The 57,671-nt window shown below is 61.6% G+C and carries 53 protein-coding genes (1 of these 53 running past the window's edge); 16 read left to right on the forward strand and 37 right to left on the reverse strand.

Features of this window, described 5'->3' with window-relative positions; translation table 11 throughout:
* Positions 1-180 precede the first annotated feature (180 nt).
* Positions 181-954, reverse strand: coding sequence for an SDR family oxidoreductase (locus AB3X98_RS38570; RefSeq protein ID WP_368606113.1), 774 nt, complete (start codon positions 952-954; stop codon positions 181-183).
* 93 nt (positions 955-1,047) lie between these two features.
* Here AB3X98_RS38570 and AB3X98_RS38575 point away from each other — a divergent pair, with 93 nt between their 5' ends.
* A complete protein-coding gene (locus AB3X98_RS38575; protein ID WP_069267259.1) occupies positions 1,048-1,683 on the forward strand; it encodes a TetR/AcrR family transcriptional regulator in 636 nt (211 codons plus the stop codon).
* 12 nt (positions 1,684-1,695) lie between these two features.
* Here AB3X98_RS38575 and AB3X98_RS38580 read toward each other — a convergent pair whose 3' ends face one another.
* The 11 genes from AB3X98_RS38580 to AB3X98_RS38630 form a co-directional block, all read right to left on the reverse strand.
* Entirely contained in the window at positions 1,696-2,730 is a 1,035-nt protein-coding gene (locus AB3X98_RS38580) for an XdhC family protein (protein WP_368606112.1), read from the reverse strand.
* Positions 2,731-2,779: 49 nt separating this feature from the next.
* Positions 2,780-3,163, reverse strand: coding sequence for a BON domain-containing protein (locus AB3X98_RS38585; protein ID WP_069267261.1), 384 nt, complete (start codon positions 3,161-3,163; stop codon positions 2,780-2,782).
* Positions 3,164-3,190: 27 nt separating this feature from the next.
* Positions 3,191-4,336, reverse strand: a complete 1,146-nt coding sequence (locus AB3X98_RS38590) for a porin (protein ID WP_368606116.1) — start codon at positions 4,334-4,336, stop codon at positions 3,191-3,193.
* Between the two features lie 63 nt (positions 4,337-4,399).
* Positions 4,400-5,686: an MFS transporter gene (locus tag AB3X98_RS38595; RefSeq protein WP_342950003.1), complete on the reverse strand. Its 1,287-nt coding sequence runs from the start codon at positions 5,684-5,686 to the stop codon at positions 4,400-4,402.
* Positions 5,687-5,834: 148 nt separating this feature from the next.
* Positions 5,835-6,422, reverse strand: coding sequence for an SRPBCC family protein (locus AB3X98_RS38600; RefSeq protein ID WP_368606111.1), 588 nt, complete (start codon positions 6,420-6,422; stop codon positions 5,835-5,837).
* Positions 6,410-7,984, reverse strand: coding sequence for an alpha/beta fold hydrolase (locus tag AB3X98_RS38605; RefSeq protein ID WP_368606110.1), 1,575 nt, complete (start codon positions 7,982-7,984; stop codon positions 6,410-6,412). The genes AB3X98_RS38600 and AB3X98_RS38605 overlap by 13 nt, the downstream gene beginning before the upstream one ends.
* On the reverse strand, positions 7,981-9,228 hold the full coding sequence (locus tag AB3X98_RS38610; RefSeq protein WP_368606109.1) for a CaiB/BaiF CoA transferase family protein: 1,248 nt from the start codon (positions 9,226-9,228) through the stop codon (positions 7,981-7,983). Before AB3X98_RS38610 ends, AB3X98_RS38605 begins: the two co-directional genes overlap by 4 nt.
* Positions 9,229-9,232: 4 nt before the next feature.
* The gene (locus tag AB3X98_RS38615; RefSeq protein WP_368606108.1) at positions 9,233-12,178 is read right to left on the reverse strand and encodes a molybdopterin cofactor-binding domain-containing protein; all 2,946 of its coding nucleotides are present in this window, start codon (positions 12,176-12,178) and stop codon (positions 9,233-9,235) included.
* A gap of 7 nt (positions 12,179-12,185) precedes the next feature.
* Entirely contained in the window at positions 12,186-13,052 is an 867-nt protein-coding gene (locus AB3X98_RS38620; protein WP_368606107.1) for a xanthine dehydrogenase family protein subunit M, read from the reverse strand.
* 3 nt (positions 13,053-13,055) lie between these two features.
* Positions 13,056-14,228 carry a thiolase family protein gene (locus AB3X98_RS38625; RefSeq protein ID WP_083245486.1) on the reverse strand — a complete coding sequence of 391 codons (1,173 nt, stop codon included), beginning with the start codon at positions 14,226-14,228 and terminating at the stop codon, positions 13,056-13,058.
* Positions 14,225-14,635: a Zn-ribbon domain-containing OB-fold protein gene (locus tag AB3X98_RS38630; RefSeq protein WP_176732962.1), complete on the reverse strand. Its 411-nt coding sequence runs from the start codon at positions 14,633-14,635 to the stop codon at positions 14,225-14,227. The genes AB3X98_RS38625 and AB3X98_RS38630 overlap by 4 nt, the downstream gene beginning before the upstream one ends.
* A 198-nt stretch (positions 14,636-14,833) precedes the next feature.
* Here AB3X98_RS38630 and AB3X98_RS38635 point away from each other — a divergent pair, with 198 nt between their 5' ends.
* The 5 genes from AB3X98_RS38635 to AB3X98_RS38655 all read left to right on the forward strand — a co-directional run bounded on the left by AB3X98_RS38635 (position 14,834) and on the right by AB3X98_RS38655 (position 18,834).
* Positions 14,834-15,511 carry a TetR/AcrR family transcriptional regulator gene (locus tag AB3X98_RS38635; RefSeq protein WP_342949997.1) on the forward strand — a complete coding sequence of 226 codons (678 nt, stop codon included), beginning with the start codon at positions 14,834-14,836 and terminating at the stop codon, positions 15,509-15,511.
* A gap of 85 nt (positions 15,512-15,596) precedes the next feature.
* Entirely contained in the window at positions 15,597-16,502 is a 906-nt protein-coding gene (locus AB3X98_RS38640; protein WP_368606106.1) for a LysR family transcriptional regulator, read from the forward strand.
* A gap of 118 nt (positions 16,503-16,620) precedes the next feature.
* Positions 16,621-17,307: an HAD-IA family hydrolase gene (locus AB3X98_RS38645; protein ID WP_368606105.1), complete on the forward strand. Its 687-nt coding sequence runs from the start codon at positions 16,621-16,623 to the stop codon at positions 17,305-17,307.
* On the forward strand, positions 17,304-18,440 hold the full coding sequence (locus AB3X98_RS38650) for a DSD1 family PLP-dependent enzyme (RefSeq protein ID WP_069267272.1): 1,137 nt from the start codon (positions 17,304-17,306) through the stop codon (positions 18,438-18,440). Before AB3X98_RS38645 ends, AB3X98_RS38650 begins: the two co-directional genes overlap by 4 nt.
* Positions 18,430-18,834 (forward strand): RidA family protein, encoded by a 405-nt coding sequence (locus AB3X98_RS38655; RefSeq protein ID WP_069267273.1) that lies wholly within the window; start codon positions 18,430-18,432, stop codon positions 18,832-18,834. Before AB3X98_RS38650 ends, AB3X98_RS38655 begins: the two co-directional genes overlap by 11 nt.
* 23 nt (positions 18,835-18,857) lie before the next feature.
* Here the strand turns inward: AB3X98_RS38655 and AB3X98_RS38660 are convergent, their stop codons facing one another.
* The 6 genes from AB3X98_RS38660 to AB3X98_RS38685 form a co-directional block, all read right to left on the reverse strand.
* Positions 18,858-20,414, reverse strand: a complete 1,557-nt coding sequence (locus tag AB3X98_RS38660) for a methyl-accepting chemotaxis protein (protein WP_368606104.1) — start codon at positions 20,412-20,414, stop codon at positions 18,858-18,860.
* Between the two features lie 96 nt (positions 20,415-20,510).
* Positions 20,511-21,128: a hypothetical protein gene (locus AB3X98_RS38665; RefSeq protein WP_368606103.1), complete on the reverse strand. Its 618-nt coding sequence runs from the start codon at positions 21,126-21,128 to the stop codon at positions 20,511-20,513.
* 417 nt (positions 21,129-21,545) lie between these two features.
* Positions 21,546-22,625, reverse strand: a complete 1,080-nt coding sequence (gene yjfF / locus AB3X98_RS38670) for a galactofuranose ABC transporter, permease protein YjfF (protein WP_368606102.1) — start codon at positions 22,623-22,625, stop codon at positions 21,546-21,548.
* The gene (locus AB3X98_RS38675) at positions 22,622-23,662 is read right to left on the reverse strand and encodes an ABC transporter permease (protein WP_368606101.1); all 1,041 of its coding nucleotides are present in this window, start codon (positions 23,660-23,662) and stop codon (positions 22,622-22,624) included. The genes yjfF and AB3X98_RS38675 overlap by 4 nt, the downstream gene beginning before the upstream one ends.
* Complete coding sequence (locus tag AB3X98_RS38680) at positions 23,659-25,173, reverse strand: sugar ABC transporter ATP-binding protein (RefSeq protein ID WP_368606100.1); 1,515 nt, start codon at positions 25,171-25,173, stop codon at positions 23,659-23,661. Before AB3X98_RS38680 ends, AB3X98_RS38675 begins: the two co-directional genes overlap by 4 nt.
* A 111-nt stretch (positions 25,174-25,284) precedes the next feature.
* Positions 25,285-26,253, reverse strand: a complete 969-nt coding sequence (locus tag AB3X98_RS38685; protein ID WP_368606099.1) for an ABC transporter substrate-binding protein — start codon at positions 26,251-26,253, stop codon at positions 25,285-25,287.
* Positions 26,254-26,928: 675 nt separating this feature from the next.
* On the opposite strand from AB3X98_RS38685, the gene AB3X98_RS38690 reads away from it, so the two are divergent.
* The 7 genes from AB3X98_RS38690 (at position 26,929) to xylB (ending at position 34,651) form a co-directional block, all read left to right on the forward strand.
* The gene (locus AB3X98_RS38690) at positions 26,929-28,200 is read left to right on the forward strand and encodes a sugar ABC transporter substrate-binding protein (RefSeq protein ID WP_368606098.1); all 1,272 of its coding nucleotides are present in this window, start codon (positions 26,929-26,931) and stop codon (positions 28,198-28,200) included.
* A gap of 94 nt (positions 28,201-28,294) precedes the next feature.
* Positions 28,295-29,173 carry a carbohydrate ABC transporter permease gene (locus AB3X98_RS38695; protein ID WP_069267281.1) on the forward strand — a complete coding sequence of 293 codons (879 nt, stop codon included), beginning with the start codon at positions 28,295-28,297 and terminating at the stop codon, positions 29,171-29,173.
* Entirely contained in the window at positions 29,161-29,973 is an 813-nt protein-coding gene (locus AB3X98_RS38700; protein WP_069267282.1) for a carbohydrate ABC transporter permease, read from the forward strand. Before AB3X98_RS38695 ends, AB3X98_RS38700 begins: the two co-directional genes overlap by 13 nt.
* Positions 29,974-29,983: 10 nt before the next feature.
* Positions 29,984-31,018, forward strand: coding sequence for an NAD(P)-dependent alcohol dehydrogenase (locus tag AB3X98_RS38705; protein WP_368606097.1), 1,035 nt, complete (start codon positions 29,984-29,986; stop codon positions 31,016-31,018).
* A gap of 3 nt (positions 31,019-31,021) precedes the next feature.
* Positions 31,022-32,194: an ABC transporter ATP-binding protein gene (locus AB3X98_RS38710; protein ID WP_368606096.1), complete on the forward strand. Its 1,173-nt coding sequence runs from the start codon at positions 31,022-31,024 to the stop codon at positions 32,192-32,194.
* Positions 32,195-32,248: 54 nt separating this feature from the next.
* Entirely contained in the window at positions 32,249-33,142 is an 894-nt protein-coding gene (locus tag AB3X98_RS38715; RefSeq protein WP_368606095.1) for a helix-turn-helix domain-containing protein, read from the forward strand.
* A 48-nt stretch (positions 33,143-33,190) separates the two neighbouring features.
* Positions 33,191-34,651: a xylulokinase gene (gene xylB / locus AB3X98_RS38720; RefSeq protein WP_368606094.1), complete on the forward strand. Its 1,461-nt coding sequence runs from the start codon at positions 33,191-33,193 to the stop codon at positions 34,649-34,651.
* 110 nt (positions 34,652-34,761) lie between these two features.
* Here the strand turns inward: xylB and AB3X98_RS38725 are convergent, their stop codons facing one another.
* From AB3X98_RS38725 to AB3X98_RS38745, 5 genes are all read right to left on the reverse strand, one after another.
* A complete protein-coding gene (locus AB3X98_RS38725; protein WP_368606093.1) occupies positions 34,762-35,904 on the reverse strand; it encodes a porin in 1,143 nt (380 codons plus the stop codon).
* Positions 35,905-35,979: 75 nt separating this feature from the next.
* On the reverse strand, positions 35,980-37,182 hold the full coding sequence (locus AB3X98_RS38730) for an ADP-ribosylglycohydrolase family protein (RefSeq protein WP_368606115.1): 1,203 nt from the start codon (positions 37,180-37,182) through the stop codon (positions 35,980-35,982).
* The gene (locus AB3X98_RS38735) at positions 37,179-38,537 is read right to left on the reverse strand and encodes a sugar MFS transporter (protein ID WP_368606092.1); all 1,359 of its coding nucleotides are present in this window, start codon (positions 38,535-38,537) and stop codon (positions 37,179-37,181) included. Before AB3X98_RS38735 ends, AB3X98_RS38730 begins: the two co-directional genes overlap by 4 nt.
* Positions 38,538-38,627: 90 nt before the next feature.
* Positions 38,628-39,686, reverse strand: coding sequence for a LacI family DNA-binding transcriptional regulator (locus AB3X98_RS38740; RefSeq protein ID WP_368606091.1), 1,059 nt, complete (start codon positions 39,684-39,686; stop codon positions 38,628-38,630).
* A gap of 133 nt (positions 39,687-39,819) precedes the next feature.
* A complete protein-coding gene (locus AB3X98_RS38745; RefSeq protein WP_368606090.1) occupies positions 39,820-40,836 on the reverse strand; it encodes a LysR substrate-binding domain-containing protein in 1,017 nt (338 codons plus the stop codon).
* Between the two features lie 5 nt (positions 40,837-40,841).
* On the opposite strand from AB3X98_RS38745, the gene speB reads away from it, so the two are divergent.
* From speB to AB3X98_RS38760, 3 genes are all read left to right on the forward strand, one after another.
* The gene (speB, locus tag AB3X98_RS38750; RefSeq protein ID WP_368606089.1) at positions 40,842-41,855 is read left to right on the forward strand and encodes an agmatinase; all 1,014 of its coding nucleotides are present in this window, start codon (positions 40,842-40,844) and stop codon (positions 41,853-41,855) included.
* Between the two features lie 45 nt (positions 41,856-41,900).
* Entirely contained in the window at positions 41,901-43,001 is a 1,101-nt protein-coding gene (locus AB3X98_RS38755) for a polyamine ABC transporter substrate-binding protein (RefSeq protein WP_368606088.1), read from the forward strand.
* A 207-nt stretch (positions 43,002-43,208) separates the two neighbouring features.
* Entirely contained in the window at positions 43,209-44,756 is a 1,548-nt protein-coding gene (locus AB3X98_RS38760) for a DUF3138 family protein (RefSeq protein ID WP_069267292.1), read from the forward strand.
* A 39-nt stretch (positions 44,757-44,795) separates the two neighbouring features.
* Here AB3X98_RS38760 and AB3X98_RS38765 read toward each other — a convergent pair whose 3' ends face one another.
* The 14 genes from AB3X98_RS38765 to AB3X98_RS38830 form a co-directional block, all read right to left on the reverse strand.
* Positions 44,796-45,563 carry an MBL fold metallo-hydrolase gene (locus AB3X98_RS38765; RefSeq protein WP_368606087.1) on the reverse strand — a complete coding sequence of 256 codons (768 nt, stop codon included), beginning with the start codon at positions 45,561-45,563 and terminating at the stop codon, positions 44,796-44,798.
* Between the two features lie 183 nt (positions 45,564-45,746).
* Positions 45,747-46,247: an aromatic-ring-hydroxylating dioxygenase subunit beta gene (locus AB3X98_RS38770; RefSeq protein WP_368606086.1), complete on the reverse strand. Its 501-nt coding sequence runs from the start codon at positions 46,245-46,247 to the stop codon at positions 45,747-45,749.
* The gene (locus AB3X98_RS38775; protein WP_368606114.1) at positions 46,244-47,581 is read right to left on the reverse strand and encodes an aromatic ring-hydroxylating dioxygenase subunit alpha; all 1,338 of its coding nucleotides are present in this window, start codon (positions 47,579-47,581) and stop codon (positions 46,244-46,246) included. The genes AB3X98_RS38770 and AB3X98_RS38775 overlap by 4 nt, the downstream gene beginning before the upstream one ends.
* A 17-nt stretch (positions 47,582-47,598) precedes the next feature.
* Positions 47,599-48,582: a 2Fe-2S iron-sulfur cluster-binding protein gene (locus tag AB3X98_RS38780; protein ID WP_368606085.1), complete on the reverse strand. Its 984-nt coding sequence runs from the start codon at positions 48,580-48,582 to the stop codon at positions 47,599-47,601.
* The gene (locus AB3X98_RS38785; RefSeq protein WP_368606084.1) at positions 48,579-49,904 is read right to left on the reverse strand and encodes a Rieske 2Fe-2S domain-containing protein; all 1,326 of its coding nucleotides are present in this window, start codon (positions 49,902-49,904) and stop codon (positions 48,579-48,581) included. The genes AB3X98_RS38780 and AB3X98_RS38785 overlap by 4 nt, the downstream gene beginning before the upstream one ends.
* Entirely contained in the window at positions 49,901-50,464 is a 564-nt protein-coding gene (locus AB3X98_RS38790) for a V4R domain-containing protein (RefSeq protein ID WP_368606083.1), read from the reverse strand. Before AB3X98_RS38790 ends, AB3X98_RS38785 begins: the two co-directional genes overlap by 4 nt.
* 14 nt (positions 50,465-50,478) lie before the next feature.
* Positions 50,479-51,819, reverse strand: a complete 1,341-nt coding sequence (locus AB3X98_RS38795) for an MFS transporter (RefSeq protein WP_368606082.1) — start codon at positions 51,817-51,819, stop codon at positions 50,479-50,481.
* 52 nt (positions 51,820-51,871) lie between these two features.
* On the reverse strand, positions 51,872-52,798 hold the full coding sequence (locus tag AB3X98_RS38800) for an amidohydrolase family protein (RefSeq protein ID WP_368606081.1): 927 nt from the start codon (positions 52,796-52,798) through the stop codon (positions 51,872-51,874).
* A 37-nt stretch (positions 52,799-52,835) separates the two neighbouring features.
* The gene (locus AB3X98_RS38805) at positions 52,836-53,762 is read right to left on the reverse strand and encodes a VOC family protein (protein WP_368606080.1); all 927 of its coding nucleotides are present in this window, start codon (positions 53,760-53,762) and stop codon (positions 52,836-52,838) included.
* A complete protein-coding gene (locus AB3X98_RS38810) occupies positions 53,759-55,339 on the reverse strand; it encodes an FAD-dependent monooxygenase (protein WP_368606079.1) in 1,581 nt (526 codons plus the stop codon). The genes AB3X98_RS38805 and AB3X98_RS38810 overlap by 4 nt, the downstream gene beginning before the upstream one ends.
* Before the next feature lie 22 nt (positions 55,340-55,361).
* A complete protein-coding gene (locus tag AB3X98_RS38815) occupies positions 55,362-56,117 on the reverse strand; it encodes an SDR family NAD(P)-dependent oxidoreductase (protein WP_368606078.1) in 756 nt (251 codons plus the stop codon).
* Positions 56,114-56,986 carry a fumarylacetoacetate hydrolase family protein gene (locus tag AB3X98_RS38820; RefSeq protein WP_368606077.1) on the reverse strand — a complete coding sequence of 291 codons (873 nt, stop codon included), beginning with the start codon at positions 56,984-56,986 and terminating at the stop codon, positions 56,114-56,116. Before AB3X98_RS38820 ends, AB3X98_RS38815 begins: the two co-directional genes overlap by 4 nt.
* 67 nt (positions 56,987-57,053) lie before the next feature.
* Positions 57,054-57,452: a RidA family protein gene (locus AB3X98_RS38825; protein WP_342949970.1), complete on the reverse strand. Its 399-nt coding sequence runs from the start codon at positions 57,450-57,452 to the stop codon at positions 57,054-57,056.
* Positions 57,449-57,671, reverse strand: the 3' end of a protein-coding gene (locus AB3X98_RS38830) for an Ldh family oxidoreductase (protein ID WP_342949969.1). It continues 911 nt past the right edge of the window; 223 of the gene's 1,134 nt are visible here — the last part of the coding sequence; its start codon lies off the right edge, out of view; the stop codon is at positions 57,449-57,451. The genes AB3X98_RS38825 and AB3X98_RS38830 overlap by 4 nt, the downstream gene beginning before the upstream one ends.

A 57,671-nucleotide genomic window follows, 5' to 3' on the forward strand; every position in this document is an offset into this window, starting at 1 on the left:
AGTGATGTCCGATTCCTGCCCTGGTTGAGGCGCACGCTCGCGTGAGGCGTCGACCAGGGGCAAACCATGAACGGACGTGAGCTGATCACGGCAAGCATGCACGAACTCGAGCGGGTCAAGGTCATCGACCCGGCCGTCGAGACCGTGCGCACACTGATGCGGCCTTCATGTCAGAGGGACTTAGAGCCGGGCACCGCCCGTCGCATCGATCACCTGCCCCGTCGTCCAGCGTGCCTCATTCGATGCGAGGAACGTGACGACATCAGCGACATCAACAGGTTGACCCACTCGTGAGAACACCGACATGGCCTCCGCGCCGGCACGTGCCTCCGGCACCTTGATCCACGCCGCATTCATGTCGGTCTCCGTGACGCCCGGCATGACCGCATTCACCGTGATGCCACGAGGACCGAACTCAGGGGCAAGCGCCAGCGTCAGCGTTTCAATCGCACCTTTCGAAGCGGCGTAAGCGGGATGCGTTGGAGCCGCGACACGCGTAAAGCCCGTCGAAACATTGATAATTCGCCCATTGTCGCGGATGTGATCTGCAATAGCCTGGATCAGGAAGAACGGTGCCTTGAAGTTGATCGTCAGGACCTCGTCGAATGCGGACTCACTCGTCTCAGACAGGCGGATGGCCGGTGCCACGCCAGCATTGTTGACGAGGATGTCTAGCCTCGGCTCGCCCGTGGCGTCGATGGCAGCGGCCTTGAACTGTTCCCAGATACTGTCCGTTGCTTCCTTTCCGCGACTTAGGTCCGCTTCGATCGCGACGGCTTTCGATCCGAGAGCTTCGATTTCACGGATGGCGGCGTTCGCCGCATCCCGATTGGCGCCGTAGTGCACGCCGATGAACGCAGCCCCCTCTTTCGCAAATGCCAGGGCTACGGCATGGCCGATGCCACGCGAGCCTCCCGTAATCAGGGCCACCTTGTTTGAAAGCTTTGCAGACATCGACCACTCCTTCCTGACTGAATTAGTAGTGGTCACTATAATATTGACGTCGAAACACGCTTGTCAACGATTTTTATAGGACTCGATATAAAAATGAGTGAACCCGCCCGGAAACGCGGCAGGCCGAGGTTGCTGGACCGCGACGTGGGACTCGATGTCGCCGCTCGGCTGTTCTGGGAGCATGGATACGAGGGCACCTCGATCGCCGATCTGACCGAGGCCATGGGTATCCCGCCGCCGTCCCTCTACGCAACCTACGGCTCCAAGGAGGACCTTTACAGACAGGCGCTCGACCATGTCAGCGAGCGCGAAAACAAAGCCGTGCTGGAAGCGCTAAGCGGAAAGTTGCCGGCGCACGATGCGATAGCGTTCTATCTGCACGACGCTGCGGCACGCTTCACCGACCCGGGAAGGCCGCGCGGCTGCATGATTTCGACTGCTGTTCTCCAACACGCCGAAAAGAGCGAGTCGGTCGCCCAATTGGTCTCCGCGCGACGGGAACTTGGGCTGCAGACCATCAAGGTACGCTTCGACCGTGCCGTCGCTGAGGGCGAACTTGCCCCGGATACCGACACCGAAGCGCTCGCACGCTTCTATGCCGCAGTGGTGCAAGGCATGTCCGCGCAAGCCTGTGATGGGGCATGCAGGGAAAGACTGAAGCGGCTGGCTGATATTGCGATGTCTGCATGGCCTTCGCCTCCAGTTCGCCGCCGGAAGCCGGTTTCATGAGAGAACCCGCTTTCACCAAACACGATCCAGCGCACTGATCGGTGTGCCATCATTCGTGATTGCCTTTGCCGTCTTCCCACGCTCGACCCTAAGGATTGCCGGCAGCGACACACGATTCTTCGCGGCCGTGACTTCTGCGAGAATCGATATCGCGATTTCGGGCGGCGTGCGGCTGCCGATATAGATCCCGGCCGGACCGCGCAACCGTGCAAGTTCTGCGTCGCTCAGATCGAACTCTTTAAGCCGCTCGCGCCGTGCAGCATTGTTGCGCCGCGAGCCAAGCGCACCGACATAAAACGCGGGTGTCTTCAGCGCTTCCATCAGCGCGAGATCATCGAGTTTAGGGTCATGCGTGAGTGTAATGATTGCACTGCGTTCGTCGGGTCTCATTTCCAGGACCGTATCGTCAGGCATCGTGCGCACGAGTTGCGTGCCGGGTACATTCCATGTCTGCACATACTCCTCGCGTGGATCGCACACCACCACCTGATAGTCGAGTCCTGTCGCGACCTGGCATAAGTAGCGCGATAGCTGTCCCGCGCCAATAACGAGCATACGGTAACGGGGCCCGTGAATCGTCGTCAGATGCATCCCGTTGAAGTGCACACCGTCAGTCGTCCCCGGTGGCCCAAGTGTGACGGCACCCGTTGTCATGTCTAACGTGCGCGCCACCAGTTCGCCACGACTGAGCGCTTCGTGCAGGGCCTTAATACGGCTTTGCCGCGTAATCGGCTCAAGCACGAGTCGCATCGTGCCACCGCAAGGCAACCCGAACCGATGCGCTTCCTCGGCACTAATGCCGTATTCGACCACCTCCGGCACCCCTTGCGCGACGCCGTACCGACGCACCTGGTCGATGAGGTCATCTTCGATACAGCCGCCTGAAATGGAGCCCACCACACGACCGTCATCGCGCAGGACAAGCATCGCCCCCTCCGGGCGAGGCGACGAACCCCAAGTCTTCACGACCGTAACAAGCAGCATTCGGTGGCCCGCATCAAGCCAGTGCATCGCAGCTTCCAGCACCTCGAAATCGACACTGTTCATGCTCACATTCTCCTACGGTACGCAGTCGAGCCGCGTCATGCACGTGCGCCTACTGACTGCCGAACGGCGTTTTGACCGTCAGCCGGTTGGTCACGGACCTCACGCCGGGAACGCCCCGCGCGATCTCCGTCATCTCACCGATGTGTGAAGCATCAACCACCGTCCCGTCGAGCGTCACCGCGCCGCGCTTCACCACCACGCTGATGGCACCCGCGTCGATCTCCTCGTGCTGTGCGATTGCCGCGTAGACCTTGCGGCGCAGCGCAAAATTGTCCTTCCGGCTACTCGTCTGCGTGACGCTGCCGGAGGCTTCGGTCGCTGTGCCTTTCGACACGGTGCGCGCTTCGCTCTCGCTGGCCTGCGCCCAGACGTGAATAGATGTTGATCCAACCAGCAACCCGACAGCGATTTTCAGTGCCCTGCTTGTCTTCATTCATTGCTCCAATCAGCCACGGTGGGATCAGAAGGTGTGCCGAATGCCAATCATCGCGGCGGTGCTGGAGGTACCCTCAGGAACCGGCGCGGCGTAGGCGATCGCCTGGCTCATCTTGCCCCGGTTATTGACATGGCCAACCTGTACATAGGCGATAGTGGTCCTGGACAAACTGTATTCGGCGCCCACCGCGTACGCATCCGATTGATTGGATGAAACGTTGCGGTCCTTGAGGTAATAAAAGCCAGAGGTGACCTTGAAAAACGGCGTGAACTTGTAGCCGAGCCCCGCGGAAATCATCTCGAAGTCGGCCTGACCGCTGTTCGCCGGATCCTTGCCGATGCTGTATGACGTCGATACTGACAGGTCGTGGAACGTGTACATCGCGCCGAAATAGTAAAAGCGATTGTTATCGCGCCCGGTGGACGGTGCCGTGATGATCGCGCCGATCGCTGTCGTCGTGAAGGGATTGCTGTCGTGGCCGTTGTAGTAAGCAGCCGAGAGATTGAGACCGTAGTTCGAATACCTGAGCACGGCAGACTCGCGCGTGCCACCCTGGGATTGACCGGCGACGCCGCCCGGCGCATATTCGAGTCCCAGCGATAGACCGTGAAATTTCGGCGACTGGTAAACGATCGCGTTAGAGTCGTACAGCGCACCGATCGCTCCGTTTGTACTGGTGCCCTGCCAGCCTGCAGCCTGATTCATGCCAAGCCATGCGGTGAGGATACTGCCGAAGAATTGCGCGCCCCGTACGTCGGTGTCGGCCATCGCAAATATTATCGGCACGAACTGACGGCCCGCATCGATCGAACCGAAAGGACCGGAGATGCCGATCGTCGCTTGCTGGTTGAAGATTGCGCTGACGCCCGGTGTGTCGGACAGTCCGAACTTCCCGTTGGTACTGGTGAATGCTCCCTGGAGCTTGAAGTTGACCTTGTAACCACCGCCAATGTCTTCAACGCCCTTGAGCCCCCAGAAACTGGTGAAAATTCCCGCGTCCTTGAGTGCGTATAGGTGGCCGAGATTCATTTTCGACTGGAAATTTGGCGCATTCGCGCTTTGATACAGCAATCCCGTATCGAGCGCGCCATACAGCGTCACCGACGATTGCGCGTGTGCCGCGACCGTCCACACAAAGACCGTCGAGGCGACGAACACTTTCATTTTCATGCTGTCTCCAATGTCATATTTTTTGGTGGATGCGGCCACGCTTCGAACTTCCACGTCGTCTTTTCAGCCCGTTTCCGGCCCGAAAAATATTGCGGCCAATCCCATTCCGAATACGGTTGCGAGAGTGATTCCCACCACACGGAATCCCAGATTCGCCGACGCAAACGACACGAGCAACGGTCCGAACGCGGTAAAGAGACGGGCCATATTCCAGGCGAAGCCTTGTCCTGTGGCGCGAACATGGAGCGGAAAAAGCTCAGTCAGGTACAGAGCGACGATCCCAAATCCGCCCATTGCGAAGAAACCGAATCCAAGCATTGAGAAATAGAACGTCCCCAGTGTTTTCGCCGCTCCAAAAAGGACAACGACTGCAATCCAGGCGCCAGCACAAAACACTGCGTAGACGATCCGTCGGGAGACACGCGGCATCAGACTGACGAGGAGCAGAATCGAGGCGTATCCAAGCACCGCACCGGCGTTGGTCGCCATGAAAGCGATGCCCGTCTGTCGCGTGAATTCCGCGCTGCCGGCGGATGGGAAGAACTCTCTCAGCAACGTGGGAAAGATGATGGATGCCCCCCAGCCACCGATCATCATTGCCGAGGCAATGAGCGTTCCGACAATGGTTCGACGGCGCAACGGGCTGCCAAATATCTCCGATATCGAACCCATTTTCGGACCTGCGTGACGCATTGCGGCCGCACGTGACTGCTCCCAACTCGCCGATTCCGGTGTGATGAACCGCAGGCCAAGGCTCGCGAGTGCCGGTGCCGCCCCCACGCCAAGCACCCAACGCCATCCAGCGCCTGAAAGCAGGATCGCGAGCGCGGAGGCGGCAACCAGCCCTGCCACATTGGCAACCTGCATCACCTGAACGGCCTTCGCCCTGTGTTTTTCTGGCCAGGTCTCCACGACAAGCGCGGCGCCGGCGGCCCACTCACCACCGATTCCAAAGCCCGCCAGCATCTGAAACAGGAGGAGTTGATACCAGTCTCGCGCGAAGGCACCGGCTGCCGTGAATACCGAGTAAATCAGCATCGTGCCGAGCATCACTCGCGCTCGCCCGAACCGGTCTGCCACGATACCGGACAGAATCCCGCCGATGCCCCAGCAAAGCAGTTTCGCGCCGACAATGAGCCCTCCAATCCGCATGACGCTGCCCTGTGAAGCCCCGAGCAGGTCGTGAAGGGCCGGAACCATGATCATGGTGAACAGGTAGAGATCCATTGCATCGAACATCCACCCCACAAACGCGGACGCAAGTACAATCCAGGCGGCCTTGCCCACGACAGGAGCACCAACATTGCTCCCATGGTCTGTCGACTCGAAAGGGGTCGAGTTCGTTTCCATCTTCCCATCTCCTGCTTTGCACTACTTATGATTAGACAAACAGTTCCGGACACTTCGATGGCATCGCGTGCTGGCATGACAGGGTTCAGTAGAAGCGGCTGCCGTTTGCCCGCCTGACCAAACTGATCAGAAACATGAACGAAGGGAACTATGACGAACGCGGTCTGGCAAACCACCGCCTGCACTTCAAAACCAGCATTTTCCACAACAAGCCGAGTACGGAAATCTCGTTCGTTGAGCGTGCTGAGTTGTCGCGGCGTGTTGCCGCCACGGGTTCTCTGTCTCCAAGTTTCTCCAGCAAATTCGCCGCGAATTGACGGACCATCTGTTCCGATACGGCATTGATGATTCCAACTCCGCGGCCATACTGCGCCACCTGCCCCGCCATCTGCACACTGGTGCGAACGTCAACCTGGGTGCCGGCGGCTTCATTGAGGCGTGATAGAGAAAACGTGGTCACCGTATTGGCCGATCCGCGGTTTTTGGTCTCCTGCCATGTGGCCTCAACGGTCGCCGTATGCACGTCACCCCACGGGGCGCTCAAGGTGACCTTGCCGGAGAACTCCATCGCGACTGGACCCAGCTTGACGCGAATCAGCCCCCTGTACGAGTCCTTGCCGAGTGTGTCCGTGAGCGTCGCACCGGGAAAGCAGGACACCACCAGCGGAACGTCGAGTAGTGCGTTCCAGGCGTTCTCGATAGTCGAGTCGACCGAAAAGCGATTTACGATCTCCATACTTCTCCACCTTCATCCGTGTATTGCTCAAACTGGCTTAATAAAACGTCCGCGTACGCATCGGGCGCGTCGACACATGCAAGGTGCCCGGCAGCGCGCAGCGTCCGTTCCTCCGCCCCATGGATTCCTTGCGTCAACTGCGCCGATACGGTTCTGGGTACACTTCCGTCGAGTTCGGCGTTGAGCACGAGTGTCGGGACCTCGATGTCGCACAGAAGACTGGAGACGTCATCCGTGGCAATGGCGTGCAATATCTCCAGGTAATCCTTTGAAGCGATGGCCGCAATCTGCTGGGCAAGTCGCTCCCGCTTCGGGTACGCCGTGTTTCTGTGGAGGGTCTGCTCCACGTACATGCGCGCAAAGAGATGCATTGGCAGCTTTTTCAACATCCCTTCGGTTGCTGCGAGCCGCTTGGCTACCGTCGGTCCGGAAACGCTTGCGTAAGCACTCGACAAGACCATGACAGCCACGCGTCGACCCAGCTTCGCGGCAACGCGGATTGCAGTGAGTCCCCCCATCGAGATACCCACCAGGCCAAAACGGTCGAGACCGATGGCCCCCGTCACCGCAACGACGTCGCTGGCAACCGCGTCTGCATTCCACGCGCTTCGCTTCGTCGAGTCGCCGTGACCGCGGGCATCTATTGCCACGACTCGATAATTCGCGGTGAGTGCGGGCAGAATATCGTCCCACAGCGCGCTCGATGTGCCGAGACTATGGAGCAAAACGACCGCGGGCCCGTTGCCGATGTCGATATAGGCAATGCGCTCGCCGTCGACGCTCAGAAACCGCTTGTCGTGGGACGGCGCGAACGGCGCTGTCACGTCGAGGCGAGCCGCAATCGATTCCGCCAGAACGTCGGCGGCAAGCTTTGACGAATCCGGGCCGGCCGATTCGCGCAGGAAGGTCTTGATTCCGAGTAATGCCTGCGGAGCCCGGCTGTTCATGAACGCGATGAAATCGTCCTGCGCGTTGTCCAGTTCCCAAGGAGCGACTATTTCGCCGATGAGCCCATACTCCAGAGCGGTCGTCGCGTCGATGGGCCGACCCGTCAAAACCAGACGCGAAATCGCCTTGACATGGACACGCGAGATGAGCACGGACATCAGCAGGGCAGGAGCAAACTGCTTCTCCAGTTCGTTGGCTTCGAACTGGCTGCGCACGTCGGCGACTGCGTAGTCGCTCGCTGCAACGATTGCGCAACCCATACCCGAAGCGAGCCCTTTGACGAAACACGCAACCGGTACCGCACTCGAACGGATTGCCTCATAGAGTGCGAGAATGGGCACCGCGCCCCGTTCCTTGATTGCAGGGCGTGGATCTTCCATTGGGGAAAGTGCCGGCGGTGGCGAAGAGGCCCGGCCTGCGCAGAAGTTCTCGCCTTCGCCGGACAACACGATTGCCACGGTGCTCTCGGGAGGGTCACTGATCACCTCTGTGAGCGCTCGAGTCATTGCGTCATCCAGCTCGTTCCTGCCGTCAGCACTGTTCAGGGCAATGTGCAAAACATGACCCTTCATCTTCAGCAGAAGATTTTCATGCATTCCGATCTCCACGTTCATCGCGATTTCACGCCGGGTGATGGCATGCCGGGTACAAACTGCCGAACAACCCCCTGGTTCTGAAGTGTCCTCAGTTCGTCAGTATCCAGCCCGACGTACTCTCCGAGCACGACGTTCGTATGCTCCCCCAGATGCGGTGGGTAACTCGCATCGACAGGCCCCGAGGTATCGAGCTTGATTGGATTGCCGGGCACGCGCACATGAGATCCCGCTCCGCTGCGAAGCTCGACGAGCATGTCTCTGTGCGCGACCTGGGAGGCGTTCAGTGCTTTATCCACCGTCTTGACCAGAGCGGCCGGAATCGAGGCCGAATTCAGCAGATCGAGCCAACTCTGCGCGGATTCGGACCGAAAGCGCGCCTCCAGTATTTCCCATAGCGCCGCCTTGTTTGCCAGGCGTTCGTCCGGATCCTTGAATCTCGGGTCGTGGACGAGGTGTGGCAAACCGACTACCTTGCACAGGTCCGCCCACATACGTTCGGTGTTGGCGGTCACAACCAGTGAAACGCCGTCGCCACATTCGAACGAGCGGTAAGTCGGTATCGAATCGTGGCCTCGTCCCTGGGGTTCCGGCACTTCACCCGATAGCAGGTAATAGGCGCCTTGATAACAAAGCATCGCGATTTGCGCATCGAGCATCGACACATCGACGAACCGTCCTTCGCCGGTCGTCTGGCGCTCGACCAGCGCAGCGAGTACGCCCATTACGCCGTACATGCCGGCCGCCAGATCGCCGATCGGAATGCCAGCGCGAACGGGCGCTCGCCCAGGCTCCCCGGTCAGACTCATGCCCCCTGACATCGCCTGCACGATCATGTCGTAAGCGGGAAGATCCCTGTCCGGGCCGGTCTGTCCGAAGCCGCTGATACTGCAATAGACGAGCCGCGGACTGCGCGCGCGAAGCGCCGCTTGACCGAGCCCGAGCCGCTCCATCACACCGGGCCGATTGTTTTCGACAAGGACATCTGAATGTGCCGCCAGCTCCCGAACGAGTTCGGCTCCCCGCTCCGTCTTGAGGTCAATGACCACGCTCTTCTTGTTGCGATTGACCGCAAGATAATAGGCGCTGTCGCCCTCTACGAAATGCGGTGGCACGCCGCGTGAAAGTTCGCCCGCCGGCGGCTCGATCTTGATGATCTCAGCGCCGAGGTCACCGAGAATTTGCGTTCCGAAAGGGCCCGACAGGAACTGCGTGAGATCCAGAACCCTCACGCCGCTCAGCGGACCGGTTTTTCCAGATTCCATAGCGTTATCCTGCAAGTTCTTCGTTCGAGGTGTGTTGGGGAGCGGCGTCGCTGTAGGCGCCTGCGGCATGCAGCCGATCAGAGATCATTTCAGGCAGCACGGGAGTTTCGTCAAATCGGATAGACCAACGGCTCAGCGCATCCTCGATGGCACTGACGATCGCCGCGGATGCAGGAATCGTCCCGCCCTCCCCGGCGCCTTTGACGCCAAGCGGGTTGTTCGGCGAGGGCGAAACGAGATGCGCCATCGCGATGTGGGATGGCATGTCGAGAGCGGTCGGCAGCAGAAACTCCGCGAAATTCGTCGCAAGCGGCTGGGCATTCTCGTCGTAGGCATGCCGCTCGAGCAGCGTATTTCCGATCCCATGGGAAATCGCGCCAATCACCTGCCCTTCGACGAGCATCGGATTGATCACATTCCCGCAATCGTGCGCAACGCCATAACGCAAGACCTTTACGTAGCCAGTCCCGATATCCACCTCGACTTCCGCGAACGCCGTTCCGTTGGCGTAGACACTGGCTTTCGGGGAGAAATAATGCGTGACGGTCATGCCTGCATCCAGCCCGTCAGGAAGCGTGAACCCAGGTATCCCATAGGACATCTGAGCGATTTTCCCGAGCGGCAACGCCCTTTCCGGCTGACCTCGCGCGCATACGACGCCACGCGCGATCTCGATCTGGTCCAGCGGAACTCGAAGGGCGTTCGCAGCCAGCGCCCTGATTTTTCCCGCGAGCTTGCCGCATGCAATGTGGACTGCATTTCCGGCGTTGACGGTGATCCGGCTCGCGAATGTCCCGACACCCATTGCAAGCTTGCCCGTATCGCCGACGACTACCGTGATGGCATCCATCTCGACACCGATCTGATCGGCTGCGATCTGGGCAAAGATGGTTTTCATGCCTTGCCCCTGCGCGCCGGCGCCACCGACGTCCAGGTGTATGCGTCCGTCGTTTTGCAACGTGACTTCCGCCCCTTCATAAGGACCGAGACCACAGCCTTCCACATAATTGGCAAAGCCAATGCCAAGATATCGTTGCCGCGTGCGCGCGTCCTCCTGGCGGGCGCGAAATGCGTCCAGACCGGCAAGCTCCTCTGCCTTTTTCTGGGTCTCCGGATAGTTGCCGGAGTCATACACCATCTGCGAACCGTCGCGGAATATCAGGCCAGTTTTGTACGGTAGCTGTTCCGGCTGCACGAAATTGCGACGTCGAATTTCCAGACGAGTGAGGCCGAGCTGGTCGGCTGCGGCATCGAGCATCCGCTCCATCGCGAATACCGCTTTAGGCCGCCCCGCACCACGCACCGGCGTGGTGGGTACCATGTTCGTGCACGCGACTTTCAGCTTCACCTGGAATGCCGGGACGACGTACGGACCCAGCGACGAGGTCACCGCGATGATCGGCACGACTATGCCCCAAGGCACATACGCACCGTTATCGTGGACCACGGAACCGCGCACGCCGAGGATCTTTCCGTCCTGGTCGAGCGCCATCTCGAGATCCCACAGTTGATCGCGCTCCTGGGTAATACTCAGGAAGTGCTCGCGACGATCTTCGGTCCATTTGACCGGCACACCCAGCCTGAGTGCAGCCGAGGCCACGACGAACTCTTCCGGATAGGCGATACCCTTGGGACCGAACGCCCCTCCAACGTCCGGCATGATGACCCGGATCTTCGCTTCGTCGTAGCCGAGCGCTTGCGCGAGGAGACGTCTTTCGAGATGCGGCGCCTGGCCTGAATTCCAGACGGTCAGATCACCGGTGCCGCCATCGAGCCGCGCGAGGGTTGCGCGGCACTCCATCGGGTGCGCAGTTGCGCGATGATGGAATATCTCGCGCTTGACCACGTGCGCTGCGCTTGCAAAGGCCGAGTCGACTTCGCCGAAAGCAAACGGCATGTCGAGCAGGAGGTTTGTCGGAACGTCGCTGTGAGCCCGTGGCGCATCCGGGTCGAATATCTTCCTGATGTCGCCGGCAACAGGCAGTACCTCGTAGTCGATCTGCACCAGGTTAGCGGCGTCTTCCGCGATGTACCGGCTTTCGGCAAGGACAACGGCAACCGCCTCGCCGACGTAGCACACCTCGTCCGCAGCCAGCGGCGACCACATGCGCGGCTCATTGAGCATGTGAGTGGGCGCCAGGACAGGCAAGGGCCGCCGCAGCGCTTCGTCCAGGTCGGCCAACGTCCAGACATGCTGCACGCCCGGTACGGCCTTTGCTGCTTGCGTATCGATGTGCCTGATGCGGGCGTGCGCGTGCGACGATCGCACGAAACAGCAATGCAACGTTCCAGCAAGGTGGATATCGTCGACGAATTGCCCCTCGCCTTTGAGCAGCGCTGGGTCTTCGGTGCGCTTGACGGGTTTGCCGACATATCGCGCGCCCACGGCCGACTCCGAAGGGGCATCGCTGCTCTTCGAGTGTGCGGTAACCAGACCGAAAACTGGATCGGGCTCGCCGCGCATTCTCGCTGCGGCGAGCAGCGCGGCTTCGACTATGGCCTGGTAGCCCGTGCAGCGGCAGATATTGCCGCTGATCGCATCACGAACTTGCGCCTCGGACGGGTCGGGGTTGGCCCGCAGAAACTCCGTGAGTGTGGTCAACATGCCCGGGGTGCAGTATCCGCACTGCAACGCATGGCGATCCTGAAACGCCTGCTGCAGGATGCCTAGCGAGCCGTCGGCATTCGCCAGCCCCTCTACGGTTGTGACCTTCCGCCCGTCGACCTGGCCACAGAGCTGAAGGCACGAGCGCATGGAACGTCCATCCACCAGCACCGTGCATGCCCCGCAAACACCATGCTCGCAGCCATAATGCGTGCCGGTCTTGCCAAGCCGGTGACGAAGAAAATCGCCGAGCGTCACTCTGGGGTCGATGTCGCAGGTCACAGCCTGTCCGTTCAGTTCGAAGGCAATCCTTGCCTGTTCCACGAATTCGATTCTCTGATCCATGATTCCCTCAGCTTGCGTTCAATGCGCGAGCGAACGCACGCCCAAGCGCACGCTCGGTTACGGTGCTCGCGAGGCGTTGCCGATAGGCGGCACTGGCACTCGTGTCGCCAAGGGCATCGATCGAGCTTGCTCTGCCGGCTGCTGCCTTTGCGAGACCGTCGCTGGGCTGCTGTCCCTGGAGGACGTCGTCGAACTGCAGACGGCAAGGTTTGCTGCCCATGCCGCACAGGACCACGTCGGCACGGCGGATAGCGCGATTGGCGTCGACGGACACCATGGCCGCGGCCCCGACGATTGCGAAGTCCCCATGCCTGCGCGCGAATTCCTCGAACGCATAGCCGTGCGGCTCGTTCCAGATGCGCAGGCGAATTTGCGTCACCATTTCGTCCGGTTCGATCGAAGTCGTCATGAAGCCGCACGCGAACTCATGAAACGGGATGCGCCGCTCTCCGCGGGGGCTCACGGCGACGATGGTCGCATTGAAGATTTCGGCGAGTGCGGGCTGCTCCGAGGCCGGGTCGAGATTGCAAACGCTTCCGACAAAAGTGCCCCGATTTCGCGTCTGAATATGACCGACCAATCGATACGCCTCGACCATCAGCGGTGCGTATCGATGAATCAAGGGAGATTGCTCGATATCTCGCTGGCGAACCAGTGCGCCGATGCAGACCTCGCCGCCTTCCAACGCTATCCCGTCGAGGCCGGGTATCGCGTTCACGTCGATCAGATGGTCCACATACGCGTAACGCATGGCCAGCATCGGCATCAGCGTCTGCCCGCCAGCGATGAGGCGTGCGTTGTCCAGCGTGGCAAGCAGCTCGACGGCACGCGCCACGCTTTCCGGGCGGTGCCAGGTAAAGGGTGCTGATTTCACTTCTCACCTTCCAAGAATGTGTATTGCGCAGGCACCGTGATCGAAGCCGTAGGTGCCTCCACCGGTGATGTGCGCCAGCCCGATTCGCGGACCGCGCGGCTTGTCTTTCGCGACCTGCCGTGCGCCGCAGCGGCCCTGCAACTGGCGGGTTATTTCGACGATCTGCGCGATTCCCGACGCGCCAAGCGGATGGCCCCTGCAGAGCAGACCGCCGGACGGGTTGAACGGAATCCGTCCGTTCAGCGACGTTTGACCTTCCCTGATCAAAGCCGCCCCTTCTCCGTGGCGGGCAAAACCCAGTGCTTCGTAGTACAGCAATTCGGCGATGGTGAAGGCGTCGTGACACTCGACGAGATCGATGTCGGAAGGGCCGATGCCGCAGGATTCGTAGGTCTCGTTCGCACAACGCATCGTGACCTCGGGAGTCGTCATATCCCTGCCTCCCTGCATGTAACGGCCCGACGTCAGATGCGACGCAAGAATCTTCACGGCGCCTTGCCGATTCGCAATGGGAAAGTCGGAGGCCGCAAGCACGACCGCCGATGCGCCATCGCCCAGCGGGCAGCACTGATGCAACGTCAGCGGCGAGGCCACCTGCCGACTAGCGAGCACCTCATCCACCGACATGGTGCTGCGGATCTGTGCATACGCGTTGAGCGCGCCATTCGCCCTGGCCTTGACCGCGATCTGCGCGAGATCGCGAGGCGACAAATCGAATTCGTGCATGTACCGCTGTGCGCGCATTGCGTACAGCGCCGGCATCGTCAAACCGTTCGCCGCCTCGACATCCTCATCGCCCAGATCAAGTGGGCCGCTGCCGAGACGGGTCAATTGCTCCGCTCCGACCACCACGGCACAATCCACCGCCCCCGCGGCAATCGCGAGCCAGGCGTGCCGGAATGCGCTCGCCGACGACGAGCAGGCATTTTCGAAATTCGCCGCTTCGATGCCGGTCAGCCCCGTCTCCCGTGCGATACGTTGAGCAGCCAATGGACCACCGGATACCGTTCCGCAATAAATAGCGCCGATGCGCGGTCGATCGATTCCAGCTTCATCAAGTGCCTCGATGACCGCAGGCGCGGCGAGCTGCGCAAGACTCACTTCCGGGAAACGCCCAAAGCGAACCATACCTGTGCCAGCGACGCTCACGCTCCTCAAACCGTTCGTCGCGCTCATGAACTTACCTGCCGGGGAACTTCGCCGGGTGCGGCAAAGAAGTAGATGAACTGGCTCGCTCGTTTGTTTGCTGCTTTCACTCGCAATTCGAGTTGTTGCCCCGTCTGGACAGCGCCAGCCTCCATTTCGATGCGCCCGAAGACCCTCAGACCCTCACTAAAGTCCACGTAGCCGACGGTATAGGGCGTGTCGACGCCCCTTGGTCCCATATGCACCACGCTGTGGCAGTAGAGGGTGCCGATTGTCGGCAGCGGCAACGCAACGAAGTCGCGGCCGCCGCAGTGCGGGCACACGGTGAGGACTGGATAGATGGGCGCTTCACAGCCGGAGCACCTCGCCCCGAGTAATGACCAGCCTTTCCCGCCTCTGATAACCGAGGCTGTGCTTAATCGTCTGAAACCGTTCACGCTGGCTCCCATTTCTGTTCGAGCTTCATGGTGTAGTGTGTATTACACTATAGTACTAAACGGCAGCGAGAAAGGTAGGGAAAACCCGGCATTACCGATGCGTCCGATTTCGAAGGACCGTCCGCAGTCTCGCTTGCTGGCGATTTTCGCCAACGGGGGGCAGAATGCCTTCCAGACCGATAGTTTTGGAGCTTGTGAGTGGAAATAGCGAAGGCAGGAAGGAAGAAGCCCATCTCGCGCGGAGAGACTTCCTCGACGAACGGCGTAGAGGGATATCAGCAGCGTGTTAGCAGGGAAAAGCGCGCGTTGATCCTGGAGGTTGCAATTGCAACGTTCCTGGAAAGCGGATACGACGCGGCCACGATGGATTCCATTGGCGATCGCGCGACAGTGTCATACGCGACCCTGTACAAACATTTTCCCAGCAAGGAAACGCTGTTCGTCGAAGCGGTGGACCATCTGATCCATCAGCTATTCTCGAGCTGGAAAGATCACGTCGTGCCCAACGACGTCGAACCGGGCCTGCGCGAAATTGGACGCGCATTCTGCGAGCTCGTTTCAGACGCGCGGTTGATTTCCGCGATGCGCCTGATCATTGGGCAAGCGCGAAACTTTCCCGCGGTGGGCGCCCGCTTTCAACTTGCGAAGCATTTATTCAGCGATATTACGGATGCCTGGTTGCAAAGGCGCGTTGACGAAGGCGAGCTGCGTGTTGCCGACGTGCAGCTCGCGCGCGCAGAATTCATTGGCATGCTGGGCGAGACCGTTTTTTATCCTCGCCTCATGCAAACAGACTACGCCCTGTCCGACGATCAGGTAGAACGCGTCGTCGAGAGCGCCGTTTGCACTTTCCTGGCGCGATATCGAGTCCAATGAATCGCATCGCGGCGATCCCCGCTGCGTCCCTCCCGGCGCGGGCCCACCGAACAACAATTGCAGCCGCAACCGCGATGAGACCAACATGAGCGATTCAAATGACATTCGCTTCCTGCTGACCATACAGGAAACCGGCAGCCTCGTTGCGGCAGCGAGAAAGCTTGGGCTGTCGCCGCCGGCGGTCACGCAGCGGTTGCAGCAGATCGAAAGAAAACTCGATATCCGCCTCGTCGACCGCAGCGCTCGCCGCTTACGGTTCACGGAAGAAGGAATGTTGCTGTGCCAACGCGGCGCACACCTGGTGACACAGTTCGACACGCTGTTCGAGGATTTGCGCGCACGCCGCGGTGGGCTCGTCGGCACCGTGAGAGTTCGCGCGCCACTGGGTTTCGGGCGGCGCTATCTCGCTTCCGTCGTGTCCCGCTTTCAGCAGGACAACCCCGATGTCGACATCGAGTTGACGCTCACCGATCAACCATTGACCGAGGCCGCCGACCGCTATGACATCGTGGTTCATATCGGCGATCTGCCTGCGTCGAATCTGATCGGCTATGCGATTGCGCCGAATGCACGCTTCGTGTGTGCATCCCCAGCGTTTCTGAAGCGCTTTCCGAACCCGGAAACCCCTGACGATCTGGCCGAACTGCCATGTATCGTGCTGCGAGAGAACAACGAAGACGCATCGCTCTGGCAGTTCCGCAAGGGCCGCACGGCGCGCAGTATCCGCGTGTCGTCGAAGTTGAGCTGCAACGATGGCAAGGTGATTCGCCAATGGGCGTGTGAGGGCCGTGGCGTCATTCTCCGCTCGGAATGGGACGTTGCCGGCGATATCGCGAAGGGAAACCTCGTGCGGCTGCTCCCCGCATGGAAGGCGCCCGACGCCGATGTGATCGCACTCACCAACAATCGCGCCGGATTGCCCGCACGCACCCGGCAATTCATGCAGTATCTGCAGGCACATTTTCGCCCACAGCCGCCGTGGCGGAGCTAGCCGACACCTCGAAAGACATTCAATCTTTCTGAATGATTGATTTCGTGGGACTGAATTCCCGGCGCCTGATCGAACTCTATACTTGATGCCATGAATGAACCGCTTGGAGGCCTCGCTCATGAGCAGTCCATCTTCAACGACCGGCTATCCGAAGGCGGTCCTCTTCGATCTTCTCACCGCGCTGCTCGACTCGTGGACGCTCTGGAACCGCTCCGCAGGCTCGGAGCAGGCTGGGCGTGCGTGGCGCGCCGAGTACCTACGTCTAACCTACGGTTGCGGGCGCTACGTCGCCTACGAACAGCTGGTAAAGCAGTCCGCGGTGCACGTGGGCTTGCCCGAATCCTCCGCACTCGCGCTTGAGGCAGACTGGCTTCAACTGACATCGTGGAGCGGTGCCGTCGAGGCAGTGCAACAGCTTCAACCGCATTGCAAGATCGCTATCGTAACCAACTGCTCGATACGACTTGGCCGCCAGGCGGCAGGAATCTTTCCCGTCAAATGGGATGCCGTAATCACCGCCGAAGAAGCCGGCGCATACAAACCCGACCCGACGCCCTATCGCCTGGCGCTCGACGTGCTCGGCGTGACGCCTTCGGAGGCCGTCTTCGTTGCCGGCTCGAGCTACGACATGTTCGGCACCGCCTCGGTCGGCTTGCGGACTTATTGGCACAACAGGGTTGCCCTGGCCTTGGTAGAAGGTGCGCCGCCTCCCGAAATCGAGGCGCCGACACTGGAATCACTTGTGCCCTGGTGCAGCCGGTTCCGACATTTCGGCGCACAACAAGCTGCCCAACTGAAATCATGAAACTTGATCAACTCGATACCCCTGCAGCCCTGGTCGATATCCCGCGGATGAACAGGAATATTGCGCGTATGCAGTCGCGCCTGAACGCGCTCGGCGTGAAGTTTCGCCCGCACGTGAAAACGACCAAATGTAGGGAGGTGGTGCACGCGCAACTGGCAGCCGGCGCGAACGGCATCACGGTTTCGACGCTGAAGGAAGCGGAAGCGTTCTTTGCGGCTGGCGTGACCGATATTCTCTACGCGGTCAGTATCGTGCCGTCGAAGCTGCCAAGAGCGATGGCGCTCCGACAACGGGGCTGCGATCTGAAGCTGGTGGTGGACAACACGCGCGCAGCGGTAGAAGTCGCGAGGTATTGCGCCGGGCAGAAGGAAGCCTTCGAAGTCTGGATCGAGGTGGATACAGATGGGCATCGCTCAGGGATCGCGCCGGAGCAGGATGCGTTGCTGGAGGTCGGGCGCATCCTGCATGACAGCGGCGTCAAGCTCGGCGGCGTGATGACACACGCGGGCTCCAGCTACGAGCTTCACACGCCCGATGCGCTGTCTGCGCTCGCCGAACAGGAACGCGCAGGCTGTGTTCGCGCAGCGCAACGGCTGCGTGACGCGGGCCTCCCTTGTGACGCGGTGAGCGTCGGTTCGACACCCACCGCGTTGTCCGCCGAGAAACTGGATGGCGTATCCGAGGTGCGCGCGGGTGTTTACGTCTTTTTTGATCTCGTGATGCGCAACATCGGCGTATGCTCGACCGATGACATCGCTTTGAGCGTGCTCACGACGGTCATCGGCCATCAGCCGGAAAAAGACTGGGTGATCGTGGACGCAGGCTGGATGGCGATGAGCCGCGACCGCGGGACGTCGCGGCAGACGGAAGATTTCGGATATGGTCTGCCCTGTAGTCTCGATGGCACGCCTTTGACCGACTGGGTTTTGAGCGGTGCAAACCAGGAGCACGGGATTTTATCGCCGGCTCATGAAACACAGCAAACAACGAACCTGGCGACCCGCTTTCCGATCGGAACGAAGCTGCGTATCCTGCCCAATCATGCCTGCGCAACAGGCACGCAGTTCCCGGAGTATCACGCGCTATCCGCAGATGGCGAAACAACCGTATGGAGCCGCTTTCATGGCTGGTAACGAATCGGGCACGCGATTGCCGCGCACGGAAAACCCGGTGAACCTGCGTCCCCCGGGGGGCCACTATAGTCACGTGGCGATTGCAAACGGACTGGTCTTCGTGTCGGGTCAGTTGCCGATCGACGCGCAGGGCCAAAAGCTGACCGACGCGTCGTTCGAGGCGCAGGCCGAGCAGGTGCTGGCGAATCTCAAGGTTGCGCTAGAAGGCGCAGGCAGCAGCATCGCGCAACTGGTCCAGGTTCGCGTCTATCTCGACGATATCGAGCATTGGCCGAGTTTCAATCAGATCTACGCGGATTGGGCGAGCGAGGCGCGGCCGGCACGTACAATCGTGCCGACGGGACCGCTCCACTTCGGCTTCAAGATCGAGATCGAAGCGACAGCAGTGCTATAAGGTTGCTTGTGCTCGCGGCAGAGTCACGACGTACCCGATGCGATCTTGAATTCCGAAACGACATTGTCGAGCAGCGCGGCCTGCTCCTTGAGCGACTGGGCTGCGGCTGCAGCCTGCTCGACGAGTGCCGCATTTTGCTGAGTCGTTGTGTCCATTTGCACGACCGCGCCACTCACCTGCTCGATGTCGTGACTCTGTTCCTGCGTAGCCCGGTGCAACTCAGCCATCAACCCGCTTACCGCTGAGACTGACGACACGACCTCGGTCATGATCGTGCCTGCCCTTTGCGCGAGCAGCGAACCTTGGTCGATCTTCCCGACCGTCGCATCGATCAACTGCTTGATCTCTTTTGCCGCCTGCGCACTTCGTTGAGCGAGACTTCGGACCTCACTCGCAACGACCGCAAAACCGCGCCCGAGTTCTCCAGCCCGTGCCGCCTCGACGGCGGCATTCAGCGCCAGAATGTTGGTCTGGAAGGCGATGCTCTCTATCAGGCCCACGATTTCGGCGACCTTGCTGGAATGCACCGATATGCCTTGCATCGTCCGGACGACTTCGTGAACCACCTCGCCGCCCGCAGATGCCGTTTGTGAAGCCGCCAAGGCCTGTCGACTCACGGTATCGGCAGTCTCCGCGTTCTTCTTGACGGCCCGCGTCAGCTGCGCCATGTTCGCGGCTGCAAGCTCGAGCGACGCTGCCTGTTGCTCGGTTCGCCGCGAAAGATCCGCGCTGCCGGAGGCAATCTCCTGTGCGCCGACGTTGATGGTTTCCGTGCCGCCGCGAACGCTCCGGACAGTTCGCACCAGCGCGTCCTGCATCGTCCTGACGTCCGCCATGAGCATTCCCATCTCGTTCCGATATTCGGCGAGCACATCGCCCTGAAGATTGCCTGAGGCAATGCGCGCGAGATGTGTCTTGATTTCAGCGATAGGGCTCACCACGATTCCAACGAGGATCCGCCGAGCGCCTATTCCCACGGCAAGTGCGACCACCGCCGTTGCGGCAAGCATGGCGACCATCAAATGAAAGCGCGACTGCGCCTGCGCAAAACGTTGCCGTTGCAAGTCGACGACCGCGTTCTCGCGTTCCTTCATCGCGCTCTGATAAGACGCCACCGCATCCTGTGTCGCCTTCCCCTGGAGTTCCTTGAAGTGGCCGAAATCCATTTGGCCGAGCGCGTCAGCCGCGGGCAGGATCGCCTTGTCGAGGACCGACCGGCGGCGCTCTGCCAGCTGCTTCGCCGCATCGGAGTCCGCGCCCGATTGCAGTGAAAGATATTTCGAGAATTCTAGTTCGGAATCCTTTAGATCCTGTCGCGCACCCGAGAGCAAGTCCGGCTCCGGGTCACCCAGACCATACAACGAAAGGTAGCTGTCGAGTGAAACGCGTGCGCGCTGAAGCAAGGCGTCACTGGTCTTCAGCGCGACCAGCGAACTGGTATCCACTTCATACATCGCTCTCAGCGCGTCGTTGTTCAGCTTCAGCGCCAGAATGCCCGCAGAGCTCGTCACAGCAAGGATGACGACAAACACCGAAATTACGCAGGTCAGCCCGCTTTTGATACTGAGCCCCTTGAGCATGTTTCCCCCCGATTCATGATGTGTCAAATCGACCTCTCCACACGGGCCGTGACGACCTTTTTATTAATATGAAAAGATTCCAACTGCAATAAACCACTACTCCGCCGAGTAGCGCGCGGTCCTCGTCAGAGACGCCAGACGTTCGACTGTGAAGCTGACCCGACGGCTGAGCGTTTGTCCCGCAGCAAGAACCGAAAGCCCGTGCAAGCCATCGCCGTCGCGGATGTGGCGGTGTTCCGATTGATCATTCATCACCTGGAACGAAAACGAATCGTCTTCCGGATATGCACAAAGGCGATAGCAGTCCGTGTTTCCCACGATCGCGAGAGAAAACTGTCGCGCCGGCCATTCGACCAGCGCCCTCCCTCCCCAGCCAGTGAACGCGTGGTCTACCGCCTTCGCCGGTAAAGGGTATGTCACCCCGAATTGCCACGCGAACGGAGCCGGAACGAGCCTGGGAGTCTTTCCGTTCTCTCGTGCAATCCAGATCCAGCCCGCCGGCGCGCTTATGCGGGTATCCGCGTCGCGCACCAGGGCCGGACTGACCTCGATTTCGCACGGTAGCGGCGTGTGTCCCGTATTCTCGAGTTCGACGGCGATTTCCAGTGTCGGCCCGTCAAGCTCATATGTCTGGACTGCCCTATAGCGCTCTGCGACTTCGGCTATCAAGCGGAGACATTTTTCTCCGGTCGAGTCGATTTTCCAGTCGCCCATAAGTGCAACATCGGCCAGCGGAACCCGCCGACTTGCGCCGATTGGCTGTGATCCTGACGACGTCGCCGCAGCCCGGATGTCCTGCGCCACGTTCTGAACCCAGATCGACGGTTGACACGATAGTCGACGGGGAGCAGTTCTATGCCCTCGCCGCTGCGCCTGTCGAAAGACGGGCGTCCACACGCCCCGGTCGTTCCACTCTAGTTGCGCAATCCCGCCGTGGCGCCCCGCCTCTACGTCGAGCCTCAGATAGGCATTCGAAAGCGTCGTCTGCCGATACGCCTTCCCGCCTGTGCCCTGCTCTGGCTCTCCAGGTTGCGCCGCCTTCCCGAAGCCTGGCTCTCGTAAATCCGTTTCCCGCAACTCGAGCATGTTCTCCCCTCTCGTTCGGCCAGACTGGATATCAACCTGAGACGTTCAGGTCGTCGTGACGAGATCACCGCGACCACGCTTATCCCGCCCCCGCTGCCCACCGTGCGATGGCCCGGCCGAGGTCGGCACGAAATCCCCGCCGCCCTTGCGGCGTCGGCCCGCGTGCCGCTCGATGATCCGCTGCAGCAGACAGAACACGCAGAGCAATGCGCCGATGACGATGCGCGTCCACCACGAACTCAACGTGCCGTCGAAGGTGATCAGCGTCTGGATGGTGCCGAGGATGCCGACGCCGAATAGCGAGCCAATTACGTAGCCGACCCCGCCGGTCAACAACGTTCCGCCGATCACCGTTGCAGCGATCGCATCGAGTTCCATCCCCTGTGCCTGCAGTCCGTACCCGGAAAGCACATACAACGTAAAGATCACCCCGCCCAGCGCCGAGCAGAAGCCGCTCAACGCATAGACAGCGATCTTCGTTCTTGCGACTGGCAAGCCCATAAGGAGCGCAGAGCGCTCATTGCCGCCAATTGCATAAACGTTGCGCCCGAAGCGCGTAAAGTGCGCGATGAAAATGGCGATCACGAGCGTCGCAATGCCAACCAGCGATCCGGCATTGAGGGAGCCGCCGCCGACCGGAATATTCAGAGACGCGACAGCATGGAACGTCGGCTCGTCGATCGTGATCGATTCCGTCGTAATCAGGAAGCATGCGCCGCGAGCCAGGAACATGCCCGCGAGCGTGATGATGAACGGCTGCAGGCGGAAGAAGTGAATCAGCGCTCCCATCGCCGCACCGTAGAGCGCGCCGAAAACCAGCACGATCGGCACGACGACCCAGAGGGGCCAATGCAGCCACTGCGCGCCCACAGCGCACAGTATCGTGGTCAGGGCAACCACAGCGCCGACCGACAGGTCGATGCCCCCCGACAGGATCACGAACGTCATGCCAATCGCCACGACGAGCAGAAACGCGTTGTCAACGAACAGGCCCGTCAAAACCTGCATCGAAAAGAAGCCGGTGTACATGACAGAACCAAACCCGAACAGCGCGGCGAACAGCACGATCGTTGCGACGATGGGCAGGGTTCTCGGATCGGCCAGACGACCAGTCAGCTTTCTCATGATGGACTCGTTCCGGTGGATGCGCGTTCGCGCGCCGGGGAAAGAAGATGTTTCACCTGCCTGACAACCAGCGCACGCGCAACCTCCGACTGAATGACACTCACCGCGACCACGACAATCGCCTTGACAACGAGCGTTGCTTCCGGCGGCACACCGATCGAATAGGTCGTGTAGGTCAACGTCTGGATGATCAATGCGCCGAGCACCGTGCCGCCAAGACTGAAGCGGCCGCCAAGCAACGACGTCCCGCCGAGCGTCACGGCCAGAATCGCGTCGAGTTCGAGCAACAGACCCGCATTGTTTCCATCGGCACTCCGTACGTTCGAGCTGGCGATGATCCCGGCGAGCGCCGCCATCAACCCACAGATGACATACACGCCGAAGACGATCGCGCCGGAACGCAGCCCGACCAGCCGCGTTGCGACAGGATTGACGCCAATGGAGCGGACGAAGAGTCCGAGCGCGGTGCGGTTCACCAGAAGCGCGAGCGCGAGCGTCACGACGACCGCGATCCAGACCGAGCAGGGAACCATCGCCAGATATCCATCTCCCAGCCTGAGGTAGCCAGGTGCACCGATGGGAATAATCTGGCCGCCGGTCAGCAACTGTGCAACGCCCCGCCCTGCGACCATCAATATGAGTGTGGCGATGATCGGCTGCATCCCGACGAGCGCGACAAGCAGGCCGTTCCACATCCCGGCCAACAGTCCGACGGCAATCGCCGCCCCAAGCGCCATGCCAACGCGCGACGGATCCGCCTCGAGGATGATCGCGGCGGCCGCGCCCGCAATGGCTACCGTTGCTCCGACCGAGATGTCGATGCCTCGCGTCGCGATGACGAGCGTCATGCCGAGGGAGACCATCACGAGCGGCGCAGCACGATTGAGGATGTCGATCGGCGCACCGAAAAGATGACCGTCGAGGACTGTCACAGAGAGAAAGCTTGCGCGATGCGCCACGTCCAGAAGAATCAGCAAGACGAGTGTGATGGCGGGCCAGACCAATTGATGCCGCACCAGCGCGCGAACCGGTTTCATGACTCGCCTCCTGCGATGAGTTGATACACCTGATCCTCCGAGAGGCGATCGCCCGCGATCTCGGCGACCTTGCGACGGTCGCGCAGGACAGCAATCCTGTGACTGACGCGAACCACCTCGCTCATTTCAGAAGAGATAAAGAGAATTGCGAGGCCTTTCGCGCAAAGCGAACGCACACGGTCCATGATCTCGAACTTCGCGGCGACGTCGATACCGCGCGTTGGCTCATCCATAATCAACAGTTTCGGCTCGGTCGCGAGCCAGCGGGCGAGCAGCACCTTTTGCTGGTTTCCCCCCGAGAGCAGGCCGATGGGCTGCTCTGCGTCGCGTGCCTTGATCCCGAGTTGCGCGATGTATTCATCGGCCATTTTTCTTTGGCGGGCGTAACTCAGCATGCGCCACCATCCACGTCGTGCCTGCAACGCCAGAACGATGTTTTCCCGGATCGACAATGCCGCTACGATTCCTTCTTTTTTTCGATCCTCGGGGCAATAGGCAATGCCATGTCGCACAGCGTCACGCGGCGAAGTGAGCTTCGCGCGATGTCCGTCGATCAGCATCGTCCCAGTGTCCGGGCGTTCCGCGCCGAACACCAGCCGCGCTGTTTCGGTGCGGCCAGAACCGAGCAGTCCAGCAAGGCCGACGATCTGGCCTGGACACACGTCGAGATCGACGGGACTCATCAATCCACGCCGACCCACACCCTGCATGGAAAGAAAGGGGGTTGCCGCTGCATCCGGGTGTGGTCCGTCCGATGCGCCAGCCTTCATTGCCTCATTCATGCCTTCGCGGCCAGTCATCTTTGCGACCAGCACGTCGACGGGCAAGTCCTTTGCCAGGTACTCGCCTTCTCGTGCGCCATTACGCATGACGGTGATGCGATCCGACACGGCATAGGTCTGCTCAAGAAAGTGTGTCACGAACAGAATCGCCATTCCCGATTCCTTCAAGCGGCGCAGCACAGCGAAAAGCCGCGCGACTTCGCCGTCATCGAGACTTGACGTCGGCTCGTCGAGAATGAGCACGCTCGCGTCGACGGAGACGGCGCGCGCGATTGCCACCATCTGCTGGACCGCGATCGGGTAGGAATCCAGCGAGCGCGTGACGTCAATGTAAAGATCCAGAGCGGCCAGCGCGTCCCGCGCCTGCAGGTTGATCGCTTTCCAGTCGATTGCTCCGCGCTTCTTGGGGTGCCGCCCGGCGAAGATGTTCTCCGCCACGGAAAGGTTCGGGCAGAGGTTCACTTCCTGATAGAGCGTCTGGATGCCGGCGGCTTCGGCGTCCAGCGGCGCGGTGAAGCGAACCGGCTTCCCAGCGAGGCAGATTTCGCCGCGATCGTGTGCGAATACGCCCGTGAGCACGTTGATGAGCGTTGATTTGCCCGCGCCGTTCTGGCCCATCAACGTGTGAATCTCACCGGGAAACAGCCGAAAATCGACCTGCTGCAACGCCTTGACGCCCGGGAACGTCTTGTCGATGCCGGTCATTTCGAGTATGGGTAAAGGCTTCATGATGTTCGCGAGATCCGCGGACGGCCTCGGCAGTGGTGTCGGGGACGAGCCGGCGCGCTCAGGAGTGACGCTCCCGAGCGCGCCCGTCAGCGGCTAGATATGACGTGCAGATCAGTACTTTCGGCTCGGCATGACTTGCGCTGCGACATTCATCGGGAAGATGCCTTCGTCGGTCACGATGCGCCGCGGAATCTGCTTGCCGGCCACGATGTCCTTCACCGCGGCCATCAACTGAGGACCGAGCAACGGGCTGCATTCGACGTCCACGTTGATCTTCCCGTCCACCATGGCCTGGAAGCCACCCTTTGTCGCGTCGAAGGAAACGACCGTGACATCCTTGCCCGGTTTGATGCCTGCTTCTTCCATGGCCTGGATTGCTCCGAGCGCCATATCGTCGTTATGGGCATAGACCACGTTGATCTTTTTGCCGTACGTCTTCGCAAACGCTTCCATCACCTGCTTGCCGCCCGCAAGCGTGAAGTCACCGCTTTGCGACGCGATCACCTTGAACTTCGGATCGCTCTTGATCACTTCCATCAGGCCCGCATGACGATCGTTGGCTGGCGCGGAACCGACTGTCCCTTGCAGTTCTGCGATGTTGATGGGACCCGGCTCGTTCTTGTAACGCTCCTCGAGCCAGTGGCCTGCGCGCCGCCCCTCTTCCATGAAGTCGGAGCCGATCATCGTCACGTACAGCGAGGGATCCTTTACGTCGATCGCGCGATCGGTGAGGACGACTGGAATCTTTGCACGCTTCGCCTCTTCGAGCACCGGCTCCCAGCCGGATTCGACGACAGGCGAAAACGCGATAACGTCGACCTTCTGCGCGATGAACGAGCGGATCGCCCTGATCTGGTTTTCCTGCTTCTGCTGGGCGTCCGAGAACTTCAGGTTGACGCCGGCATCCTTGGCTGCCGCTTTCACCGACACGGTGTTTGCCGTGCGCCATGCACTTTCGGCGCCAACCTGGGCGAACCCAAGCGTAATCGGCTTGCCCTGTGCGAATGCGCTTGTCCCGGCAGCAATCGCGAACGCCGCCCCCACCATCGTACGTAGTGCGATCTTTCTGACCAGCTTCATTATTCTGTCTCCGATGTACGAGTTTCTAATTACTATTTTTCGCCACAGCCTGATGCTGTTCGAATCACCGATCGAATGGATGCTTTAGCCAAAACGCAAGTATTCCGCTCCCCTGTCTCGTTAGATTTGAATTTCCGGGCAATGCCGGCTAAGGCAAGAACGTCGTCGACTCGGCCCCTTGCCTCGAGACAGCGCTCGATCAACGGGTTCGGCACAGTCTATGGAGAAGCCCGATAACCTTCCAATGAAAAATTCGCCTTCTCCGATACACGTTTTGGCATTGGTGTAAATACCTATCTGTGCCTTCGCGAATTGTCTTGCCAACCTGATCTCCAGTGGATTTCGTCCTCGCGACTATAATAATTACATAGGGATACTTATGATTAGAATCGGAGTGATCTGTCGCGTGACAAAGCGAAAGGCTGTGCGCGCGACGATCCCCGAACCACCCATCGAACCGAAATCGCGCCCTGCCAGAGCGCATAACCACGCTCTCGGTCCGACACAAAATTTTGCGCTGCACACAAAAACTGAGCAAAAAGTACAGAACCGCTGCCCAGTTTTGGCGTGGCTGGCGCGCCAGGCCGGTGCTAACTTACGCTCGCTATCTACCGGCACGCAAGCTGCACCGGCCGATAACAAACCACTCGAACTAAAACCTTCCAGGAGACGGCAGTGAAAAGGTTCCACTATTCCGCACTGTGTGCGTTGCTGGGCGCAACCCTGCCTGTCGTGTCGGTCGCGCAGTCGTGCAATGTTCCTGTCATCAAGGTGCTCGCGCAGAAAAGTCTCGGCCTTACCGTGATGGAAAAATCCTTGCCGGACTACGAGAAAAAGACCGGAACGAAGATCGAGATCAGCTATTTTGGAGAGAACGACCGCCGTGCAAAATCGCGGCTCGACGCGTCGACCGGCGCCGGCTCATACCAGGTCTACTACGTGGATGAGGCGAATGTCTCCGAGTTCGCGACGGCGGGCTGGATCGTGCCCCTGCTGAAGTACTACCCCAGGGAAGCCGACTACAACGACTTCCTGCCCGGACGCCGCGCTGTCGCGAGCTATAAGGGCGTCGCGTATTTCGCGCCGCTCATCGGCGGTTCCGACTTCCTGTTTTATCGCCGGGATATTCTCGAAAAAGCGCATATGCCGGTGCCGCGCACGCTCGACGAACTGGTTGCCGACATCAAGAAACTCAACGCGCCGCCGAACCTGTACGGCTGGGTTGCGCGAGGCCAGCGCGGCTCCGGCATGAACGTCTGGCGCTGGGCGCCGTTCATGCTCGCCGAAGGCGGCACATGGACCGACAAGCAGCAGCAACCCGCATTCAATTCACCCTCTGCCGTCAAGGCCACGCAGCTTTACACGGACCTCTTCAAGTATGCGCCGCCGGGCTCAACCACCTATGACTGGAGCAACGCACTCGAAGCATTCCGCTCTGGCAAGGTGGCGTTCATGATCGAGTCGACGCCGTTCGCCGACTGGATGGAAGACCCCACCAAGTCGAGTGTCGCCGACAAGGTCGGCTACGCGAGACCGCCCTCACCGCTGCCGTCCGCCGCTTACGGGCATGGTCTGGCCATTTCTGCAGTCGGCGCAAAGGACGAATGCGCCCGCCAGGCAGCCGGCAAGTTCATTGCGTGGGCAACGAGCAAGGAGCAGGAACAGGCGCGCCTGCGCGACAACGTGTTCAGCGACTACAACCGCACGAGCACAGTCGAAAGCGACTATTTCCAGAAGCATGTCAAACCGCAGATTCTCGCCGGGTTGAAGGATACGACGCCGGTGTCGAAGGTTACGTTCTGGCCGAGCCCCCAATGGCCGGATATCGGTGACAACCTTGGCGTGGCGCTCGAGGAGATCTTTACGGGCACCCAGAAGGACATTCAGGGCGCGCTCAACGATTCGACCCAGTACGCGGAAGATGCCATGGAGCATGCGCGCAAGTGAGGGGCACCGCGGGGACGCGCGCGAGGCGCGCGAATCCCTTCTGTGCAACGGAGCGGCGGCATGCGCTCCCGCGTATTCAAAGCTGGAGAGCTGAATGTTCAATCGCGGTAAGACTAGCCTTCCGTTCGTATTTCTGGTGCCGCCTCTCGTTGCGATGGCGGTCCTGGGATTCGTGCCTACCATCGCGGCGATCAACCTCGCGCTCCGCAATCGCGTGTTGCGCTACCCGGACAGCGAGTTCGTCTGGATGCGCAATTTCGTGCGCCTTGCTGCCGATCGGCGCTTCATCAACTCCATCGAGGTCTCGGCCATCTGGGAGGTCGTGACGGTGCTCGGCGCGGTCGCGCTCGGAATCGTCGTTGCCATTTATCTGTTCGAGCATGTGCACGGCCGGTTGCGCAATGCCATCAGTGTGCTGTTGATCATCCCTGTGCTGTTGCCACGTGTTTCTGCGGCGTTTATCTGGAAGTTCATGTACTCGCCGCTCAATGGCATTCTCAGCTGGCTGATCGGCCTCTTTGGCATCACGAACACGGCCTTTCTCTCGGACCCGGCGCTTGCGCTCTATGCGGTCGCGCTGGTCGATATCTGGCAATGGGGACTGTTCTTTTCCGTGGTGGTGCTGAAGCTCCTCGAGACGCTGCCGCCCGAGCCGCTCGAAGCCGCACGGCTCGACTATGCGAGCACATGGCAGGTTTATGCATACATCGCGCTGCCAATGCTGAAGGCGCCGATCATGAGTCTCGTGTTCATCAAGATGGTGGAATCGCTGCGCTCGTTCGACCTGATCTACGTGATGACCAAAGGCGGCCCGGGCGTATCCACCGAAACGCTGGACATGTACGCGTACTCCCAGGGAATCGGCCTCGCAGGAAAGGTGTCATACGCGTCGAGCATGGCGGTCCTGATGATGGTCGCCACGACCTTGATTTTCACGCTTATCTGGAAGCGGGTGAACAAATGGGAAGACTGATCTCCCGCAGTACGATTCTGCTACTCGGTGTAGCGCTCGCCGTCGCGGCGGTGTTCCCCGTACTCTGGGCAGTGCTCAATTCACTGAAGAACCTGCTCGATATCGTCACACCCACGCCGCGTTTCATCTTCACGCCCACTCTGGACAATTACCGGCAGGTGATTTCGAGCCCGGAGGTGCTGATCGCACTGGAGAACAGTTCGGTCATCGTGGGCACCGCGGTCATCCTGGGCACGGTGCTTGGCGTGCCAGCAGCCTATGTGATCGCGCGTTTTCACGTTCCGGCAAAACGCGACATCCAGTTCTTCCTGCTGTCGCTGCGTTTCCTGCCGCCGGTCGCGGTAGCGATTCCGCTCATCGCGATCTGGGTGGACCTCGGGCTGTATGACACGCGGTTCTCGATGATCGTCACCTATCTGCTAACGACCTTGTCCACCATCACATGGCTCTCGATACCCGTGTTCCAGCGCATGCCGCGCGAGATCGAGGAAGCCGCCACGCTCGACGGTTATGGACCTTACGCCGTGTTCTGGCGCATTGCCTTGCCGACCTGTGGCAACACACTGCTGGGCGGCATCATCTTCAGCTTCGTGCTGGTCTGGAACGAACTGATGATGGGACTTGCGCTGACGTCCTCGCGCAGCGCCACCCTGCCGGTCGTCGCATCCGCGTTTACGTCGCTCGGTCAGGAGGTGCCGTGGGGCGTGATCAACGCGTCGACAGTTCTACTCGCACTGCCGCCAATCATCTTCGTGGGCGTGCTGATTCGCCTCCTGAACTCAATGGTCAAAGGAAAATAAGGAGAATGTTGTGAAGGCACTTGTACTGGAAGAAGCTAGACGCCTGAGCCTGCGGGACATCGATTTGCCGCTTGCGATCGGGCCACGCGATGTCAAGGTTCGCATTCATACCGTTGGCGTGTGCGGAAGTGACGTGCACTACTTCACGCACGGCCGCATTGGGCCGTTCAAGGTCGAACAGCCGATGGTGCTCGGTCATGAGGCGTCGGGCACGATCGTCGAGGTGGGGGCCGAAGTCGGTCACCTGAAAGTTGGCGACCGCGTTTGCATGGAACCCGGCGTGCCGCAGTTCGATTCACGTGCCACCATGCACGGACTGTACAACCTGGACCCCGCCGTGAGGTTCTGGGCCACTCCCCCGGTGCATGGCTGCCTGACTCCGTACGTGGTGCACCCGGCCGCGTTCACTTTCCGGCTTCCGGACAACGTCTCGTTCGCGCAAGGCGCCATCGTCGAGCCCTTGTCGATCGGCCTGCAAGCAGCCACGAAGGCCGCGATGAAGCCCGGCGACGTGGCCGTCGTAATTGGTGCAGGCACCATCGGCGCGATGACGGCGCTCGCGGCGCTCGCGGGTGGCGCGTCGCGCGTGATCCTCGCCGACGTCGTGAAAGAGAAATTGCGCCATTTCGCGGGCAATCCGGCGGTGACTACTGTGAATGCCGCAGTGGAATCGCTCCAGGACGTGGTGCGCCGGGTGACCGAAGACTGGGGCGCCGATGTCGTGTTCGAAGCCTCGGGCAATGCGAAGGTCTTCGAGACGCTGCTGGACCTCGTGTGTCCGGGCGGCTGCGCGGTGCTGGTTGGCATGCCGCCAGGCCCGGTCGCGCTCGACGTGGTAGCGATGCAGGCAAAGGAGATCCGGCTCGAATCCGTGTTCCGCTACGCGAACATTTTTCCGCGGGCGCTGGCCCTCATCAGTTCGGGAATGATCGACGTGAACCCGTTCATCTCCCGAAAATTCGCATTTTCAGACGGCATCAAGGCGTTCGAGGAAGCCGCTGCTGGCCGGCCCGAGGACGTGAAGATCCAGATCGAGATGGATTGAATCATGGCGACTATCGTCTGCGAAGGGCTCATGAAGCAGTACGACGCCGGGCAACCGGTACTGCATCCACTCGACCTGCACATCGACGAAGGCGAGTTCGTCGTTCTACTGGGGCCGTCGGGATGCGGCAAGTCGACGATGCTGCGCATGATCGCCGGGCTGGAGGAGATATCGGGAGGCAATCTCTCGATCGGCGGCACTGTCGTGAACGACGTACCCGCACGCGAGCGCAATGTCGCGATGGTCTTTCAGAACTACGCGCTCTATCCGCACATGAGCGTGTACGAGAACATCGCGTTTGGCCTGCGGCGCCTCAAAACGCCGATGGCCGAGATCGACCGCCGCGTGCGCGAGGTGGCCGCCATGCTCAATCTCGATGCGCTGCTAGAGCGCAAGCCGCGCGCCATGTCGGGCGGGCAACAGCAGCGCGCTGCCATCGCCCGGGCGATGATCAAGACGCCCGCGGTCTTCCTGTTCGACGAGCCTTTGTCGAACCTCGACGCCAGGTTGCGCGCCCAGTTGCGCACCGACATCAAACGCTTGCATCAGCGCCTGAAAACGACCACGGTCTACGTGACGCACGACCAGCTCGAGGCGATGACGCTAGCCGACCGCGTCATTCTGATGCGCGGCGGACGCATCGAGCAGGAAGGCACGCCGACCGAGCTATACCGCTATCCGCGCACGATTTTTGGTGCGGGCTTTATCGGCACGCCTGCGATGAATTTTCTCGATGCCTCGGTGCAACGCACTGGCGAAAGAGTCATCGCGTCGTCTGCGGTCGGTCACTGGGAACTACGCGCAAACCGCTTTCAGCGCTTGCAGGACGGACAGGCGATCAAGCTGGCGGTTCGCCCAAATTTCGTGTGGATTCCCGATGATGTGAGAGCGGATGATGCACTCATGCCCAGCGGTGCGGTGGAGCTGGTTGAAGTGTTGGGCGCAGAAGCGCTCATTACCGTTGACTGCTCAGGCGAGCGTATCACCGCGCTTGTACCGGCGAATGCCGTGCCTCACACCGGGGATCACGTCAGACTCGCGTTGCGCGAACACGATCTGCATGTTTTCGACGTCGCGACGGGGGCTAACGTGTCGCTTGGGCTGGCAGAAGAGGCAGCTGCGGCGCCCCTACCCGACCCGCTCCTGCACGCGGCGCCCGGCGTGGGAGTACATTAGCGTGCGAGCGCGCGTGTTGGCCGCGAAGCCAGGATTCCCGTGGAGACGAGAGCAATGAATCCGGATCTCGAATTGGTCCATACCCGTCAGGACGAGTCCTTTCGGGCCTGGGTGCACGACTATCCGCATATGGTTGCGAAATGGCACTTCCACCCGGAGTACGAAGTGCATGTCATCCGTGCTTCATCGGGCAAGTTCTTCGTGGGCGACCACATCGGGGACTTCCATCCTGGCAACATCGTGCTGACGGGCCCGAATCTGCCTCATAACTGGGTGACAGACAGCGGCGGCGGCGCGAGCGTGCCGTCCCGCGACCTCGTGCTGCAGTTCTCGCGTGATGCAGTCGAAAAGATGGTCTCGGCATTCGCTGAACTCAGCCCCGCGATCGCGCTAATCGATCAGGCGTCGCGAGGTATCCAGTTTCCGGACGCACTCGGCCTCGCGATTGCCCCTGTGATGCAGGAGGTTTCAGGTGCGCACGGTGCGCGCCGCGTGATGCTGCTGATGTCGATCCTCGACCAGTTGATCGCCTGCACCAGCAGGAAACTGCTCGCCGGTCCGGCATACAACGTCAGTGCGCAGCCCTATATGTCGTCGACCATCAACCAGGTGCTGTCCTACATCCAGCAGAATCTCGCCGGCAATCTGCGTGAAGTCGACGTTGCGGAAATGTCGAGCATGAGCGTCAGCACCTTTACGCGCTTCTTCAAGCGGCATACGGGCTGCACGTTTGTGCAGTATCAGAACCGGCTGCGCCTCAACGAAGCCTGCGAACTGCTCATGTGCTCGGATCTCGGCGTGACCGATATCTGTTACCGCGTCGGATTCAATAACGTATCGAACTTCAACCGGCAGTTTCTCGCGCAAAAAGGGATTCCGCCGTCGAAATTTCGCGCGTTGCACCGGCTCAACGACGCCCCCTCACACGCTCACAAGGCAGCGGCCTGAGACCACGCCAAGGCGGCGCAGCCGCCCGCTCACCGTCGGGAATACACTTTGAGTTATCTGGGAATCGACCTCGGCACGTCCGAGGTAAAGGTTGTGCTCACCGATGCCGAATCGAACGTCATCGCCAGCAGCCGGGCCCGACTGCGCGTCGATAACCCTCACCCCCTGTGGTCGGAGCAAAGCCCCCAGGACTGGTGGAACGCTACGCTCGACGCCGTCGCGGCGCTACGCAGTGAGCAGCCTCGCGCGTTCAGGGCGCTGCGTGGGATCGGCCTTTCCGGCCAGATGCACGGCGCGACGCTACTCGATCGCAGTGGCAACGTCCTGCGTCCGGCGATTCTGTGGAATGACACGCGCGCCTACGCGGAGTGCGTCGAACTCGAGGCGCTCGTGCCCGACTCGCGCAACATCACCGGGAATCAGGCCATGCCGGGCTTCACGGCGCCCAAGCTGCTCTGGCTTTCGAAGTACGAGCCAGCCGTTTTTCGTGCAGTGCAGAAAGTACTGCTTCCGAAGGATTACATTGCGTGGCGTCTGACGGGTGAGTTTACATCCGACATGTCCGACGCCTCGGGGACGCTATGGCTCGACGTTGCAAAACGCGACTGGTCCGACCGCATGCTCAACGCGACCGGGTTGTCGAGGGAGCACATGCCCCGGCTGGTTGAGGGCAGCGAGCCTGCGGCCCAGTTACGGGGAGACCTTCAGCGCGAGTGGGGCCTCGATGGCAGCGTGACGGTTTGTGGCGGCGCCGGTGACAACGCCGCGAGCGCAGTTGGCATCGGCGTTGCCCGGCCGGGCGATGCGTTTCTGTCTCTGGGGACGTCGGGCGTGCTCTTCGCCGCGACCCCGAGCTATGCACCGAACCCGGCGCAGGCAGTCCATGCTTTCTGCCATTGCGTGCCGCGGCATTGGCATCAGATGAGTGTCATCCTCAGCGCAGCGGCAAGCCTGCACTGGCTGTCCGGCTTGCTCAAGAGCAGCGTTGCCGAGCTGATCGAAATCGCCCCCTCGGGACAAAGCGCCATCGCGCCGATTTTCCTTCCCTATTTGAACGGGGAGCGGACGCCGCACAACGATGCCGCAGCAAAAGGTGTCTTCTACGGGATGAGTTCGGCGCATGGCCCCCAGCATCTCGCATACAGCGTGATGGAAGGCGTCGCGTTCGCGATGGCGGATGGATATGCGGCGCTGCGGGAAGCGGGAACGACGCTCACCGCGGCCGCATTGATCGGCGGCGGTTCTCGCAGCGCATACTGGGGAAAACTCTGTGCTTCCGCGCTTGGCTTCGAACTCAATCGAAACGAAGGGGGCGAACTCGGAGCGGCACTTGGAGCGAGTCGCCTCGCTCGTCTCGCGTGCACACGGGAAGAACTCGCGGCAGTGGTCAAAGCGCCCGCTGTCCTTGAACGATACGAGCCTGAGACAGCACTTCGGAGCGTGCTGAGAGACCGGTTCGAACGGTATAGCCGGCTCTATCAGGCGTTGAAATCCGAGTTTCGTACCTGAACGGCTCTGGACCGAAAGGCGTTGCAGCAGGAGCCCGAATCGGTCTGGGCGCACGGCATCGCCCCACGCCCACACCCAACTGAACTACGGCAAACCACCGGCTAGCGCACTCAGAATTTGTGCCGCAGTCCCACGTGCACGAGCATCTGGCTAGCCGTACTCGACTGCCCCGCACTGCCGAGTATCAACGCCCCGCCCATTCCGCCCATGTCATCAGCCACGCCGCTCACGTGCTGCCACACGCCCTGGACATACACGTCGGTGCGCTTTGATAGCAGGTAGTCGCCCATCACCCCAATCTCGTTCCAGTTCGGGCGGACGGTTCCGTTGCTCGCGGCGTAGTCGCCATGTGTAAAGGTGTACATCGCCATCATGGAGAACTGCGGAGTCACCTGGTATGACCCGTTGATTTCATAATTGCTGAATCTCAAGCGGGTGCCGTTCAGTGTTGCGCGAACGAGGTTGTTCCTTACGGGCTGGCCGATGTCCGTAAATGTATAAACGAAGGCGACTGCCGCAGGTCCGAAAGCGTACTTGATTCCCGCGCCAGCTATCTTCTGGGAATCTGCGACGAACGGCGCGGTGTCGGGCGTGACGGCACCGTTCGTGCTGGTGCCGAGGCCGTTGACGTTCGAGTACGCGCCGGCAATTACCAGAGGACCGTGCGTGTACTGAACCCCCACGCTGTATTCACGGTCTTGCGCGAAACCCGTTGTGTTGCTGAACGCGTATGTCGCCCCGACACTAAGGCCCAGATAGTTCGCGCTGGTGTACTTGATCGCGTTGTTGATGCGAAACGAGCCGTCCGTATTGTCGTTATCGAACGGATGCGAGAAGGCATAACCGCCCCACGACGAGTTTGCCGTCATTGGCGCCACATAATCATTGATCATGTCGAGTTGGCGACCCAGCGTCAGCGTCCCGAGCGTGCTCGAAGCCAATCCGAAATACGCTTGACGTCCGAACTCCCGACCGCCCTGCGATAGCGTGCCGTTATTGATGTTGAAGCCGTTTTCGAGCCTGAATATCGTCGTGAGGCCGCCTCCCAGGTCTTCAATTCCCTTTAGCCCCCAACGACTTCCCTGCGCGCTTCCGCTGACGATTTGCCAGCCAGCGTGGCCACCCGCATTGCTCGTGTAACTGGGGCCATCGTCGACGATCCCGTAGAGCGTAACGCTTGACTGTGCATGCGCGATGCCAGTCAATGCAAACATTGCGATTGCAATCGCAGAAAATGGGATAGTGTCTCTCATTATATAACTCGTAGTACTAATCAATTTGAAAACGGAGATCGATACGAATACCGACCACCCGGGCATAAGTTCTGACTATTCCGTGCCGAACGCTTCAGGACTCCCTGTCCTCCGTGCGAGGTCCGCGCGCACCTTGAACTTCTTTTCAGCGAACGCACGGTCCGCCTCGTGAACAGCCTTCACCGTTTGACCGAAGCAATCGGCCGCGAACAGCAGATCCAGCCGGTTCACCTCGTCAAGTTGCCGGCAAATGCGTTCCTCGATCACGGTGCTGCCATGCATTGCCCCCAGCACCGCTCCGATCATCACGCCAATCGAATCAGTGTCGCGTCCCGAATTGATGCCGTCCTCGATCGCCTGATGGAAGTCGCCGTAGTTTGTCATGATGAAGCCGAGCGCCAGCGGCAATTCTTCGATCGAAAGACGCCGCGAGGGCCGATAGGCGTCGGACGCAATACCGGCTTTTCTCGCGGTATGCTCGACATCGTCACCAATCGGCGAGAAGCGTCCGATGATCCGGTGAAATTCCGTGACCACCGTCTCGTAGTCTTTGCCGCGCAGTCGCACTGCGGCATCGGCGATCGCGTCAATCGCTGCACGCGTGCCGTCCTTTGCGACGCCGAGCGCTGCCTCGACAACCGCTTCGATCGCGACGCCAGGCACGAACGCCGCGGCTACCGCACTGGCGAGCACACCGGCTGCTTCGAGCCCATAGCTCTCCTGATGCCCGCTGGCAAATGCGATCGCTTCGTCATAGGCGCCCTTGGGATCGCCGGCGTTGATCGCGCCGATCGGCGCGATGTACATGGCCGCACCGCAGTTGACCATGTTCCCGATTCCTCCTTGACGCGGATCGCAGGAAGCAAGCTGATGCCGCAAATAGATCCATTTCTCCGGATAAAACAACCGTTCGATCAGCACCGTCTCGCGCTGCAGTTCGGGTATCCATCGCGGAACCCAGGCGATCTGGCGCACCATTGCATCGGCCATATCCCACGCGTCGAGGTGCCGACCGACCTCGTTGTACACACTCATCAGCGATAGCGCCATGAAGGTGTCGTCGGTGACAATGCCGCCTCCACGTATGCGTCCCTTACGGCCGGCTTCGTCATCTTTCGCGCGGTGCCATTCGGTATTGATCGAAGTGACTCGCCCGAAGCGCTCACGGATTTGCGACGCCGAAAGCTTCTCGACCGTGGCGCCGAGCGCGTCGCCGTACGCGATCCCGTACAGAAGTCCACGGATACGGTCCTGCAGTGACTGGTGGGCAATGCTCATACGTTTTCCTTGTCCTTGTTTTCGCCGCTGCCGTGTCGGGTCCGTTGCGTTTGGGACCTGCTCGTTACGCTCGATTCCCGCCTGCCCACCATATGGCCATGGAAGCCGTAGTACATGATGTACAGGTAGCACGACACGGTTAGCACCATGTACACAAACTGAAAGTCATACACTCGCTTCAGGTGTGCAAAGAGTTGAGGCATCACGGCTCCCCCCACAATTCCCATAATCAGCAATGCCGATCCGGTTTCGGTAAACCGGCCCAGTCCTTTGATCGCGAGCGGAAAAATCGCCGGCCACATCATCGCGTGCGCAAAGCCCAGTGCAGCGATGAACGCAATCGACGTATAGCCGTCAGAGAGATATGCGCAAACGCTGAGCAGCACGCCAATTAGTGCGGAGACGACCAGATAGCGCTGCTGCGAGATAAAGCGCGGCACGAGAACGAGCCCGACCAGGTAGCCAACGAGCATCGCGGACATCGTGTAAGAGGTGAAGTGTTTGGTTGCGTCGAGCGGCAGATTCAGGCTCTGCCCGTATAGGCCGATGGCGTCACCGGCCAGCACTTCAGCGCCTATGTACGTGAAGATGCAAAGCACTCCCAACCAAAGATGAGGAAATGAAAAGATGCTGCGCGCGGAATGACTACTGCGCTCAGCGACATTGACTTCCGATGGCTTGATGTCGGGGAGAGACGAAAATGCGATGAAAACGGCGAGCGCCGCGAGAATGGCCGCGAGCGTGAGATACGGTCCGTGCAGTCGGGCGGCAAATGCGTTGAGCAGAGCGTCGGCATGTGCTGCTGTCGGCGCCGCTTTGACCCGGCTGACGAATTCGCCCACGCTACCCATAACCAATGCGCCGAATACGTAGGGGGCAAGGATACCCGCGGTCTTGTTGCAGATTCCCATGGTAGCCACACGCCGCGCCGCGCTGTCGATCGGCCCCAGAATGCTGACGTACGGGTTGTAGGCGGTCTGCATCAAGGACAGGCCGGTTCCGATCACCAAAAGGCTTGCAAGTACGCCGGGGTAGCTGTGCGCACCAACGAACCAGCTGAAGGACAGCGCACCGATCGACATGACGCCCAGGCCTGCCGCCATCCCTCTTTTCATCCCGATTCGCTTCAGCGCGGCGGCATACGGCAATGCGAACAGGAAGTATGGAACATAGAAGACGACGGTAATCAGGAGCGCCTGAACGTCATCAAGCCTGAAGGCCAATTTGACGAAGACGGTTAACGGCCCGTTTAGCCAACTGAAGGCCCCGGTCACGAAGTACAGCATGCCGATGGTCAGCATCGGCCGGAGATATGTTCTGCCGGGCGGTTGGACGATTGGTTGAACGGTCAACATGGTTCCTGTCTCCTCCAATAAGTTTTGGCTTTGTCATGAGTATGGGAACGTTCCCATTCTGCAGAAAAAATATATCGATGTCGTCGCGACTTAGCGCCTCTCCCCTGATGCCACGGAGTCGCGCATCAATTTGCGACGCAGATCGGCGATCGATCCACGTTCAGTTAACGTGCATGGCAGATAAATCCGCGAGCCTTGGGCTGCCTCGACATCGCGTTTGAGGAGTTGCGCGACGGCCTCGGCGCCGATCTGACGAGCGGGCTTTTCTATCGTTGTGAGTCCTGGCCACGCGAATGCGCCCGCTTGAATGCCGTCGAAGCCAAGAATCGACACATCTTGTGGACAATGCAAACCCGTTTCTCGAACGGCGCCCATCGCCCCGAGCGCCATGAGGTCGTTCGCGGCGAACACACATAGATGTCCGCCCTCATGCCGCTCCAGCAAACGTCGCATAGCGAGTGCGCCGCCTTCCGTCGTGTAGTCGGCGTCTTCCACGGGCAGGGTGACGGGATCGATGTCATGCTTGATGCAATGTTCGTGTACCGCGCGCAAAAACCGCGCACGGGCAAGGCGCGTGCGCTGTCCGACGATGAGGGCGGGCCGAAGATGGCCTTTGGAACGCAGGTAATCCATGCCCAGAGCCACGCCTTGTGCAATGTCCGAGCCAATCGAAGCACTGTCGGGAAACCGCTCCGCGCTCGATCCAATCATGATGCAAGGCAATCCAAAACGCTCGAGATCGCCGAGTTGGTCGGCGACCGGATTAATGATCGCGCCATCGACACGCGCCTGCATCATGGTGCTCAAATGCATCCTTTCCTTTTCCGCGCTCCAGTTGGACGAAAAAATCAGGATGGAAACCCCTGCATCCGCGGCCCGATCCTGTGCACCCCGCGCAACCTCGCCCCAAAACGGATTCGCGATGTCCGGCAAGACAAGCCCCAGCATGCCGCTGCGGCCCGAACGCATGCTGACCGCCAGTTCATTACGTGTGTAGCCCAGCGCTTTCGCGGCCAGCAGCACCTGCTCTCTCGCCGAATCGGAAATGTTAGGCGCGTCCGACAGCACCCGTGCCGCAGTACTTTTGGAGACCCCTGCACGCTTCGCTACGTCGATGACGGTCGGCCTGCGTCCGTTGAGGGACTCCATCGCTGGTCTCCTGTTCGCTTATCGATTTTGATTTGGGAACGATACCACAGATTTTCCGATGGTCAAGCTGAACGCGGAAAACGTGCATCGACCTGTTGATCTCGCGCGCCGCGGTGCTTGATGTGTTGTGAAATCACTGCATCGGCGTGGACGCATCATCGACGCAGGCACCGCATGCCGATGCAATCCATCGGAAGGCGGGCTCGACCGCCGTCGAGCGCGCGGGCAGCTTCGATTTCATGAGCCACAGAGGCGGCATTGCAACCCCTGGCACCTGTGGCAGTCGGCATACGCGCTGTTGCGCCAGCGCTTCGCTCGCGAACAGCTGCGAGACCATGGCAATGCCGGCCTCCCGCTGCGCAGCCGCCACGAGCAAATGCGGATCGGCACTCGTCATGACGCGCCGGGTTTGCAGACCGCTGCGCCGCAGTTCGGGCAACCAGGGTGCCCATTCCTGTGATTGTTCGTGCACGAGCAGCGGTGCACGCGCCAGCACCTCGGGAAACGGCGCGTGATACAGCCGGCTCGCAGTCTCGGGTCCGCAGATCGCCACTTTTTCTTGCTCCATCAGCAGCAGGCATTCGACATCCGGCGACTTGATCGGCTTGGCCGATATCACGAGATCGATGTCGACGCGGTCGATCTCGGTGACCTCCATATCGGTCACCAGCCAGATCTCGACGTTCGGCATCGCGGCCGTCAGTTCGTCCATGCGCGGAATCAGCCAGCCCGAGGCAAATTCCGGCGGGCAATAGAGCAGCAGCGAATCGGGGTTGCCATACGGCTCGATCCTCTCGCGGCCGTCGCTCAGCAGCGCGAGCGCGCCGGCCACTGTCTGCGCAAACAGCTTGCCGGCCGCGGTCAACACGACGCCCCGGCCCACACGCAAAAAGAGAGATTGCCCGGTCCATTCCTCGAGTTGGAGGATCTGATGGCTAATCGCGGACTGGGTCAGCGACAGCTCCTGAGCCGCACGTGTGAACGAGCCCAGTCGGGCCGCCGAATCGAAGGCCAGCAATGCCTGGAGAGGTGGAAGTCTTCGCATCGAGGTATGAACGAAATCGATAGTTCCAGAAAAATCCTTCGCTTTTATATCAATTGTGTCCGGCGAATCATAGCGTTTATGGAATTCCGTCTGAAAAGACGACAAGTCGTATGAATCGATTTACTGGCACCTTACATACCGAGATCATGACCTCCGCCTTGCAAAAAGACCCATTCGCCACCGACTCCGCGCAAGCAACCAATCGTTCCCCGCAGCAGCAAGACCCCGCTTCGCCGACCTACGCCGGACCGCTGTCATTCTTGCGTCGCCCCTATAGCCGTGATCTCATCGGCGTCGACGTTGCCATTTCCGGTGTGCCGCTCGACCTTGCAACCACCTACCGCCCCGGCGCGCGCCTCGGCCCCGCTGCCGTGCGTGCGGCCTCGGTACAACTGGCGGAGTTGGGCATTTATCCATGGGGCCTTGCGCCGCTCGACGCACTGAACGTGATCGACTATGGCGACTGCTGGTTCGATGCGCATCGGCCGTGGACGATCCGCGATGCCATTGCGGCCCACGCCCGCACTATCCTCGCCTCAGGGGCCAAGATGCTGACGCTGGGCGGCGACCACTACATCACATACCCTCTGTTGATCGCACACGTCGAACGTTTCGGCCGCCCCCTCGGGCTGATTCATTTCGACGCGCATTGCGATACATGGCCCGACGAGCACGCGGATTCGCTCAATCACGGCACGATGTTCTACAAGGCGATCCGCGAAGGCCTGATCGATCCGGCGCGGTCGGTTCAGGTCGGCATCCGGACCTGGAACAGCGACTTCATGGGTGTACGCGTACTCGATGCCCCCTGGGTGCATCGTCACGGCACAGCAGCTGTGGTCGACCGGATTTTCGAGGTGGTAGGCGATGCCCCCGTGTATCTGACCTTCGATATCGACTGTCTCGATCCTGCCTTCGCCCCGGGCACCGGCACGCCCGTCGCGGGCGGACTCTCCTCGGCGCAGGCACTGGAGATCGTGCGCGAGCTGGACGGGATTCAGCTTGTCGGCGCCGACGTCGTGGAAGTGGCGCCGTCCTACGATCAGAGCGATGTCACCGCGCTCGCGGCCGCGCATCTCGCGGCCGACATTCTGTTCCTCATGCGCAAGCAACCCCACCCCTGAACGCGCCAACTCACTATAACGACCATAGACCCTATCGGAGACATCATGCCAGCACCGAAGTTACGGATAGCGCTCGCCTTGCTCACCTGTTGTGCATTCGCGACGACAGCGCTCGCAGACGAGAACACACTCAACGTCTATAACTGGGACGATTTTATCGCTAAGGATACCGTACCAAACTTCGAGAAGGAGACCGGCATCCACGTCCGCTACGACGTGTTCGATAGCGACGATACGTTGCAGGCGAAGCTGCTTACCGGTTCGTCTGGCTACGACATCGTCGTGCCTTCGTCGAGCTACCTCGGCGCGCAAGCGGCCGCGGGGATCTACCTGAAGCTGGACAAGTCCAGGCTGCCGAACCTTGCCAACCTGGATCCGCAACTGTTGAAGCTGACCGACGCGGCCGACCCGGGTCATCAATACGGCGTGCCCTGGGCATGGGGCACGACCGGTCTCGCGTACAACGTCAGCCAGGCGCGCAAGGCACTCGGGCCCTCCGTCGCGCTCGACAACTGGGACGTCCTCTTCAAGCCGGAATACCTGAGCAAGTTGAAGAGCTGCGGCGTCTCGCTGCTCGACTCGCCGACCGACATGTTTTCCATCGCCCTGCACTATCTCGGCAAGGATCCGAACAGTCACAATCCGGCTGATTATCAGGCCGCCTATGAATTGCTGAAGAGCATTCGCCCTTATGTGACGCAATTCGCCCTTTATTCATGGATCAATGATCTCGCCGGCGGGGACATCTGCTTCGGGGTGAGTTGGTCGGGCGACGTCAAGATGGCTGCGAGCCGCGTGCGCGAGGCACACAAAGATATCGTGCTGGCGTACGTCATACCGAAGAGCGGTGCACCGGTCTCGTTCCAGATGATGGCGATCCCGAAGGACGCGCCTCATCCGGACGCGGCGCTCAAGTGGATCAACTACATCGAGCGGCCTGAAGTTCACGCAGCGATAACCAACACGATTTACTACCCCAACGCCGACAGCGCCGCTTCGAAGTTCGTTAAACCCGAGCTGCTCGACGACCCGATGGTTTATCCAAAGCCCGAGGTCCTTGCAACGCTGTTCATGCAACAGCCGCTGCCCGCGGCAATCAAGCGTCTGGAAACGCGTCTTTGGTCGCAGCTGAAGGACGGCCGCTAAGGTCGCGCCTGTGACACGGCGGCGGCACGCCGCCATAACAGCACTTCAGCCCCCCGACGACACCGTCGCGAACTGACTAATGGCTTGCCGCTTCGCCGGCAAGCCTTGGCGGGCGGCTGCACCACTCCCCCCCGGACGCCAACCGATTTGGGCCCGGATAGGGACTCGCTTTGCCCTTTAAAAGGCCACACAGTAAGGAGACTTTCCATGCGATGGAAACTGATCTGCCTGTTCGTGAGCGGCACCGTCCCGTGTCTCGCGACAGCCGATCCGATCTCCGCGCGGATCGAAGGACTGCAGCAAGAACTCAAGGCGCTGCAGAAGGAGGTGGAGTCGCTGAAGGCCGAACTCGCCGCAAAACCGCCCGCTGCCAACGCGCCACAAATCGTCGATGCGTCGGCATCCGGCTACGGAAACGCGCCTGCAAGGCTCACCAACGACGACGTCGCCGACATGAAGCAGCAGCTCGCGAGCCAGCAGCTGAAAGTCGACTCGCTCTCCGATGCCGCCACCTCGGGACCGCTTGCCGGACTTTCGGTGACCGGATATATCGATCCAGCGTACGTCTATAACCGGGCCGCCAGGACCTCGTCGTTTCTCTTCGCGAATCACGAGTCATCCTATACGTACTTCAACGGCACGATCGGCGACGTCTACCTCAACATCAAGAAGACGTTCGGTGTCGGCCCCATGGCGCCATCGGCCGAATTCTCGCTGATGCCCAATCGGGGCAATGGCATTTCGCTGCTGGCAAACGAGCATGGCAACATTGGCAACAACATTCTCAACACGGCATTCGTCACCGTGCCGTTGTCGGGCACGACGACCTTCCTTGCCGGACTGATGAGCGCGTTCGGCGGATATGAATATCAGCTGTCCACGCAAACGCTGACTCTGACCCATAACCTGCTCTATGACTTCTCGGACCCGGCAGCCTACGTCGGCGTCGGCCTCAATTACACGCCCCAAGCCAGCAACTGGTCCTGGAAGTTCATGCTCGGCAATGAACAGGCCCGGACCTACGGCGCCGTCACGCAGACAGGACAGAATGCGCTTGGCGACCCTGTCACGACAAGCAACCGCGTGCCGAGCTTCGCCGCGCGAGCGGACTATACGTGGTCCACGGCGCTCGACACCGGTGGCTCGTTCACCATCGGGCGGCAGACGTTGCCGAGCGCCCACGATCCGGTGACAGGCCGCACCGTTTATGGAGCGGGCGGCCAGGCATCGAGTTCGGGCGGATACTTCATATTCGGCGAGCTCGACGCCACTTACACGCTTGCCGATGCGCAGTTCAATGCCGAGGCCGACTATGGCACGCAGCAACGCGCCGCGTTCAATGGCGGCAATGCACAGTGGTATGGCTTGTCATTGCTGGCACACCGCAAGTTCTCGATGCCGGTCGTTGGCCGCATGGGCGCCACCGCGCGCTACGACTTCCTCGTCAATAGCCAGAACGGTGGTGGGGGTGGGGGCATATTCCTGAACGGTAACGGCATGGACCCTTACAACGGCTTTGGCATTGGCGCGGACTGCCTGGCAAACTCGAAGGCAAACGGCGGCCTCGGATTCGAATGCAAGGGGGCGGTTCGTCAGGACGTTGCGCTGAATCTGCTCTTCTATCCGACGCAGCAGATTACGGTGAAGGTCGAGTATCGGCACGATTGGGCAAACAACCGGGTCTTCCTCCGCAATGATGGATCGTATGCCAAGGCGAATGACTTGTTCGCCATGCAGTTCATTTACGCCTTCTGAGCGGCATCGAAGCGAGCGCCGGCATGCGGCGCCCCCCGCTCACGCACCGATGCGCTTGAGATACGTACCAACGAGTTCGAGGAGCCGCTCCCTGCTGAAGCTCGCGTCATGGCCGCCGTGGACGACCTTGACTGGCAAACGCGCGAGACGCTGCATGGTCTTCACGTAATCCGGCACCGACGAGTGATGAAGGTCGTCGATCAACGGGCCATCATAGATCGCATCCCCCGAAAATAGCGTTTGTGTACGCGCTTCCCAAAGGCCGATGCTGCCCGGTGAATGCCCCGGCAGATGCAGCACCTCGAAATGCCGGTCGCCGGTATCGATGATGTCGCCGTCGACGAGTTCGCGTGTCACATTAGCTGGCTTGATGTGCCAGCTCGCGAGCTCATATCCCGCGTGCGGCAACGCATCCACCACGGAGCCCTCGTAAGGGAAATCGGCAAATGCACTCTTGAAGTACTCGGGATTGAAGCGGTCGTCCGCGAGCGTATATGACCATTGCGGATTACGCAGCCCCGGCGCCTCGAGCCGATGGACCATGCATTCGTCGAACTCGTGAAGATTGCCCACGTGATCGAGATGCGCGTGCGTCGCGATTGCTGCCGTGCGTTTGCCAAACAGGTGCTTGCCGGCCTCCTTGAGGCTCGAAAAACCCATTCCAGAATCGATAATCAGATCGCGATCACGGCCACGCACGTACCAGATGTTGCACCGGAACAAGGGAATCACATGTGGCTCCCAGAACAGATAGACGTCGTCGTCTAACTGCTTGCACTCGAACCATTTGGCAGCGATTTTTAGCATCACGGTCGATCGAAATTAATCTGGATTACATAATTCTCGCACGAGGCAACGGGTGACACAATATCGATTCCGCCATGATTTAACTGGCTGAAGAAGGAATACGTATCGTATTTGAACTGACCGACTCTTGCGTTTACCGCGACAGAAGCAGACTGGGTATTCAGCGGCGCGCCGCCGGTAGCTCTACATAAAAAGCTGGACCGAGGGCAATGCGGCGTCGCAGTTCAGCAGGTTGACCCGTTTCTGCCGCACCTTCAGCATGCCGTCGCGCAGCACAAGGGTGTGCTCGGCCGTACAGGCATAAACCTGCTGTTCCTCGCCCCGCGTCTCCACGTAGATGTAGCGGGTGCGCGTGAGGTACGTACCGCTCTCGTGGTCCTGCGCCACCACTTCCGGACACTGCAGCACGTGCAGGCAACGGCTTTCCGGCTGCAGGGAGAAAGCACGCGGGCTGCGCATGCGCTCGATGCGCAGTTGAAGCAGCAGGCGGTCTTCGTACATCAGCGACGCGTGGTTAATGCCATCCTGCTGGCCCGGCACGAGCGGAATCCAGTAGCAGCCGTCGTCCGCGAAGAGCGCGAGCCAATCGTCGAAGCGTTTGTCGTCGATCAGCCGTGCTTCTTCATAGACGAAGGCGATCAGGTCATCCCGCGCGGGCGGCGTCGTGAGTTGGGGCTGGCTCATTTTGTTTTATCTCCTGACTGGATTTCCGGTGACATGTATCGGGCCCATGCGCGGAACTGATTGCGCATGGAGATTTCGCTCGTGCCGTTGGCGGTGGTGTCCTCCTGCCCGACTTCGGAGGCATCGAAGTTGCGGTGCAGGCTCACCCACTCATTGCCGCCCGCACGCAACCCTTCCTGCATCGCGCGGTAGGCGTGCAGGTCGTCGTGGCCGACTACGGACATCGGCGAGTTGATCAGCCGCGTGTACATCAGCGTACGGCGCAACAGGTCCTCCGGCGCACCCTTGGGGCGGAAAGTCCACGATTCCACGATCGTCTTGCCGGGCGCCACCGGCCGCACTACGCGGATCGCCTGAATGGCGCCCTTGATGGTCAGGCTCGGATAGAAGACGGTGTTGTGCCGCACCGTTGCGAGGATCTCCGCGGCACGTGTCACACCATAGACCTCGGCCATGCGCTCCTCGTATTCGGGCATGCGGACATAATTGGCATGCAATGACACCGTGCCGACTCCCGTGTAACTGTGCCCGTTGGCGAACACCCTCACGCCCATCTCGTCGGAGAACGCATAGCCCGATGTGAAGGGCACCAGCTGTTCGATCGCCATCGGCAGGGGCTCGTCTTGCGGCTTGCCGGCCCACAGCTGTCTTGCCGTGCCCGCAGACGACTCGTGCGCCACCATGGGGTGCATGGTGTCGTTCAGGTTCTCGATGAACATCTTCCAGTTGCAGTCGTGGGTGTAGCGCAGTACGCCCCCCGCGACTTCAAGCTCGCCCTCCGGCGCGCGATCGGCCATGTTGTCGATGGACGTCAGCGCCTCGCCAAAGTACGCGTGGAACGCCGGACCGTCGTCAGCCAGGCGGGCAAACACAAAACCGCGATAGCTCGCCACGTGCCGCAACGCCCCCATGCCCTGGCTCGCGGGGCAGGCATCCAGGCTGGTGCCCTCGTAGCCTTGCCGCAGCGGTATCGACAGCAGCGCGCCATCCGTCTTGTACGTCCACGCGTGATACGGGCAACGGAAGAAGCGACCGACATTCCCGCTGGCCTGCGAAACTAGCCGGGCGCCCTTGTGTGCGCACCGGTTGCGCAGGACTTTCACCGTGCCATCGGGCTGCCGCACCATGATGACGGGCTGCCCCGCGATGTCCGCCGTGATGAAGTCGCCGGCTTGCGGCACCTGGCTGTCGTGACCGACGTACACCCACGCCCGTGACCAGAGCCGCTCCATTTCCAGCGCGAAGACCTCCTCATCGAGATAGACGTCCCGATGGACCTGCTCGTCCTGCACCAGCCGGCGCAGGGCTTCCGGATTGTCCCGGTATTGACCCATGATGTTCTCGCTCCCCTTCATGCATCGAGCACCAGCCGCCCGCAGCCGGCGCGCGACACGCAGATTTGCATCACATTGCCTGCCTGCCGTTCCGACTCACTGAGGCAATAGTCGCGGTGATCGAGTGCCCCTTCCAGCACCGTCGTCCGGCACAGCCCGCATTCACCGCGCTTGCAGTCGTAAAGCGGGTCGAGGCCCGCCTCCAGCATGGCGTCAAGAATCGATTCCCCGGCCGCCACCGTGAGCGTGCGACCCGACTGGCGCAGCTCGACTTCAAAGCCGGTGTCGGACGCCGCGGCAGGCGGCGCGGCAAACCGCTCGAAGTGAATGTCCTCACGAGCCCACCCGCGCGCGTACGCCTGGGCCAGCACCGCGTCGATCATCCCCGCCGGGCCACAGACGTAGAGGGGCTGGCCGGGACGCAAGCCTTGCAACAGTGCCGCGATATCCAGCACCGGCAGTACGCCCTCGTCGGCGTAAAGCGATAGGTACGCGCCGGCGATGCCGCGCAGTTCCTGCGCAAATGCCAGCTGGCGGGTGTCGCGGGCGCTGTAGTGCACGCGGTAGCGCCGCCCGGCGGCCGCCAACGCGGCCGCCATCGACACAATGGGCGTAACCCCGATGCCACCGGCAATCAGCACGGCGTCTTCGGCATCCACGTCGAGCACAAAGGCGTTGCGCGGCTGGCTGGTCAGCAACCGGCTGCCAGGCTTCAGCATGGTGTGCATCCAGCGAGAGCCGCCCAGACCATTGTCTTCGCGCCGCACGGCGATGCGGTAGACCTCAGGCGCCAGCGTGGCGCCCACCGTGCCGTTGATCAACGAGTAATGCCGCCAGTCCGCGGTGCCGCCAGGCGCGACCCGCACGCGCAGATGGGCGCCCGCGGTGTACCCCGGCAGCGCCCTGCCCGCCGGATCCCGCAGACGGAACTCGGTGATGGTGCCGGTCAGCGGAATCACTTCGTCGACCACCAGTTCGATCGTTGCGTCGGAGCCAGTCATGCCGAGGCTCCTTTCGCATCCGCCGTCATCAGCGTCGCCCACGCGCGGAACTGGTTGCGCATCAGCAGTTCGTTAGTGCCGCTCACCTCCTGCTCCGGCTCCAGCTGTTCGCCGTCGCGGTACTCACGGTGCAGGCTGATCCATGGATTGCCCTGGGCGGCTAGCGATCTCTGGACGCCCTCGAAAATATGGATGTCGTCATGTGCCACCACCGACATCGGCGAGAACGTCAGCCGGTTGTAGGTCAGCGTGCGCTCCAGTAGCACCTGCGGCGCTCCTTTGGGTGCCAGCGCCCAGACCTCGACCAGCGTACGGTCCATGCCCAGCGGCTTGATCACACGCAGCGTCTGCGGCGATCCCTTGAGCGCGAGTGACGGAAACAGGACCACGTTCTGCGGCGCGAAGCCGAGAATTTCAGCTGTTCGCTGCGCGCCATGGGCCGCCTCCAGCGTCTGCCGGTAGTCCACCGGAATCTCGTATTCCGAATGGATGCTGGCGTGGATCCCCAGCACGCTGTGCCCGTTCGGATAGATACGCGCGCCAGTTCTCGTGAAGAAGTCATAGCCCGAGCCGAATGGCAGCAGTTGCTGCAGGGCTATCGACTCCGGCGCATCGGCCGGCTGCGTATCCTGCACCGACCTGGCCGTCGCCGAGACCGACTCGTGCGTGGAAACCGGGTGCACCGAATCATTGACGTTCTCGAGGTACATCTTCCAGTTGCACCGCATCACGCTGCGCAGGCAGCCGCCGGCAATTTGCAGTTCGCCCATGGGGGAGCGGTCGGCGAGGCTGTCGAGCACCGTCAGCACGGGACCGAGGTAATCCGAAAACTCCGGGCCGTCCGCCGACAAACAAGTGAAGACGAAGCCGCGATGCACCGCCATGCGTGGCGCCACCAGGCCAGCTCCGGACTCGCAGGCGTGCATGCGGGTGTGTTCATAGCCAGTCTTCAGCGGCACGGCTAGCAAGGCGCCATCGGTCTTGTAGGCCCACGCATGGTACGGACAACGAAAGAACTTTCCGGTGTTGCCTTGCACCTGGCAAACCAGTCGCGCACCTTTGTGGGCACAGCGGTTCATCAGCACCCGCAGGCTGCGGTCCGGCTGGCGCACCAGGATCAGAGGCTGGCCGGCGATCTCCGTGGTGTAGTAGTCGCCCGGTTCGGGCACCTGGCTTTCGTGGCCGACGTAATTCCAGCTGCGCTGGAACAAGCGTTCCTGCTCGAGGCGGAACAATTCCTCGCTGAGGTAGACGTCGCGGTGCACGCGGTCTTCCTGCACCAGCGCGCGGATGGCGCCGGCATCGTCCCGGTAGCGGGTCATGTCAAGTCTCCTTCCTCGTTGCTCGCCAGTGCCGGGCGCGCGACAAAACGACAAGTGGCATGTGGGTGCACGGCGGCGCACGCGGTTTCCTGCACCCGCACAGGTTGCCCCAACACAATCGCGGCGACGGTGCGGAACATGCCTGCGATCGGCGCGCAGACCGGCTGGACCGCCGACCCGTAGCCCGCGGCAAAGGGGCTGTTGAAAACATTGAGAACCAGACCATCGCCGCTGCGCTCGAAGTCCCACCGCCCCCAGCCAAGCGCGGGCGACGTTTCGCAGATCAGATCGAGCAGCGCATTGCCGTCGCCCGCCCCGCGGCCGGGCAGGCCGTCGAGATAGGCGAGAATGCTGAGCTTGCCGTGCCGGGCCGTAGAGTCGGCGAAGGCGCACAGCGCTTGCGCCCGCGTGGTGTCATCCAGCAACTGCAGCATGCCCATGAGGACATCGGGGCGCATCAGCAGGTAGCGGCGATCATGGTCACGGACCTCTCCGCGCACCAGATCGAAAACGAGCCGCTGTGCGATCGGCGTGGCCAGGGGTGAAGTCGGGGTTGTCATCGCGCTCCCTTCCTTCAGGCCTGCCCGGGGCGCCTGCGCGCCTCACTGGGCAGCGTTTCCGGCGTGAACATGAGCGCGATCACCGTGATGCCCCCCAGCACGATCAGATAGAGCGCGACAGGCGTCGCCGAGTGATACTTCGCCAGCAGGGCCGTGGCGACCATCGGCGCCACGCCGCCGCCGATCACCGACGACAGTTCGCGGCCAACGCCCATGCCGGAGTAGCGCACTTCCGTCCGGAACAGCTCTGCCATATAGCTCGGCTGTACACCGACCATGGCGGCCAGCACCACGGAATCGGCCAGCACGTAAGCGAGCAGCACCAGAGACGGCTGGCGCGTATCGATCAGCCAGAAGAACGGGAACGCCACCAGCATCACGCCGATCGCGCCCGCCATATAGACGGTGCGTCGGCCGATTCGGTCGGACAGGTGGCCATACGCCAGTGCGGTGCCCATGACCAGCACCATCGAGATCGTCAGCCCTTCCAGCATGACCTGGTTAGGAATACCAAGATGCGCGCCATAGGCGAGCGAGAATGCGAAGAAGATATAGGACGCGCCGCCTTCCGCCATGCGCAGCCCCACCACCATCAGCACTTCCTTCGGCTGCTGGCGCAGCACTTCGATCACGGGCAGGCGCACACCGTGGCCGCTGCGCCTGGCCGCCACGAACTCCGCGCTTTCGGGAATCCGGCTGCGGATGTAGTAGCCCGCCAGCACCAGCACGATGCTGGCGAGGAACGGGACGCGCCATCCCCAGCTCATGAAGTCTTCGGCAGGCAGCTTCTGCGCCGCCCAGAAGGCGACTGCCGACAGCACGAAGCCGACGGTCGCCCCGCTCGGGCTCCAGGCCGACAGGAAGCCTCGCCGCGTCGGCGGCGCATTCTCACTGATCAGCAGGATGCTGCCGCTCCATTCGCCGCCAGCAGCCAGCCCTTGCAAGAGACGCAGCAACACCAGCAGCACGGGCGCCCAGATCCCGATCTGCTGATACGTCGGCAGGAGGCCCATCAGGGCGGTGGCAAGCCCCATCACGACCAGCGTCAGCACCAGAACCAGCTTGCGGCCGTAGCGGTCGCCCACGTGACCGCAGATCACGCCGCCGAGCGGGCGCGCGACGAACCCCACCGCGAAGCCGCCGAAGGCCGCCAGCGTGCCCACCAGCGGGTCCGTGCCGATCGGGAAGAACAGCTTGCCGAAGATCAGCGCCGCGGCCGTGCCATATAGAAAGAAGTCGTACCATTCGAGTGCCTGCCCGACGATCGATGTCATGACGGTCTTGCGCAACATCGCCCGCCGCCCATCGGCAGCCGCCGGCATACCGGCCGCGGCTGATCCTTGTTCCACATTCATGTTGTCTCCTTGATTCTCGTTCTCTGCCTGTTGTGGTGTGTGCGCCGGGCCGTTACGGCGTGGCGTCTTGTCTCCACGCGCGCACGGTGTCATCGGTGCCCGGCGAGGGGATGCCCATGGGAAACGGCCAGTCCGAGCCGAACAGCACATTAGGGCGGCCGAATACCTCCTGTGCCAGCCGCAGGCCGGCGGGCTGGTGCGCGATGCAGTCGGCGAAGAAGCGCCTCGCCGCCTGCAAGGGCGGCTCGATCTGTGCCGGCACTCCCGGACGCCCGGTGTCGAAGCCACGCTGCAAGCGTCCGCACACCACCGGGAACGCGCCGCCAGCGTGCGCGAGGCAGAAGCGGATGCGCGGGTACTGCTTCGGGACATCCGCCATCAGCAGTTGCGACGCCGCGACCGCGGTCTCGTAAGGATTACCAAGCAAGTTTTCCATGTAATGCCGTGTGAGCCTGCCGTCGCAACAGTGCGCCGGATGAAGGAAGACGAAGGCGCCCTGCGCGTCCAGCCGCTCCCACAGTGGCCGGTGCGCCGGATCGCCGTAATCGACGGCGTCAACGCCTCCTGCCGCCAGCGCGTATCCTGCATGAGCCGACTCGCCATAACACGCGGCCAATGCCTGCGCCACCGCCGGGTGCTCCATCGGCAAATGCAGCAAGGCACCCAGCTTTGCACTGTGGCGAGTGGCGATCTCGAGCAGGCCATCGTTGACGTAACAAGCCCAGGTGTGGGCTGCGACGGCGTCCAGGTGCTGCCGGTAGAGCGGCGGCGGCACCGATACCAGCGCACGCCGCACGCCGTTGGCCTCCATCCAGGCGAGCAATCGCTCGGGGTGATACAGGTCCATGGCCATCAGCGGCTGGCCGTCGATCACCATCACACCGTCGGCAGTCCGCCTGACGACACCGTCCAATGGCGGCAATGCAGCCCTGCCGCCGGGCACAAGGTGAGTATGGACATCCAATGCGATCGAGGACATGGGTTTTCCTTCGTCTTCCGACAATCCATACGCGGGGTCACCGTGGCTCCAGGTTGGCATTCATCTCCCCTCCCCAGAATTCCGGCGACCACGTCGGCCCCCAGATGTACGGCAAGACCGTCCAGTCCCGGCTCACCCATTGGTCGCTGATCTTGTCCATGTCGGCGTAGTACTCCACCCAGCTACCCCACGGATCCCGCACATACTGGAACAGGTTCGACGCCAGCGCATGTCGTCCCGGGCCGAAGCTGTCCCGGTAACCCGCCTCGCGCATGCGCCAGGCGCCGAAACCGATGTCGTCGATCCCGCCCATCTGGAAGCTGGCATGCTGGAAGCCGCGGTGCGTACTGGCGATCAGGCCGAAACAGTGGTGGTCGATCACGCCCTCGCCCGCAGCGAGGAAGCTCACCTTTCCGACTGCCCTGTCGGCCACACGCAGGCCGAGCGTATCGCACAGGAAGCGCTCCGCCCTTGCCAGGTCGGGGGTGAAGATCAGCACGTGGCCTATCTTGAGCGGGGCGCGCCCGCCATCGAGTGCCTGCCACGCCGCGACGTCCACCGGCCGGCGCAGCACGGCATCGGCGGCGGGCTCCGCGAGCGACCCCGGAACATGTGGGCTGAGATGAATCCATGTACCCCACGGGTCCTGGAACCAGAGCCCGTCCCGGTGGCCGCCGGGCGGGGCCTGCTCGAGGACGTCGAGTCCGGCCTGAGTCAGCTTCTCGATGAAGTCCGCGCGCTGCAGCGGATCAAAGTAGAAAGACACATGATGCAGCCGCTTGCCCGCGCCGGCCGACAAGATCAGTTCATCGTTGGTTCGGCCAGGCGAGCGCATGCGCAGCACGTCCGGTTGCACCGTCGCGGTTTCGAGGCCGAAGGTCTCGTAGAAGGCCCGGGCGGCGCCCAGGTCCGGTACTTCCAGGCCAAACCCGTTCAGGCCGAGCACGCTGGGTCCACGGATCATTGCGAACTCCCTTGCGGCGCGGGCACGCCGACGATGGATGCATAGAGGTCTTCGGCACGTTGCGGCGCGATCGGCACGATGGCGGCGACATGGTCGTCCGGGCGAATCAGCACCAGCGTGCCGTCCGCCACGCCGAGGCGCTCGCGCAACTGGTTGCCGACATCGAGCAGGGCGCGGTCGCGCAGGCCGGAGTCGAGGGGGGCGTCCCAGCGCGACACCACGAAGTGACGCAAGGCGGGGGACGTGTTGTGTGGGATCTGCGGCTGGCGGCGCACGTCGTCGAAATACAGCGCGAGGAAATTGCCGTCGACGAGATCGTGGACCCGAACTGGCCGGCCGGCGGGGCCATGCAGCAGGAAATCCGGGATGCGCTCGCCTACCTGCAGCGGCGGCGGCTCGGCCTCCGTTCGGATCATCGACCAGTCGCCGCTGCCGTTGATATCCAGCCGCACGCCCAGCAGCGTGCGCGTATAGGCGTTGCCCCAGTCCTGCAGCGCCGCGGTGCGTTTTGCCTCGTCCTGCATGGCCATGTGGTGACGCGCGGCCTCCGCCATCTCGCCCGCGCCTTCCTCCGCAACCGGGCGCTGTTCGCGCTCATAGCCGTCCAGCAGGCTGCTGTCGGCCCAGCCGCGCAGCACCCACGCGAGGCGCCATGGCAGGCTGATGGCATCCAGCACGCCGGTATTGAGGCCAAGCGCCCACATCGGTGTAATCAGATGCGCAGCGTCGCCCATCAGGAACACGCGGTCGCGCCGCCACTGGCGCGCAATGCGGTGGTGCACGCGGTAGCTCACCCGCCCCAGCAACTCGACCTTGTCGACCTTGCCGATGAAGCGCAGCACCTTGCTGCGCAGCGCCTCGTCGGTGGGTTCGTCCGCGTCCCTGGCGAGCGGATAGAGGAAGCGCCAGCAGTGCGGCTGCCGCACCAGGATCATCCACTCCTGCGCATCCGAGAAGTACGCGAGATAGGGATAGTCGCGCGGATTGGCCACATCGAGGTCGACCTTGAGATCCACCAGCATGTAGCGCACATCGAGCGACGTGCCGACCACCGGAACACCGCATTGCGCGCGCACCGTGCTGCGGCCGCCATCGCACGCCAGCAGGTAGCTGCCCTCGAAGCGCTGCGGGCCATCGGGCGTGTCGAAGATGGCTTGCACACCGCTGGCGCCGGAGTCGAACGACACCAGGCGGTGCTTCATCAGCAAGCGGCCTTGCGGCACGCGCTCCACCGCGTCGCGCAGGATCGGCTCGAGATGGTGCTGCGGCAGGTTGACGACGAACGGGTAGCGCGTCTCGTCGCGCAGCACGGCCGTGCGCACAGACGACTGCGAGAGATTGCTCTCCCGTTCGATCTCGCCGATCTCTTCGACTCGAAGCGCACGCTCCAGCACGGCATCGGCGACGCCATAGCGGCGAAAGGCCTCCAACGTGCGCGTCAGCAGCGTGCCCGCCTTGGTGTCGAGCGACAGGCTGCCGTCTTCCTCGAACAGCAGAAAGGGAATGCCGTAGTACGCAAGACCGAGCGCCGTGGTCAGCCCGATCGGCCCAGCGCCAACGATCAGTACAGGCTGCATGGTTGTGGTTCTCCGGTGAATGTCATTGCTCGTGCCCCGCGGGTTCGCTGGCCTGCCAGGCATAGTCCCGGCTGAGCACCGACGCGGTCATGGTGGCGGCATCGGACAGCAGGAACATCAGCGGCCCCGTGACGTCCTCCGGCTGGCCTACCCCGAGCGTGGCGGCCCAGTGCGCGTCGTCGCTCCCGGCATTGGCATGCCGGTACTGGGGCGTGTCGATGACGCCGGGGGCGATCAGGTTGACCCGCACCCGATGCCGGGCCACCTCCTTCGCAGCACTTTTGATGAAGGCCACCAGTGCGGCTTTGCTGGCGGCATACGCGGCGGACTCGGCCCAGCCGCTATGGGCCAGTCCCGACGAGAACGCAAGCACGCTGCCGCGCCGCCGCCGGATCATGCCGGGCATCGCAGCCTGGTAGCACCACACCACGCCATCGAGATTGATGCCGAGCGTGCGCTGCCAGTCAGCCGGCGCCGTGTCATGCACAGCCCGGCGCGGCTGCACCGCCGCTGCGCAGACCAGACCGTCAATGTGGCCGTGTTCGTTCTCGATGGACTGCATGGCGGCCATCACGGCATCGCGGTCGCTGACGTCGAGCCGGACAAACTGCAGGCGCGGCTCGGCGGCCAGCAACGCCGCGGCGGCGTGCTCGTCCACGTCGCAGACAATCACCGCTGCCCCCGCCCCCGCGCAGGCACGCGCAAGCGCCGCGCCGATCCCGTTCGCGCCGCCCGTGATGACGATCACGTCGCCGCTTGCATCGAAGCTGGCTTTCATGGGCGCCTCCGCATGTCCGTAACACTCGATTGTCCATACAGGTCGGTCTCGACCACCCGGTTGACCAGTTCGCCCAAGCCCGTACCGCGCACGGTCACGACGTCGCCGGCTTGCAGGAAAACCTGCGGCTCGCGTGCGTTGCCCACGCCCGCCGGCGTGCCGGTCAGAACGAGGTCGCCCGCGTGCAGCGTCATACCGAACGACAACTCGGCGATGAGCTCGGGAATATCGAAAGCCATCTGCGACACTGAGGCGTCCTGCAGCAGCTCGCCGTTGACGAGGCATTGCAGCCGGACTTCGCGCGGATCGATCTCGTCGGCCGTCACCAGGAAGGGCCCCAACGGCATGCTGCTGTCGATGCTCTTGCCCTTCAGCCACTGGCCGCCGTGACGGCGTTGCAGGTCGCGCTGAGAAATGTCGTTTGCGAGGCAATAGCCCCAGACGTGCCGCATGGCGTCTCTCGCGGCGATGCTGCGGCCGCCGGTGCCGATGACCAGCGCGAGTTCGGCCTCGTAGTCCCATTTGGCCGAGATGCGCGGATCGAAAGCGATGTCGTCGCGCGGTCCAATGACGGTGTGCGGACTCTTGGTGAAGAAGGTCGGGGCTTCGGGACGCGGCACGTCCTGCCCTTCACGCTTGCCCTCGCTTTCCAGAAAATGGTCCCAGTAGTTCCAGCCGACACAAAGCACATCGCGCGGCAAACGCTGCAGCGGCGGCAGCAGGCGCAGGCCATCGATTGCGATGCACTCCAGCGTGCCGTCGCACAACGCGCTGGCGATACTGCACAGCGCATCCTGGCCACCGGTGATCACATCGCGCAGGTCGCCCATAGACAGCGGCAATGGGGCCACCTGGTCGCCTTCGACCACCCCGATGCGCGCCCGGCCCTCGTAGATGAAACTTGCAAATCGCATGATTCGGACTCCGATACGTGTCTCAGGCGTTCGGCAGAACCGCGATCGCGCTGATCTCGATCAGGTATTCCGGCGAGACCAGCTTGCTGACCTCGACCATGGTCGAAGCCGGCAGTGGCGCCTTGAAAAACTCGCGGCGCACGTCGTGGATGCGGTCGAAATGCTCGATGTTGCGTACGTACACATCGACGCGACAGATGTCGTCGAGCGAGCCGCCGGCGGCTTTCACGGCGGCGCTCAGGTTCTCGCAGACTTGCCGGGTCTGGGTTACGACGTCGCCGATGCCGGCGATCGAGCCGTCGGGCCGGCGCGCCGTCATGCCGGAGATGAAGACCAGCTTGCCGCTGGCCTCGATGGTGGTGGCCTGCGAGAAGTGGCCGTTGGGTTTGCGCAGTTCGCCGGTGAGAATTTGCGTTTTCATGCTGTCAGGTCCATATCGTCTACAAGGTTGGCAATCGAAGAAGGCAGCGCGGCGGTGAGCGCGCGCGCCAGGGCGGCGAGTTCGATCAGCACCGGCCGCTCGACGCGGCAGGCGCCGCCGGATTCGGCACGCCTCGCCCAGCCGATCTCGCCGGGGGCGTAAAGACGTTCCGTGCCGGGCGCGCGCCGCGACGAGCGCACCGCGGCCGCCGCGTCGCTG

The organism is Paraburkholderia sp. BR14312 (assembly GCF_040948675.1).
Classification (GTDB): Bacteria; Pseudomonadota; Gammaproteobacteria; order Burkholderiales; family Burkholderiaceae; genus Paraburkholderia; species Paraburkholderia nodosa_A.

What these genes read in the sequence shown, in the direction of transcription:
- AB3X98_RS38735 (WP_368606092.1), bottom strand. Translation starts at nt 38,537, where the DNA reads ATGTTGACCGTTCAACCAATCGTCCAACCGCCCGGCAGAACATATCTC.
- AB3X98_RS38600 (WP_368606111.1), bottom strand. Translation starts at nt 6,422, where the DNA reads ATGGAGATCGTAAATCGCTTTTCGGTCGACTCGACTATCGAGAACGCC.
- AB3X98_RS38775 (WP_368606114.1), bottom strand. Translation starts at nt 47,581, where the DNA reads ATGGGTCAATACCGGGACAATCCGGAAGCCCTGCGCCGGCTGGTGCAG.
- AB3X98_RS38610 (WP_368606109.1), bottom strand. Translation starts at nt 9,228, where the DNA reads ATGGAATCTGGAAAAACCGGTCCGCTGAGCGGCGTGAGGGTTCTGGAT.
- AB3X98_RS38740 (WP_368606091.1), bottom strand. Translation starts at nt 39,686, where the DNA reads ATGGAGTCCCTCAACGGACGCAGGCCGACCGTCATCGACGTAGCGAAG.
- AB3X98_RS38700 (WP_069267282.1), top strand. Translation starts at nt 29,161, where the DNA reads ATGGGAAGACTGATCTCCCGCAGTACGATTCTGCTACTCGGTGTAGCG.
- AB3X98_RS38805 (WP_368606080.1), bottom strand. Translation starts at nt 53,762, where the DNA reads ATGATCCGTGGACCCAGCGTGCTCGGCCTGAACGGGTTTGGCCTGGAA.
- AB3X98_RS38790 (WP_368606083.1), bottom strand. Translation starts at nt 50,464, where the DNA reads ATGACAACCCCGACTTCACCCCTGGCCACGCCGATCGCACAGCGGCTC.
- AB3X98_RS38575 (WP_069267259.1), top strand. Translation starts at nt 1,048, where the DNA reads ATGAGTGAACCCGCCCGGAAACGCGGCAGGCCGAGGTTGCTGGACCGC.
- AB3X98_RS38695 (WP_069267281.1), top strand. Translation starts at nt 28,295, where the DNA reads ATGTTCAATCGCGGTAAGACTAGCCTTCCGTTCGTATTTCTGGTGCCG.
- AB3X98_RS38605 (WP_368606110.1), bottom strand. Translation starts at nt 7,984, where the DNA reads ATGAACGTGGAGATCGGAATGCATGAAAATCTTCTGCTGAAGATGAAG.
- AB3X98_RS38590 (WP_368606116.1), bottom strand. Translation starts at nt 4,336, where the DNA reads ATGAAAATGAAAGTGTTCGTCGCCTCGACGGTCTTTGTGTGGACGGTC.
- AB3X98_RS38685 (WP_368606099.1), bottom strand. Translation starts at nt 26,253, where the DNA reads ATGAAGCTGGTCAGAAAGATCGCACTACGTACGATGGTGGGGGCGGCG.
- AB3X98_RS38650 (WP_069267272.1), top strand. Translation starts at nt 17,304, where the DNA reads ATGAAACTTGATCAACTCGATACCCCTGCAGCCCTGGTCGATATCCCG.
- AB3X98_RS38585 (WP_069267261.1), bottom strand. Translation starts at nt 3,163, where the DNA reads ATGAAGACAAGCAGGGCACTGAAAATCGCTGTCGGGTTGCTGGTTGGA.
- AB3X98_RS38780 (WP_368606085.1), bottom strand. Translation starts at nt 48,582, where the DNA reads ATGACTGGCTCCGACGCAACGATCGAACTGGTGGTCGACGAAGTGATT.
- AB3X98_RS38625 (WP_083245486.1), bottom strand. Translation starts at nt 14,228, where the DNA reads ATGAGCGCGACGAACGGTTTGAGGAGCGTGAGCGTCGCTGGCACAGGT.
- speB (WP_368606089.1), top strand. Translation starts at nt 40,842, where the DNA reads ATGAATCGATTTACTGGCACCTTACATACCGAGATCATGACCTCCGCC.
- AB3X98_RS38660 (WP_368606104.1), bottom strand. Translation starts at nt 20,414, where the DNA reads ATGCTCAAGGGGCTCAGTATCAAAAGCGGGCTGACCTGCGTAATTTCG.
- AB3X98_RS38725 (WP_368606093.1), bottom strand. Translation starts at nt 35,904, where the DNA reads ATGAGAGACACTATCCCATTTTCTGCGATTGCAATCGCAATGTTTGCA.
- AB3X98_RS38770 (WP_368606086.1), bottom strand. Translation starts at nt 46,247, where the DNA reads ATGAGCCAGCCCCAACTCACGACGCCGCCCGCGCGGGATGACCTGATC.
- AB3X98_RS38815 (WP_368606078.1), bottom strand. Translation starts at nt 56,117, where the DNA reads ATGAAAGCCAGCTTCGATGCAAGCGGCGACGTGATCGTCATCACGGGC.
- AB3X98_RS38765 (WP_368606087.1), bottom strand. Translation starts at nt 45,563, where the DNA reads ATGCTAAAAATCGCTGCCAAATGGTTCGAGTGCAAGCAGTTAGACGAC.
- AB3X98_RS38715 (WP_368606095.1), top strand. Translation starts at nt 32,249, where the DNA reads ATGAATCCGGATCTCGAATTGGTCCATACCCGTCAGGACGAGTCCTTT.
- AB3X98_RS38755 (WP_368606088.1), top strand. Translation starts at nt 41,901, where the DNA reads ATGCCAGCACCGAAGTTACGGATAGCGCTCGCCTTGCTCACCTGTTGT.
- AB3X98_RS38710 (WP_368606096.1), top strand. Translation starts at nt 31,022, where the DNA reads ATGGCGACTATCGTCTGCGAAGGGCTCATGAAGCAGTACGACGCCGGG.
- AB3X98_RS38665 (WP_368606103.1), bottom strand. Translation starts at nt 21,128, where the DNA reads ATGGGCGACTGGAAAATCGACTCGACCGGAGAAAAATGTCTCCGCTTG.
- AB3X98_RS38580 (WP_368606112.1), bottom strand. Translation starts at nt 2,730, where the DNA reads ATGAACAGTGTCGATTTCGAGGTGCTGGAAGCTGCGATGCACTGGCTT.
- AB3X98_RS38680 (WP_368606100.1), bottom strand. Translation starts at nt 25,173, where the DNA reads ATGAAGCCTTTACCCATACTCGAAATGACCGGCATCGACAAGACGTTC.
- AB3X98_RS38640 (WP_368606106.1), top strand. Translation starts at nt 15,597, where the DNA reads ATGAGCGATTCAAATGACATTCGCTTCCTGCTGACCATACAGGAAACC.
- AB3X98_RS38760 (WP_069267292.1), top strand. Translation starts at nt 43,209, where the DNA reads ATGCGATGGAAACTGATCTGCCTGTTCGTGAGCGGCACCGTCCCGTGT.
- AB3X98_RS38730 (WP_368606115.1), bottom strand. Translation starts at nt 37,182, where the DNA reads ATGAGCATTGCCCACCAGTCACTGCAGGACCGTATCCGTGGACTTCTG.
- yjfF (WP_368606102.1), bottom strand. Translation starts at nt 22,625, where the DNA reads ATGAGAAAGCTGACTGGTCGTCTGGCCGATCCGAGAACCCTGCCCATC.
- AB3X98_RS38570 (WP_368606113.1), bottom strand. Translation starts at nt 954, where the DNA reads ATGTCTGCAAAGCTTTCAAACAAGGTGGCCCTGATTACGGGAGGCTCG.
- AB3X98_RS38675 (WP_368606101.1), bottom strand. Translation starts at nt 23,662, where the DNA reads ATGAAACCGGTTCGCGCGCTGGTGCGGCATCAATTGGTCTGGCCCGCC.
- AB3X98_RS38810 (WP_368606079.1), bottom strand. Translation starts at nt 55,339, where the DNA reads ATGCAGCCTGTACTGATCGTTGGCGCTGGGCCGATCGGGCTGACCACG.
- AB3X98_RS38645 (WP_368606105.1), top strand. Translation starts at nt 16,621, where the DNA reads ATGAGCAGTCCATCTTCAACGACCGGCTATCCGAAGGCGGTCCTCTTC.
- AB3X98_RS38795 (WP_368606082.1), bottom strand. Translation starts at nt 51,819, where the DNA reads ATGAATGTGGAACAAGGATCAGCCGCGGCCGGTATGCCGGCGGCTGCC.
- AB3X98_RS38615 (WP_368606108.1), bottom strand. Translation starts at nt 12,178, where the DNA reads ATGGATCAGAGAATCGAATTCGTGGAACAGGCAAGGATTGCCTTCGAA.
- AB3X98_RS38800 (WP_368606081.1), bottom strand. Translation starts at nt 52,798, where the DNA reads ATGTCCTCGATCGCATTGGATGTCCATACTCACCTTGTGCCCGGCGGC.
- AB3X98_RS38595 (WP_342950003.1), bottom strand. Translation starts at nt 5,686, where the DNA reads ATGGAAACGAACTCGACCCCTTTCGAGTCGACAGACCATGGGAGCAAT.
- AB3X98_RS38655 (WP_069267273.1), top strand. Translation starts at nt 18,430, where the DNA reads ATGGCTGGTAACGAATCGGGCACGCGATTGCCGCGCACGGAAAACCCG.
- AB3X98_RS38825 (WP_342949970.1), bottom strand. Translation starts at nt 57,452, where the DNA reads ATGAAAACGCAAATTCTCACCGGCGAACTGCGCAAACCCAACGGCCAC.
- AB3X98_RS38785 (WP_368606084.1), bottom strand. Translation starts at nt 49,904, where the DNA reads ATGACCCGCTACCGGGACGATGCCGGCGCCATCCGCGCGCTGGTGCAG.